Genomic DNA, 51988 nt, shown 5'->3' on the forward strand with positions numbered 1-51988 from the left:
GCTTCCCACAGGCATCGATCCGATCCTCCATCCTGTCCGTCTCCCCCGGCGCGGAGGGCCTGCCGGATGCGCTGCACACGGCAAGAATTTCGGCCACGCGTCGCAGCGATGGTGGCTATACGCTCGCCATAAGCGGACGTGGCCGTCTGGACGTCACGCCCCAGCAACTGCGTTTCTCCTCGCAGTTCCTGCCCATGTTGCTGAAGCGCTGGCGAAGCCTCGGGCCCGGCGGGTTGCAAGGCATGCGTTCGGGCCACGAAGCGCTGCGGCGCTGGCGGCTCGACCGGCCAACGCCGATGGAGCGGATGCGCATCCTCGATCCGGTTCCGGATCAGGCGACCATTCGCCTGACGCATGCCCGCGCGCTCGAGCTGCTGCCGGCACTGCGCCAGACCAAGATCAGTGCGGCGTGGGCCGGCTACATCGACAGCACGCCGGACGGCGTGCCCGCCATCGGTGAGATCCATAGCGTTCCGGGTTTCTTCCTGGCTGCCGGGTTTTCGGGGCACGGCTTCGGCATCGGGCCAGGCGCCGGGCACCTCGTCGCCGATCTGGTGACCGGTTCGGAGCCGATCGTCGATGCGACATCCTACGATCCCCGGCGCTTCGACGCTTCGTCCTGGGGCAAGGTCGCCGATTTCTAGCAGCTGATCCTCATCCATGCGCGGCCTCCGCAATTGCATCAGCCGTTGCGCAGAAAGGCGCCGATAGGCGCTGGCCGGACGGGCGCCTGGCCGCGAAACCGGCCGACAGCGTCAGGCGCGCAGCCGGCCTGCGCCGCGACGAGTTCGACAGCGGCCAAGTGACAATAGCGTCCCTGGCATCGCCCCATACCGGCGCGAGACAGCGATTTCACCTTGTTGGCCTCGCCGCCGCCGAAACCCGCGCGCTCGCGTATGGCTGAGGCATTCACGTTTTCGCAGCGGCAGACGACCGCGTCGTCAGAGAGTGCCCGCACCATGGCGGCCGGCCAGGGAAAGCTGCAAGCCAGACCGCCGGCAAAGCGCTCGAGCCGCGCGAGCTTGCGCAGATCGGTGCTGGCGGCGGGCGCTGGATGTCCGAGATCGGCAAGGCATGCGGCAGCTGCAAGACGCCCAGCGATCTCCGCGCCGTCCGCTCCCAGAAGACGAACCCCATCACCCGCCAGATAGACGCCGTTGCCGGCGCGACCCATCCGGTCGGTCTTTGGCAGCCATTGCCGCCACTGCTCGTCATAGGTGAAGTCGCATCCCACGAGATCGGCCAGATGGGTCTCCGCCCGCAGGTGCCAGCCCATGCCGATCATGTCGCATGAAGTGAGGCGTTGCCTTCCGCCGGCGTCGCGCCAGCGCATCGCTGTGACACCCGTCCCGTCTGCCTCGATCCGCTCGAGCGTAACGCCCGCATGATAGCGGCCGCCGAGCCTCGCCCGCAGAGCCAGGCCGCGCAGCGCGACAACCGGCCGGGCGGCCAGTCCCCAAAACCCCCGCATCTGCTGTCGCCAGGAGGAGGTATCCAGAACCGCCGCCACGTCCGCCCCAGCCTTTTCAAGTTGGGCGCCGACCAGCGTCAGCAGTGGCCCCGATCCAATCAACACGATCCGCCGCCCCAGCGCCACGCCTTGCGCCTTGAGCGCGATCTGCGCCGCGCCAAGGCTGTAGACGCCGGCGCTCTGCCAGCCGGGGACCGGCGCGACACGGTCGGACGCGCCGGTGGCAAGGATCAGGCGGTCATAGAAGATCACCTGAACGCCGCTCTCCCCCAGCACGTGCAGCCGGCCTCCATGCGCGGCGATGAGCGAGCTGCCCGCGCAATGGGTGAGCCGCCCGTCTTCGGCCAACCGGTCGAAGAGCACATGCAGCGCGCGCGCCTTCGCAGCCTCGGACCCGTAGAGCTGCTCGGGCGTGCGGGTGAACCCGTCAGGCGGACGGCGATAGATTTGCCCGCCAGCGCGCTGGCCTTCGTCGATCACCAGCGGGTTGAACCCGGCTTCGACCACGACTGCGGCGGCCCTTATCCCGGCAGGACCGGCGCCCACGATCACGATCCGTGGCGATGACTCGTTCACAGCCAGCTCTCCGGCTCCGTTGTGCGCAACCGCATGCCTTCGGTGACAAGTGTCGAGCACGCCCGGATGCGTGGCCCCTCGTCCTGCCATACCCAGCAATCCTGGCAGGCCCCCATCAGGCAGAACCCGGCCCGCGGCTCGGGTCCGAACTCGGACTTTCGCAAGGCGTGCCCTGATGCCAGCATCGCGGTCAGCACGGTGTCGCCCGCCAGTGCACTACGTATCTGGCCGTCGAGGAAGAAATGCAGCTGCCCCCGGTCGCGCTCGGCCAGCCGGACGATGCGGCCGGCGGTGATCATTCCGCGGCCTCTTGCACGGGGCGAGGACGGGGCAGTTCGGGGAACCGTTCACAGACCGCATCGAACGCCGCCTGGACGCCTTCCGACCCCGAGCGCCCCTTCATGCGACGGAATATCTCGGTCTTGGCGAAGAACCGCCAATGGATCGGCAAGTCCCTCAATATGGCGGTGAGCCTGTCGTAAGCAACTGGCGTCCACTGCGCTTCGTAGCTTTCCCGCTCCGGACCGAAATGAAAATGGCCGGCGGACGGCTTATGCCCCGCGCGCAGCCTCGCGGTCGCCTGTTCGTCGACCTCGCCATCGCGAATGACGACGCCGTAATCGCGCTCGGCAACAATCGGTGACACATAGCCGCGCCGCACATCCTGCGCGACCCGCCATGGTTCGCGTTGATGCGGATCGCCGCGCCCGCCACCTCCGGCTGAGCGGATATCGAGCACGTCGCCAGGCTGCAGCACCGCCGTGTCGATGTTGCCCAGCCGCCGCTCGTGCGCGGTCCCCGGATTCACGACCATGTCCGACAAGCCCGCCGCCTTGCCGCCCAGCACGCCCCAGGGACGAAAGAAGCTGCGGTCGCGGTTGCGCGCCGTGATCCTGGAATCGGGGGCAAAGACGCGGAAGGCCATCTCGGTCGCCAGCCCACCGCGCCAGCGACCCGCCCCGCCGCTGTCCCTGGCGAGTCCGTATTTCACGAATTCGACCGGGGTCTCGGTCTCGGTGATCTCGATCGGCGTGTTCTTGAGATAGGCTGCATCCGCGCCAGATCCGTTGGTTCCGTCGCGATGCGGCATCGCGCCGCCGCCGCCGACCACGGGATTCACCGCCGTGATGACGGTCCGGTAGGTCCGCTCGTCCGTGGTCATGACGTTGACGATGCAGTTGTTGCCAGCCGGAGCCGCGGGCAGGCGCTCCGGCATCGCTTGCGAGAAAGCACCGAAGATGACCGACCGCAACCGCGCGCAGGTGAGCGAGCGCATGCCTACCGCGGCGGGGTGGATCGGGTTCAGCACCGACCCCGTGGGCGCGATGCAGGTGAACGGCCGGGTTAGGCCCGTGTTGAGCAGTATCTTCGGGTTGAGCGTATAGAGCACGTAGTAGACACCCACCAATAGCATGGTGTGTCGCGGGTCGCCGCCCGAAGGCACGTTGAGCGAGGAGCCGAGTTGCGGATCGGAGCCGGTGAAGTCGAGCACCGCCTCCTCGCCCTTGATCGTCAGCGTCAGCTTCAGTCGGCACGGATTGGCCTCGACGGAATCCTCGTCGGCATAGTCGCAGAATTCCCATGTGCCGTCGGGCATGGAACGCAGCACGTCGCGCGCCTGCGCCTCCGCCCGGTCGAGAAGGGCGGCAACGCCTTCGATGAAGCCGGCCTTGCCGAACTTCCGCACCATTGCCTGGATCTTGCGCTCGCCGGTGTTGAGCGCGCCGACCAGCGCCTTGATGTCGCCGATGTTGAGGTCGGGCTTTCGCACATTCGTGCTCATGATCCGCAGGATGGTCTCGTCGAAGACCCCTTCCCCCATCAGCTTCATGGGCGGAAAGCGGATGCCTTCCTGATGGATTTCGGTCAGCGCCCGGCTGAGCGAAGCCGGCACCGCCCCGCCCATGTCGGTGTTGTGGATATGTCCGCCGGTCCAGGCGACGATCTCGCCCTCGATAAAGACCGGTTTCCACAGATGCGTATCGGGTGCGTGTGTGGCGACGTGGCCGGAATAGGGATCGTTGGTGAACGCGACGTCGCCCGGCCGGTAGTCGTCGACCATAGCGATCGCGCGGTGATACGAAAGCCCCGGATACCAGGTGGCGCCGAGTTCCATCGGTACGGCGAAGGTCGCGCCTGAACGGTCCATCAGCATCACGGTAAAGTCCTGCGTCTCCTTGACGAAGGCGGAGTGCGCGGTGCGGTGCAGCGTGTGGGCCATGTTCTCGGCTGCCGCGCGGGCATGGTTCGCCAGAACCTGAAGGTTTGTCCGGTCAAACAAGGCATCACTCCGGGAAGGTCAGCAGAAGGTTCAGATGGCGGTCGACGCTTGCCTGCGCTCCCGCGGGAATGGCGAAGGTGGTGTCTTCCTGAACGACCACGGCAGGTCCTTGGAACGTGCTACCTGGCATGAGGGCTTGCCGGTCGTGGAGGTCGACGGTCTCGACGCTCGCGCCCGTGTAGACCGGGAGCCGCCGCGCCGGAATGGCCGGAGCATCGATCTCGTCGATCTCCGGGAAGGAGAGTTTCGGACCTGCGCCTATGGCAGATAGCCGGACATTCACAAGTTCGATCTCGCCCTCCGGGTCGTGGAAATCGTAGAGCCGCTCATGGGTGAGGTGGAAGGCCTGCTCGATGGCGGCCACATTGCCGTCCGCCAGCCATTCCGGCAGAAGGGCGACCTCGATTTCATAACTCTGCCCGACATAGCGCATGTCGCAGGTGAGACTGAGTTCCGCCGCCGCATCGTGCCCCTGCGCCACAAGCCAGTCGCGCCCCTCATGCGCGAGCGCCCCGAAAGCCTCGCGAATTCCGGCAAGCGACACGCCCGACAGCGGGCTGAAGATGGTGCGGATGAAGTCGCCGCGCAGGTCAGCCACCAGCCCGCCCAGCGCCGACACCACGCCGGGGCGGCGCGGCGCCATGACACGCTTCATCCCGAGTTCGCGGGCAAGGAAGGCGCCCAGCATCGGCCCGCCGCCGCCGAAGGGCATCAGCGTGAAATCGCGCAAGTCCACGCCGGCGCGCGAGGCAAGTTTCTCGACCTCCACGAACATTTCCGATACCGCGATGTCGAGAATCGCTTGCGCCGTCTGCTCAATGGGACGGCCGAGCCGGGTGGCAAGCTCGCCGACCGCGCGATGCGCCAGGCCGGTATCGATGCTGAGCTGACCATAGGCCATCTCGCTGTGGCCGAGCCATCCGCACACCACCATGGCGTCGGTCACCGTCGCCCGCTCGCCGCCACGGCCGTAGCACGCCGGTCCTGGCGTCGAACCGGCCGACTCGGGCCCCACCCGCAGCACACCTTGCGCATCGACGCTGGCGATCGAACCGCCGCCGACGCCGATCGAGCTCACCGAAACGGAGGGGATATGGAGCGGAAATTCGCCGATCAACTCGCCGGTGCCGAACTGCGGCTCGCCGTCGATGATGAGCGCGAAGTCGGCCGAGGTCCCGCCAATGTCGAGGGTAAGGACCCTGTCTTCGCCTGCCTGACGGGCCAGCCACGAGGCGCCGATGACCCCGGAGGCCGTTCCCGAAAGCAGCATGTTCACGCAAGCACGCTTGCCTTCGGCGGCGTTCATCAGCCCACCGTTCGACTTCGTCAGCATGGGGCGGGCCGGCACGCCGCGGCTCTTCAGCCGCTCTTCCAGCGCCGTCAGATAGCCAGAGACTCGCGGATGAACATAACCGTTGAGGATGGCGGTCGAGCTGCGCTCGTACTCGCGAATGACCGGCCAGACCTCGGCCGAGGAGAAGACGAACAGGTCGGGCGCGAGACGCGCGATCGCCGCCTTCACGGATGCTTCCTGCGCGGCATTGCGCCAGGAATGGAGGAAGGACACGATGATCCCTTGCGCCCCGTTCGCCTTCGCCGCCGTCACCGCCCTTTCCACTGCCGCCATGTCCGGCGCCCGGGATTCGCTTCCATCGGCACGCATGCGGACCGGAATGCCGAAAACCATGTCGCGCGAGATCAGCGGGTCCGGCCGCGAGCAGAACAGGGAATACATGTCCGGCATGCGAAGCCGCGCCAGTTCGATGACGTCCTCGAAGCCGGCATTGGTGAACAGCGCGAGCGGTGCGCCCTTGCGCTGGATGATGGTGTTGATGCCTACGGTCGTACCGTGCACGAAGCGCGTCATACGGGCAGGATCAAAGCCTTCGCGTTCAGCAAGAACCCTGAGGCCCGTCATCAGTTCCGCACCCGGATCTTCCGGCGTCGTCAGCACTTTCAGCGAGGCGACGCGACCGGAACGGACTTCCAGCGCGCAGAAATCGATGAATGTCCCGCCGATATCGACGCCGACCTTCCAGTCGGCTTCGTTTTGCGCCTCATCCACCGTGCAAGCGATGGCACCGTCCATGCCGCGTCCCTTCCTGTTGCCTGCGGGAAGCTGGCACGGCCGGGTGGGAGAGGTCCAAGACGTATGATGGGCAAGGATATAAGTCTTGCTTATGCCCTCGCTTTGTCACCGCCCAGCACGGCGGAACAGGCTGCGCGGATCTGGTCGCGCATCATCTCATCGGCCCGCGAAAGGGCCCGCGTGCGCGAGGTCAGCAGCGCGATCGGAAATTCCGGCCCCGCCGCGAGCGGCCTAACGGCAAGCCCGGCAAACTGATGCCAGGGCAGCAACGCGTCGACGAGTGCGATGCCCAGGCCGGCCTGGACGAAGCCGACGGCCGAGATGGAGACATCGATCTCGAGCGATGGACAAAACGAGACGCCTTGTGCGCGTGCGGTATGAGCCAGTTCGTCGGCGGGGCGGGTGTTTCCGCGATAGGATATCAAGTCTTCGCCGACGAGATCGGCGAGCGTCAGCTCGGTCTTCCCGGCCAACGCATGGCCGGTGGGCAGCAGGCAGGCAAAGCCGACGCTGCCGGTCACCTCCGCCTCGATATCGGGGGGCAGCCGGTCGTCCATCGCCACGCCGAGGCTGACATCGCCAGCGCGCAGCATGTCGATGATCGCGGCGATCGGCGCCATATGGGACCGCAGCAAAATATCGGGATGCTGCGCCCGGAAGCTGGTGAAGGCGCGCGGCAAGATGGCCATGGCCGGTGGCGGCGAGGCCGCGACCCGCACCAGCCCCGTTCGGCCCAGACGCAGGTCTGTGGTCTTGCGGCGCAAGCCCTCCAGTCCCGCTGACAACCTCTCCGCATCGGCGAAGATTTCTAGCGCCTCCGGGGTCGGCCGCAGCCGGCCCTTGACGCGCTCGAACAGCGTGAAGCCGAGTTCGTCCTCGGTGTGGATCACGATCTGGCTCAAAGCCGGCTGGGAAATGTTCAGCATCCGCGCCGCGGCGGTCACGGTGCCCGCGCGCATGACGGCGATGAACACTTCGAGCTGACGGGCCCGCATTCCCACTCCATAGGTAAAGCTTATGGTTTCTGTCCAAACCCATCTTTGACGCAATGCCACCGCCCGGACAAGATCGGCAAGAAATTCGGTTGCTTTTAGCAAGGGGCCGCTATGGATGTGATCGTGCTGGGCGGCGGACTGATGGGGACGGCTTCGGCCTATTTCCTTGCTAGGCGCGGCGCGCGCGTGACGCTGATCGAACGCAACCGGGTCGGCACCGGAGCAACAGTCGCCTCCTTCGGCAACATCCGGCGCACGGGGCGCCATCTGTCCCAGCTTCCGCTGGCCCACCGCTCGCTCAGGCTGTGGGGCGAGGCCGAAAAAATGCTTGGCCGCGACGTGGAATTCCGTGCCAACGGCCATATCCGGCTGATCTTCGATAAAGATAGCCTCGCCGACATGCGGGCCTACGCCAAGGCGGCGCTGCCCTGGGGGCTCAAGCTGGAGGAACTCGGGCCGCGTGAGATTCATACACGCTTTCCCGGGCTCGGTCCCGAGGCGATCGCGGCGTCGTTCTCGCCGCAAGATGGCAGCGGCAATCCACGGCTGATCGCACCCGCCTTTGCCGAAGCTGCCCGCAAGCTCGGCGCGGAAATCATCGAGAAAGCCGAGGTCGACAAGATCATCTACACGGGCTCCGGTTTCCTTGTCGCCAGTTCAAAAGGTACGTTCGCCGCCGAGTGTCTGCTCAACACCGCCGGCGCTTGGGGGGCCCGCATCGCCGCGCAGTTCGGCGAAGAGGTTCCGCTCGACGCCCGCGGCCCGCAGATGGGCGTGACCGAGCCGCTGCCGCATCGGATCCTGCCGGTGGTCGGCATCTGGACCCGCGACAAGGACCATGGCGCCTATCTGCGTCAGGTCGAGCGGGGCAATATCGTGTTCGGTGGCGCGGCCGAAAGGGTGCCGGTGGACCTCGATCCAGGCCATGCGACGGCCGATCCCATGCGCCTTCCTTTACAACTGCGCGCGGTCGCGCGGCTGCTGCCGGCAATCGCGCAGGTCGCGGTCATCCGCACCTGGTCTGGCTGCGAGGGCTATATCAGGGACATGTTGCCGATCATGGGACGCTCGGCGACGACGCCAGGCCTGTTCCATGCCTTCGGCTTCAGCGGACACGGCTTCCAACTCGGCCTGGGTGTGGGCGACGCCATGGCCGAGCTCATCACGACCGACCGTTGCGAAACGCCACTTGACGATTTCAGGGTCGATCGCTTCGGCCGCGCCGCCTGAAGAAGCAACTGTCGATATCCATGGCAGTCATTCCTGCGGCCCCGTCCACTCACCAAAAGCGGACATCGCCAATGGACAGGCGACAGGCAGTTGTGCGTCCGACATTTTGGCTCGAACGACGGGAGTCGATCCTATGCGGACCATCCGACCAATGGCTCGGAGCTATCTTCCTTGGCTTAACCGCTCTATGTTGAGACAGCACGCCTGGTCGGCAGTGGTGCTAGGTGCAAGAACGCGATGGCGACCTGATGGGGCGGCCGCTCAGCATCCCGGCACCACTGCCGAAAGCGGACGTCGTTGACAGCGAGATTCATCGCGGCAGAGCACAGCCTTCGGAGGCGGTTAGTTTGGTTTGGTTTGGTTTTATGGGTGAGTGATCGCTCTACATGACACGGAAGCCGCAACCTGCCACCAAGCTCTCGCCAGGGCCAAGCACTGACAATCCATTCCATTTTTCGATCGAGCCGCGGTTGTGAGCATCGACGACATGACTTACCGGCTCAAAACAGAAGAAATTGCTCGCCCGCGATGGCGAATAAACCTGGTAGAAGTTCAGGGGCGACGACGCTTCGATCCTGAGGCCACGATTTTGCTCTGGCCAACATATGGAAGCGACGCCGTCCCAGCCGGCAAAGGCATTGTTTATCCATCCGCCTGGCAAGACGGTCGGCGTGCCGAAATTCCAATCGGGACGGGTTTTGACATCCACGAACCCGTCGGGAAGATGGTCGGGCCGTTCGAGGCAGACCTGTGACGCCGGGGCATGAAGCGTTGTCCGTGCGGTTCTTGGCAACCACGGATGGATGCCAAGCCCGAACGGCAGCCTGACCGGCGCGCGGTTGACGATTTGAAGCAACAGTTCAAGCGTCTGTCCGGTCAGCGCGTAGCTCACCTCGGCGCGGTACCGGTACGGGCCGGGTCCGTCGCTGATCAGCGATAGCCTGGCTTGGTCCGGCGTCAGGCTGTCGACATCCCAGTCGCTTGAAAAGCCATTGCCGTGAATGGGAAACGGCTCGCCGGCAAGGTTGGGAAGCAGTTCGTGGAATTTGGCGTCGAAGGTGAAGCCGCCGCTCGAGATGCGATTTGACCATGGCAGGAGCAAATTGCAGGCGAGATCGAAGGGGTTCGAACTCCCGTGCTCCGGCCACGGCCTGAACAGCGGCACGCGGCCATGGTCGAACCGCGCCAGACCGGCGCCAAGCGACGGAACGATTTCGGCGGACAGGTCGCCGCTTCGAATTTCAACAGTCTGGATCATCAAGCTCTGCTGGGATCGGCCTTGGCAGCGGCGGCAGGCTGTTGATGGCGGCCCTTGCGGGCGACAGCGAGAAGGTCGTTCGAAGCGATGCCGATCAGCGCCTTCATCTGGTCGTGGGCCTCGTCGACCCTGCGCATGCGGATTGCCTCCAGCACGTCGCCATGCGCGCTGAGCGTCTGCTGATAGTTGGCGGTGGCCGATGTGGTCAATCGGAAGGAGAAGCTGAGTGCTGCCGCAAGCATGTTGCCGAGATTGGCGAAAACCGGGTTGCGGCTGGCGCGAAGGATGGCCGTATGAAACCGGACATCAGCGTCAAGACAGGCGGCAAGGTCATCCTCCGGCGCAACGCGCATGGCCTCATAGGCGGCTTCGATGACCGCGAGATCCCCGGAGGTCGCCATCTTCGCGGCAAGCTGGGCGGCAGCCGGCTCGATGACCAGCCGCGCCTCAATCAATCCGCGGACGAAATCGAGATCAGGCTCGATATCGCGCATCCATTCGAGAACCTGCGCATCCAGCCTGTTCCATTCGCTCGACACGCGCACGCGCGTCCCCGCCCGCTTGCGCGCCTCGATCAGCCCTTTGGCCGAAAGCGTGAGAAGCGCATCGCGAAGCGCGGTGCGGCTGGCGCCGTAGATGACACACAGTTCAGCCTCCGTCGGCAGCAGCGCGTGCTGTGCATAGGTGCCGGCGAGAATCCGCTGTCCGAGATCGCGCGCGATACGATCCTTCAGGGATGACGTGGCGCCATCCCCGACAGACGGGTCCTGCTTGCCTTGACCAATCGAAGCCGTCACCGCGTCCATAGTCATGTCCTGTTCAAGTGGTACTCGGCAATCACCACAGCAAGGATTAGCAGCGAGCCTTTTGCAAGCAATTGATAAAAGGTTGGTACCGACGTCAGTATCATTCCGTTGTTGAGCACGCCAATGATGGCGACGCCGAGCAGCGCGCCGACAATCGTTCCCTTGCCGCCCTGCAAGGCGCAGCCACCCAGCACCGCCGCTGTAATGGCCTCGAGTTCCAGGCCCTGCGATCCGGATACAGGCTGCCCTGAGCCGGTGCGGGCAGCCAGCAGGATCCCGGCCAGTCCGGCGGCAACGCCACTCATGATGTAGATGCCGACGCGGTAGCGGTTGATGTTGATGCCGGAGAAGCGGGCGACAACCGGATTGCCGCCGAGCGCATAGATGTTGCGGCCGACGATCGAGCGCGCCAGAAAGAGATGGAACACGATCGCGGTCAGAACAAGAATCCAGATCAGCAGCGGCAGGCCGAGGATCCGCCCAATGCCTATGAACCGGAACGTGTCGCTGAAGATGGCGATCGACTGACCATCGGACATGATGAAGGCGATGCCGCGAAAAATCGCCATGGTGCCGAGCGTGGCAATGACCGCATTGACCCGTCCGTAGGTGATGATGATGCCGTTGACGAGACCAGCAAGACCGCCAAGGACCAGGCCGGCAACGATGCCCGCCGACGGCGACCCGGTCGCCTGTATGGCCATTGCAGTCGATACGGTGGTCAGTCCGACAGTGGCGCCAACGGCGATATCGAGGCCGCCGGCGACAATGACAACGGTCTGGCTCATAGCCAGCACGCCGAGGATGGTGATGCCGAGACCGATGTTGAGCAGGTTTCGGCTGGAGAAAAACACATCGCCGCGCAGCGAACCGAAGATGACGACGAGAATGGCGAGCGCGACCAGCAGGCTGATATTGTGGACGCCAAGGCGCTCCACAAGGCGCGAGGAAGCGCCGCTGGCGTCGGTCTGCGCTTTCGAGGCGCGAAGCTCGAGGCTATTCATTGGATGTGGTCTCCGAGCGCTGGTGCGGATTGCGGCATGGCGTGTTTGAGGATCGTCGCCTCGTCGATGTCGGGCCGGGACAATTCGGCGGTGATCCGGCCTCCTGCCATGACCAGAACCCTGTCGGCGAGGCCGATCAGTTCCGGCATTTCCGAAGAGATCAGCATGATGCCGATCCCGCTTGCCGCGAGTTCATCGATCAGCCGATAGATTTCCGCCTTGGCGCCGATGTCGATGCCGCGGGTCGGTTCGTCGAGGATGAGCAGCATCGGCTGCCGGGCAAGCCAGCGCGCCAGAACGACTTTCTGCTGGTTGCCGCCCGACAGCTTTGAAACCTGTTCGTCGAGATTGGGAGCCTTGATCGACATTTTGGCTGCCAGCGGCGAGACAATCTCCAGCGCCTTGCGCCGGTTGAAGAAGCCGAAGCTCGACGTCTTGTCGGGCACGCAAAGTGCTGCGTTGTCGAGAATGCTTCGAAACAAAAGCAGCGCCTCGTGCTTGCGGTCCTCGGGGGCAAAACCGATGCCGGCGACGATCGCCGCATGCGGACTGTTGGGGAGAACGGACACACCGTTCATGGCTATGGTGCCGGCCAGACGCCGGTCGTAGCCGACAATCGCCTTTGCCAGTTCGGAGCGACCCGCGCCCATGAGGCCGGCAATGCCGAGCACTTCGCCGCGACGAACCCTGAGACTGACATCGCTGACGCGGTCGGTGGTCAAGCCCGCCACGTCCAGCAACGGCTCTCCCGACCGCCAGGTCTCGCGGGTGAACAGGTCGGCAATGTCGCGGCCGACCATCAGCTTGGCGATGGTCTGTTCGCTGGCGCCGGCCGCCGGCGAATCGTCGACCAGCCTGCCGTCGCGCAAAACGACGATGCGGTCGGCAAGGTCGATGATCTCGTTCAGCCGGTGCGAGATGTAGATGACCGACGTGCCCTCCTCGCGCAGCCGGCGAATGACGGAAAATAGGCGGCGCGCTTCGTCATCGGTCAATGACGAAGTCGGTTCGTCGAAGGCGATCAGCCGGCCGCCGGCACGGATGGCGCGCATGATCTCGATCATCTGGCGCTGCGCCGGTCCGAGCGTGCTGCACAGTTGCCGCGGTCGCATGTCCTGCTGCATGCCGAAGGTCGCAAGCACCCGGTCGGTCTGCTCCTCGAGCTTGCGCCAGTCGAGCAGGACGCCTGCGAGCCGCGGCAGTTCGCCGACGAAAATGTTCTCGGCCACCGTCAGGTTGGGAACGATCTCCGGCTCCTGATGGATGACGCGAATGCCGGCCCGGTGGCTGTCGCGCGGTTCGCCGAAAACGATCGGCGTGGAACCGTGCCGCACGGTGCCGCTGTCGGGCCCGAACACGCCCTCGAGAATGCGCAACATGGTCGATTTGCCGGCGCCGTTCTCGCCGACCAGAGCGAGCACCTCACCTGGCCGGAAAGCAATCGAGACGCTCTCGAGCGCCTGCACGACGCCGAAGCGCTTCGATACCTTGTCGAGCGAGAAGAATTCCGGTTGCGTCAAAGCTCACTCCTCCCTGGGATCGATCCGTGCACTGAAGAGCGTCATTCGCCGTTGGGGGGGCAGACGCCGGTGCGGGTGACGTGGAGAGCTTGGCCTTGTAGTCCGAGGCAAAGTTGTCGGCGGTGATGTATTCCGGGTCGGTGAAGGATTGAACCGGCAGCTGCGTTCCATCCTTGATCGAGGCCAGCAGGATCTTTACCGCCAGCGCGCCATGGTTTGCAGAGTTCAGCCACATCGTACCACGAAATGCCGAAGGCTTTCCTGATCCGAAGGCATCACAGGCGCGACTGCCGTCAATGCCGATGCCCATGCCCTGGTCCGGGGTGTAGCCGGCGTTTTCCAAGGCACGCGCCCCACCCAGCACGCCGTCGTCATTGCAGGAATAGAAGATCCAGTTGGTGACGCTGGGGTTGGCGGTCAAGGTGGTGGTCATCACGTCGATGGCATTGACCATCGTGTTGTCGTAGGGGACGCGAACGATGTTGCCGAGCTTGAAGTCGGGCACCGCCTTCAGGAACGCCTCCTCGGCGCCCTTGTTGCGCTGCATGCAGGTATCCGCCTTGCGGTCCTCGATCGAGGCGATGCGCACTTCCTTGCCGGCCCAGCCGTCGGCCTTGTAGAGCTTGGCCAGCTCTTCGCCCACCCGCGCACCGATATTGTAGGCATTCATGCCGACATAGGGGACTTGGGTGCCGTCCTGGTAGTAGATGTCGTCATCGACCGCCACCAAAGGAATTTTCGCCGCCTTGGCCTTCTCGGCGATGACTGGTCCGAGCGCCTTGTCGGGAACGACGATTGCGATGCCCTTGACGCCGTCGCCGACCATCGTGTCGAAGGTGGTAATCGTCAGATTGGCGTCGAACTGCACGTCCTGCGACACGAAGGTGGCGCCGGCCGCCTCAGCCGCTTTCTTGGCGCCGCCGACTTCGGCGACGAACCATGGATGGTCGCCCATCTTGTTGATGTAGCCGATCTTGATGTCGTCGGCGCTTGCCGCGCCAGCCATCAATCCGGCAGCCAGTACCGCAAATGTCGCCAAAGCCTTTGTCGTGGTTTTCATGGTGGTCCTCCCTGAGGTGGTGGTTATCAGTCGTGGTAGAGAACCGAGCGTCCACCATCGATGGTGATTGTCTCGGCATTGATGAACGGCGCTTCGTCGGAAGCGAGGAAAACCGCCGTCATTGCAACTTCTTCCGGCCGGCCTATGCGCTTGGGCGGATGAAGGTCGTTGGCCCGCCGCTTCTCCTCGGCGGGGTCTGGAAACGTGTTCCAGTAGGCTTCAGCGATCGGCGTCTCGATGTAACCGGGCGCGATCGCATTCACGCGGATGCCGCGCGCCGCAAATTCGATTCCGAGCGACCGGGTCAGGCCGACAAGCGCATGCTTGGCGACCGGATAAGGGAATGTGTGGGGAATGATCCGGAAAGCGTGGCAGCTCGCTATGTTGACGATCGACCCCGAGCCGTTCGCCAGCATCGTCGGCAGAACCGCCCTGGCGCAGAACCACGCGGCCTGGAGGTCGAGCCTGAGACAGCGGTCCCATTCCTCATCCGGCATCAGCAACGGCTCGTGGAAGACGTTGGCGCCGGCATTGTTGACGAGAACATCGACGCCGCCATAGGTCGCGATCGTCCGGGCGACCATGTCGGCGACCGCCGAGGTGTCGGTGACGTCGGTTTCAACGAAAAGGGCGTCGGCACCCTGGGCACGCAATTCGTTGGCGATCACCTTGCCGGTTGCCGCATTCAGTTCGGCAAGCACGGTCTTTGCGCCATGCGCTGCAAATGCCCGGGCGGTGGCGGCGCCGATGCCCTGGCCGGCGCCGGTGACGATTGCGATCTTTCCTTCGAGCCGGCCTGTCATGGCGCTCACCAATCGACCACGGTGCCGTCGGGCAGGACGGCATTGCGGGCATGCAGCACTTCCTGCTTGAAGGGGTGGCGCGCGATGACGTCCTCATTGACGGTGACGCCAAGGCCCGGCAGTTCGGGCACGTCCCAGCGACCCGGTTTGCGCTGGATCGGCCAGGTCACGACGTCGTCGTACCAGGCGACCGCGCCGGACATCTCCTCCTGGATGATGACGTTCGGTGTCGATATGCCGAAGTGAAGTGCTGCGACGCCGGCGATCGGGCCGAGCGGGTTGTGCGGCGCAAGGCCGATGCCCGCCGTTTCCGCCAGGGCCGCGATCTTCTTGGCCTCGAGCAGGCCGCCGGTGTGGCAGATATCGGGCTGGGCGATGTTGAAGGCGCGCGCCGCGATCGAGTGGGTGAATTCGCGGCGCCCTATCAGCCGCTCGCCGGACGCGATCGGCACTGTCGATCGCGCGGTGATATGCGCCAGGCCGGCGACATCTTCGGGCGGCACCGGTTCTTCGGCGAACATGATGCGGGCCGGCTCGATCGCCTTGAGGTAGTCCATCGCCGCGCTGACGGAGGCCGGGCGTCCGTGAAAATCGACCATGATGTCGATATCAGGACCGACGGCTTCGCGCAGCGCGCCGACCATGTCGGCAACGGAATCAACCGCCTTCGCCGGCGAGACATAGTGGGTGTAGGGAATACAGACGACCTTGACCGCGTCATAGCCGGCCTGGGTGACGATGCGTCCGCGTTCGACGATCGTGTCGGCAGACCCGCTCTCATAGACCGCCTTCATGTCGCCGAGGCCGAGATGCGTGTAGGTGCGTAGATAGTCGCGGACTTGGCCGCCCAGAAGCCGCCAGACCGGGACGCCCAGCGACTTGCCGAGGATATCCCAGAGCGCGATCTCGATGCCGCTGACGGCGGACATTCCCTCGACACCAAGACGCCAAAATCCATGGCGCGTCAGGATCTGGTAGCACTGTTCGACATTGCGCGGATCCTGCCCGATGAGCAGTGCCTCAAGGTCCTGCAGCGCGCCGACGACGGCACGCGTCTTCCATTCCAGCGTCGCCTCACCCCAGCCAAACAGGCCAGGCTCGTCGGTTTCGACCCGAACGAAAACCCAGTTGCGCATTTCCGCATTGCAGACCAGCGCCTTGATGGCCGTGATTTTCATTGGTCCTCCCCAGACGTGCCGTCTTTTTTCATGGCAATATGTATGATTTATTCTGGTTAATATGTGCAAGTCAAGTGCCGGCATGGCCGGCTTCAGGTCGTATTTTTTGCTGCACGTGCCGGCAACTCACTACCATTAGGTCCAGGATGGTCAGGTCAGGCCCCATTCGCCTTTCAGCAGCGAATGACCGCGGCAGGCGCAAAGCGCGTCATCAGGGGTCAGAGCCCTTCAACGTCGGCACAGGGTCAGTTCACGTCGATGCATGCAGGGCGCTGAAGGGCCGCTCCTGGCCCTCCGAGTCTCGAAGCCGCAAGTCCGCTCCCGGCCCAATGCTGCTTGGCGGCTTTGCGCCTAATGTCGGCCGTAGACGTCGGCCGTTGCCGGCCAGCAAGACGAGGTTCCGCGGCCGCGACCGCGTCGGATGGGCCTTCATCTTCAGCGCCGCCGCCTACAATCTCGTGCGACTGCCAAAGCTCATGGCGGAGACCGGCCGATGGCCAAGGTTCCCGGCTTCGTCAAGGCCTTTGCCGGCCGCTGGCGCATCGTCGAGATGGATGTTTGGGATAACGACTTCCTCGATCTCGTCGCGGAAGCGCATCTGACATTCAAAGGCTTGGCGGATGGCGAGATCGCCTTCGGCGCACTCAAGGGCTTCCTCGACGTCCGATATGGCACCCGCGATGGCTCAGCCTGCGCGGAGCTCTCGTGGGAGGGGCATGATGAGAACGACTCAGCCTCTGGCCGCGGCTGGGCTGTCTTCTTCAACAGCCTGCTAGTGCTTGCACTAGGACTTGCAGCCCTTCAGCCTACCTCAGCAAGGCGGCCGTCACCGGAGGGGTACCCAACGGCCGGCCCACTGAGCCATGCATGTCGATGAAGAAGGCCGCCCGTTGCGAGGAACGGTGCCGTTGAAGCGCGAATATCACTCCCTTCTTCGGCTGGTGTGATCGATCGACCTGACCCCAACGACCTCCTGCTGCAGAAGGAACCGAAGCGGCGCGGCATCGTTGATCCTTAAGATCAAGTCGCAGACGGGGCTTCAAGTCTGGTTGATGATCTTGATGCTTCCGATGGACCGATTTTATGGCTGGCAGCGTCATCGAGCCGGCGAACCCAGGCTCGCCATCGCAGAGTGTGGCACCATCACCTGTGGAGACACAACTGGCGCTTGGAGACATGGCCCGCGCAAACGCTGGCGGTCGCCTTTGTGTCATCGCCGCTGCGGTTCCGCTCCTGTTCATGATCAGCGGGCTTGTCATTCGGTATGCTGCATTCCATTCAGTCTCGGCAGTACCAGGCTTCGAAGCTTATGCGCGTGCGCTCTGCAGGTGGGACTGCGCGTGGTATGTGGACATTTCCGAACACGGCTACGAACGTTTTCCCATTCCAGGCCAAAGCAACGTCGGACGCTGGGGCTTCTTTCCATTGTATCCCACGCTCGTGACGACTCTTCGGTTTGCTTTCCCTTTTCCCACGATTCTGATCGCGACGATCACCTCGATTGCATGCAGCTACGCCGCCTGCCTTGTGGCATGGCCACTTCTGGAGAAGAACATGCGCGCTTATATACTGTATTGCGCGTTCCTGCTTAGCGGCCCGTTCTCCTTCCACTTCACCACGTTCCTTACCGAACCTCTTTTCGTGCTCCTGACTTCGTGCGTCTTTTTGGCACTCAAGCGCTCCAACTACCTGGCCGCTGGCGTTTCATGCGCTTTGCTGTCGGCAACGAGGCTGGTCGGGGTCCTTGCTGTGTTTGCAACCGTCATCCAAATGTTCGAGCAGCACCGCCAGCAGGGCGGGTCGGCGGTGTCTTTCCCGCGATGGGTGCTTGGTCGTCCGGATATGCTCGTAGCTATCTTCATCTCGCCCGCCGGCTTGTTTGCTTACATGCTCTTTTTGTATCTCACTGTCGGGGACGGGTTTGCGTTCTTGCACGTCCAGCGCGCGTTTGGGCGGGTTGCTGGCGATCCGCTCCTTTTTCTATGGGACGGTCTCGCTGCTGTGCCGACAAAAGGATGGCTGCCCACGGCGCCGCAATGGAGCGCGCTCGCAGCGATCATAGGGCTGACCCTATCGGTCGTTCTGGCGGCTCGCAGGCGATATGGCGCTGCGCTCTTCTGTGCGAGCAGCATCATCCTGCCGTTGATCACCAACCTGGCTTCCATGGTTAGATACGTCATTGGGCTTGCGCCCCTGATGATGTTGATTGCCGAGCTGCTGTCGGTATCGAAGCTGACCTATCTCGTGACTTTGGCTCTTTTCCTGAGCGCATGTTATTTCATGACTGTGGCGTGGATTGGAGGCTATCTTGCCCTGGTCTGACAGCCTGTCACCCTTTGGCCGTGCTGCCTCGACTGGCGGCTACGCGCTGGCGTTGGTTCTGGCCGTGTCCGAGATCATCATCCTCGCACTCGCTCTCAATCCAGATGTCAACGCCGATTATCGGGCCTATTACATCGATCGCACGACGACGTGCCTCAATCGCGATGCGGTTGGCAGCTACACTCCTGGCCAGACGGTATCGTTCCGGTCCGACGGCGCCAAACAAGCAGCCGGCATGATGGTCTGCGGTTGGTCGGGCCCGGTAGGCGACGGAACCCATTCGCTGGGCGAGACCTCTCGGCTGAGACTGGAAATACCTTCCGTTCGCGACGGGCTTACGGCAACGCTACAAATGTCCGCCGTCATTCGTCCACCACAGACCACTCAAAGGGTAATGATCTCGGTGAACGGAGTTCGGGTACACGAGGTAACGCTGTCGAGCAAAGACCCGACGACGATCTCGTTCGCGATCCCGCACGCAGCGTTTGCCAGCGCAAAGGTACTCGAAGTGACTTTCGACTATCGCGACGGGATTCCGCCAAGCCCGGCCGCCAGCAAGATCTACAAACGCGCCATTAAATTGGTATCGTTCCGGCTGGACGCCAGCTAGAGCACTTCACCGTTTTGCGGAAACGGTGAAGTGCTCCAACTCTTTGTTTTGACGCAATTCCGGACGGAAAACCGCTTCACAACTTTCTGGAGTTGCCCTATTTCAGCAGCACAACAGTTCCGTGATTATCTCATGCGCCTGCACCTCCCGGATGGAGGACAGCCGGCGTTGGCAATAGATCGGGAAGTCGCGTGCCTCCTCGCTGCTGGCCGGCAGCCAATCGCAATAAAGGCAGAGCGCGGCGGGCTCGAGATCATTGGAGCCGTGCTTCAGCAAGCGGCTTTAGAACGGCAATCTTTCTGGCGGATACGCGTCAGCCATCGCCGGACTGATCGGGAATGTGTTCTGCAAAAACCCATCGGTCGAGCACGACGAAATTGATCGCGGGCACAAGCAAGCAGGTAATCATGATGGGAAAGATGAGCGGCAGGCCCAGCTTCGCCGTCAAGAGCGCCGGCGCGCCATAGGCGATGGCCAAACCGATCGCCGCCAGCAAGAGAAAACGCGGAGCCTCTGATTTATGCGATCCGCGCGACATGAAGGTTACTGACCTGTGCGCGAGATAGGAAAACAAGGCTGCGGCTGCATAAGCTGCAAGGGACGCTTGGACGGGGCTGAAGCCGAACCGTTCCGATTTGACAAAGGCGTCCGCCAAGGCGGCATACAGGATTGTGGCGGCGATGCCGACCAGGCCGAAGCGCGCCAGAAGCTTCAGGACGGTGCCGGCGGCAGACCGATGTTCAGGCAAGGGCACTACACGCATACTGGGCGCCGAGCGGCAGCGGCGCGAGGGCACGCTCAACCTTTCTGGCGAACCCGCTGGCCGACGGGAGCAGCAGGAAGTGCTCGGATCGAACCTCCCTAAAGCCTGCTTGTCGAAAGAGGGCCGCTGCTTTGCCCGCGTTGAGCAGGACCGCGTCTTTGTCGAACGGACACCGGAGCACCGCCAGGCGCGTCAGCGGATTATAGGGGTTGTGCTCGATGATGCAGGCGACGCCGCCTTGCCGTACGACGCGTCGCATCTCGCGAAAAAAATCGAACCAGGATGCGGGCGAAACATGATGAACAACACAACTTGCAAAAGCCAGGTCGAACACCCGGTCGTCATAAGGCAGGCCCGTCGTGGTGCATGTCCTATAGACGACGCCCGGATTGTCCTCGCTGGCGCGCTGGATCGACCCTTGCGAGACGTCGCAGCCATCCAGGCGCTCGAAAGCGCCGCCTAGATAAGGATGGAGCGAACCGACACCGCAGCCCACATCAAGCGCCCTCACCATGGCTCCCCGCCGACGAAGTCCTCGCTCGGCGACTAGGCGCCGCAGCAGGTCGGCCTTTGCCACCAAAAAGAAATCGTGCTTGAGTCCGGAAAAGCGGATCGACCCATCGATCGTCTCTCCATAACTGGATCTATAGCTGTCGAAGAGTTCGGACACTGGGAGCGACTCCGTTCTTGGGCTTGCGAAACGATCTCCGGCGCCCACCAGCGATGGCACGCACCGGCTCGTCGAAGCCGGTAAGCCGATCGATCACGTAAAGAGGTCGGCGTTTCACCTCGGCGTGGATGCTACCGACATAGAGGCCGACCACGCCGGTCATGAAAAGATTGATGCCACACAGGAACGATACGATCACCACGGTGGACGTCCAGCCGGCAATGACGCCGGTTTCAAAAATCCAGGCGAACACGGCATAAGCGCCAAAGGTCAGCGCAAGTGCGGAAATGGCCGATCCGCCCCAAAGCGCAAAGTGGAGCGGCTTTTCCGAGAAGCTGACAACGGCGTGGACGGCAAGGTGCATCATCTTCCAGAAAGGGTATTTGGTCTGGCCGATGGTCCTCGGGGGGCGTTCGAATGGCACCCCCGCTTGCCTGAATCCCATCCAGCCGAACATGCCCCTGACGAAGCGATCGTGTTCAGGCATGTGTCTGAAGACATCCAGCGCATGGCGGCCGACCAGACGGAAGTCCCCGACGTTGCGCGGGATGTTGACCGGCGTCATCTTCTCCAGGAAACGGTAGAAAAGATCGGCGCTAAGCCGCTTGAACCAGGATTCGCCCTCGCGCTTGACACGGCGGGCGTAGACGATCTCGAAACCTTCCTTCCACTTTGCCACGAGATCAAGAACGACCTCCGGTGGATCTTGCAGGTCGGCATCCATGACGATGACGGCATCCCCCGCAGCAGCATCCATGCCAGCCGTGATCGCAATCTGGTGTCCGAAATTACGGGAAAGCTCGATAAGCCGGAAGCGAGGCTCGGCGGTGACCACCCGCCGAAGGTATTTGACGCTGCCGTCATGGCTACCGTCATCGACAAAAATCGCCTCGGTCTCTCCGTCCAGCCGACTGATCAGTGACCTGATCCGTTCGATCAGTCGCGGCAGCACTTGTTCTTCATTATATATCGGCAGGACCAGCGAGTAGCGCGGCGACGCGTTCACTCCCGTCCCGACGCTTTGGATCACAGAGGCTCGCATGCGGATGAAAATGAAACGCCCGCACCAAAGTTCCATAAGGCGTAGCTAATTTAGAAAATTTTAGATATGGCGAGTCGGGGGAAAGACAGGCGCTGCTGACACCTGCTCAAAACTCAATAGTCCATATCTGCAGCCTCGTCGCGACCGCGAACCGCCTGAGGCAACCACAAAATCTTTAATCCGCGAGACCGCCGTCGCGATGTTCAACGGCATGAATGATCGCTTCATAAACGCTACCGATCTCTTCATCGATCTCCTGAATTGGGATGCCTTCGACGGCGGCCGCCCGCAGGGCCCGGTCTGCCATATCGGTCACAAGCCGGCCCGGGTCGTCGGTTGGCCCTTCCGGCATGTGTTCGGAAATCCATTTGTATAGAAAGTCGGCACCGCGGGTGCTCATGGCGATTGCTGGATAACGACCTCTGCCGAGACAAACCTAGGATGGGGAACAGACAATGTCAGGCCTTTCGAAATAGCCTCGGGCGCGAGGTGACGTCTCACCCTCTTCGGGTTGCATGCCTACCCTATGTTCGTTGACGGGCATTCCGCGCTTCCAGCCGGTATAGAGGAGAGCAGGCCGGCAGCGACGGCGCGCATTGCCGTTCAGCGGCACCGCGATGGAATAATCGCGGTGCCGCGCACAGCTAGCAGTTCGCGTCAGTCTGCGGATCGCACGCCTTGTTTTTTTGCTTCTGTGGCTTGGGCTTGGCCGCCTGCTCGGGCTCGGCTTGCTGCTGCTCGGCGGCGGGCTGCTCCTTGGCCTTCGGCTTCTCAGGCTTGGCCGCCTGTTCCGGCTCGGTCTGCTGCGGCTCGGCGGCGGGCTGCTTCTTGGCCTTCGGCTTCTCAGGCTTGGCCGCCTGCTCGGGCTCGGCTTGCTGCTGCTCGACGGCGGGCTGCTTCTTGGCCTTCGGTTTCTCAGGCTTGGCCGCCTGCTCGGGCTCGGCCTGCTGCTGCTCGACGGCGGGCTGCTTCTTGGCCCTCGGCTTCTCAGGCTTGGCCGCCTGTTCCGGCTCGGCCTGCTGCTGCTCGACGGCGGGCTGCTTCTTGCCCTTCGGCTTCTCAGGCTTGGCCGCCTGTTCCGGCTCGGCCTGTTCGGTCTTTGCCGCGCCTTCGGTCGGCTTCGATTTCCGGCCAGCCTGAACCTGCTTCACCTCCTCGATGTCTTTGAGCTTGGCTGGTTTGGCCTTGGGATCGGCTTTCACCTCACCTTCAAAGACCGCGACCGTATTGTTTTCCAATTTGCCGGACTGCTCGGGCGCGTCGGTCTTGCTGACCTTGACGGCCGTCACCTTCTGGTTCGTCGCCTTTTCGATTACATCAACATCAATGACTTTGTTGATCACCACGTTGTTCTGGATCGTCACGTCGCCGGCCGGCTCGGCCGCCTCGGCAATGCGCACAAACTCGGGCTCATCACGGATAACGACGACAGAAACGTCCGCAGCAAGGAATTCGCGGGTGGGGACCACCACCCAGTAATAATCCGGCGTGGTGTCGAAGGTTATCTCGATTGAAATCAAATCCGGATCACGGCGCGGCGGCAGCGGAGCCCAAATGATGTACTCCCTGTCACGACGCCAGCTCACCCATGCTGGCGCCCAGCGAGTGCCCGGAACCCAGTACCAGCCGATATCGTCGGCATAGCCCCATCGGCCGTAATGGTACGTCGCCCAACCGAATGGCTCGTCGGACACCCAGAGCCAGCCATACTGCTCGGTATAGACCCAGTGTCCAAGCGTATACGGACGCCAATCGTCAGGCACATCAATCGGCACGAAAACGGTCGCTCCGTGATACGAGACCCAATCGCCATGGGAAGACAGGTCTTCGTAGAATGTGCTGATGGAAATCTCGGCGGCGGCCCTTGCCTCGGACACAAGCGGCAATGGCGTAATCGGGTTGGGAATCTCGACGATTGTGAGCAGGCAGGCGGTTACACCGCCGAGCATCAGTCGCACCGCATTGTGGGCAAGGACGCGTTTCATCCCGTTTCCTCCGAAACAGATCGCCCTTCATCTTGGAAACTCGCCGGCAATCGAATTGTTCCACCTTGCTGGCGTCGCCCGCATTCGCTCACGCAGCGGCTTTGCTCGCAACCACGAAACTGTTTCCGCAAAGTCAGATGAGATTTTCGGACCGCTCGATGCCGCGAAGACACCCTGCAAGCCTATGTAGACAAAGCTTCCTGCTCCCACCAATCTGAGTAGCGTGGCAATGGCCTTGAACAAATCGCGGCGTGCACACACACTGGGATGAGATACTATTTCAAACGAACCGCTGCGCCGGTTGCGCACCGATGATCATGTTCGACCTCGTCAAGCCGCGCGGGAGCAGAAACCTCATCGGCACCTCGAAGTCGACGGCCTCCGCGACCTGTCCTCAAGGTGCAGAACGGAGAGGTCGAGCGGATGGTAGCCCGGCTCGCTCGGCGGGCACAAGAGCAGTGCCGTCTGGCCGAAGCGGTCGTTGCATCGAGCTGATTGCCGGGCCTGACAGGCCCAGCTCTCAGTCGCTCAAAGCATAAAAGTCAGGCCATCGAAGGCCGCCGATTTCGAGCAGTTGCGAAATATCGAGCGCCCCTCCGGAGCCGCATGAAGAAGCGGCGCGGGAACACTGCGCTACCTTCTCATGGGAACTTCCGGCTCAATCGGCCCACTTGGCCGGTCCACGGAACTCGATCCCATAGCCGTCCGCGAGTTCCGCCACTTTGGTTACCTGGGTCAGGAATGCGCAGCTCGCGTGCGGCCCCAATGATGCCCGTCAGCAATGCGCCATGTCGGTCATTCCGGCCGACTTGACCGCGTATCAAAAACGGACATTGCTGGCGGCACCCTGAGGTCGCGGTTGCGCCAGAAGCGGTCGTCGAAGCTCAGAAATCGGGTCCCTCGAAATATTGGGCCTTCAGCCATGTATTCGACGGTCCGCTCCTGTAGCGGCTGTCGGCGCGCTTCGAGATAATGCTTTCGAGCCCCACCTTTTCGATGGCACGGAAAATTGCTAGCGCACTGCCCTCGAAATGCTCGCTGTACTGGATCTTGCCGGGGCCGTGCTCAACCAGTTGCCATAGCGCCTGCTTGCGCTTCAGCAGGGGCAAGGAGCCTAGATTGCGACCGTCGAGATGGAGGATGTCGAACGCGACGAACACCAGCCGGCTCGGTTCGTTCCAGATCGCGGCTTCCAGCGAAGGGCAATCGGGAGCGCCCTGCTCGCCTGGCACAATGACCTCGCCGTCGATAATGGCAGCCCGGCATGGCAGCTCGACAGCCAGCGCGATGGGCCAGTATTTCGTGGTCCAGTCACGGCCGTTCTTGCTGTAAAGACGCACACCGCCTTTATCGATGATGATCTGCGTTCGGTAGCCGTCAAGATTGACCTCGTGAAGCCATCCCTCATCTTCGGGCGGCTCCTTGACCCGAGTCGGGATCTGCGGCGGAATGAACTCCAGCCGGCCGCCGTTCACCTTGGCACGCTTACTCAATGACCCCACCTTTGATCGCGCAGCGGCGGCTGTTCGGCACAGGCAGCCCGACATCCCCCCAACCTGGACGCCTGCCGCCTGTGCCGAGGCCCCGCCGAGCCATTGCGAGCATCTGCGCACCAAGCCGGATTGTCGTTAGCTTCGCATCCACATACTTGTCCTGGCGTACATATCTCGCTCGTTGCGGCGGTCTTGCACCACGCAGTCTTCTGGCTAATTTCGAGCGACCTGATTAGTCCATCAAAAGCACCACAGCAGGATGCAGCTTCTTCAGATTCGGCAATGATTTTGATTGCCAGGGTATGTCGGGCGTTCCACGCACGACGAGTCGGACATCGGGATGCTTGCGCACCTCGATGGTAAATTTCGCCAGCAGGTTGATGCCGGAAGAGTTGAGAAAGTGAAGGTCCTTCAGATTGAGCGTAATGGAAGCGGGATTCGAGGCAAGCACGCTGGTCGCCAACGCCGTGATAGGCGCACCGGCGTCGGAACTGGCAAGCCGCATTGCACCGTCGAAAAAAATTTCGCTTCCTTCAGTCCATACGCGGTAGTCGTCTGTCTTGATTTCCATAGCCTAGCTTCGTTTCATTTAGTTGTGAATTTGCGAGATCGGAATGGAGGCATATGTCTCCACATAAATCCGATCGCTTTCGTCGGCGGCGCTGAATATCCAAGCCAGGCGCGCGCCGTAGTCGCTCATCAACGTCAGCAATCCAAGTCCGGAGCCTCCTACGTCGGGGTTCGCGGCATTGGCTTCAATTCGCTGTATCAGCAGGTCCATGGGGTCGCCAACCGTGATGTCTGCCAGGAGACTTTGGAACTCGGACGCATCTTCACCATCGACGTCATTCGACACCTTGAGCTTGAAGCATTCCGAATCCATCGACGCCTCAATCAAGATCTCACCCGGTGCGCGAAACTTGACGGCATTTTCGATGAGTTCGTTGACCAGATATCCAATGCTGTGCCGCACTTCCACGTAGTCATTGCGGGACGACCGGAAGCGCAACGCGAAAAGATCGGCGATGAAGTCCGAGGTCGTGGCACAATGACGCCAACTCAAGTCGAGAGGTCCATCGAACAGCCGCACGCGACTGACGCTCTCCTTCATCCCGATTGCAACGTCAGGGGTCCCGAACAGCGTTGTCATGGCTATGTGTGCCTTATGATCACGAGGGTGATGTCGTCGTGGATCTTCTGTATCCCGATATGGGCCATCAGATCGTCGATGATGCCGGTCTTGATGTCCTCGGCGCTGCTGCCGTGACGCTTTTGTGCGCTCTCACAGAGGCGCTCGAATCCGAACAATTTTCTGTCCTGGTCTTCCGCCTCGGTCACTCCGTCCGTGTGCAGCACGATCACGTCGCCGCTCCCGAACACGATGTCGCGCGTGGCAATGAACTTCGAGATGTCATTCTCCAGGCCAACCGGCAGACCCAGATCCATCGTGTCGATACGTTCGACGTCCCCGTCCGCACGCACGACGAGAACGTCCTCATGCTGGCCGGATAGCGTGACCCGCTCATCCTCGAAGTCAAGGAAGGCCAGCGAGAGATGCTTGCCGGTGTTCGTTCGCTCGATGTTTTTGTAGATCGCTCTGTTCAGCCGATCCAGAAACTGGTGCGGATCCCCCTCGTTGGTCTCCTGCAGCGCGCGTGCAACGGATTGGACCATGAGCATCAGCACGCCGCTCTCGAGACCATGACCGGTCACGTCGCCGATGCCGATTTTGACCCGTGACCCGTTCTGCAGGACGTCATAATAGTCACCGCCGACCTCGTCGGCCGGCCGCATGTAGGCCGCGATCTCCAGCCCCGGAATCGCTTCGAGTTCGAATTGTTTCGGCAGGACCATCATCTGTATTTGCCTGGCGACCGCGAGTTCGGCGCCAAGACGGACGTTCTCGTCCTGCAGCTTTTCGTTAAGTGCGGAAATCTCCTGATTGGCGTCCCCGAGTTCCCTGGTTCGTTCGTCGACGAGTTGCTCGAGGTTTTCCGTGTGAAAGCTGATCTGCTCGGCCATCCGGTTGAAAGCGATTCCCGCCGCTCCAACCTCGTCGCGCGTTGGAATGCTCACGCGGACCGAATAATCTTTGGACTGGAGCCGCTGGGCGGCGCTGGCGAGCGCCCTGAGACCCGCGGTGATCCGCTTCGAAATTCCGAGCACGGCGGCAAAAACTATCAGAAGCGAAACGACGATCGCAGCGATCTGAAAAAGCAGGATACGGTTGGTTGCGCGGGAAATACTCTCCTGCGCGGCAAACAGAGACGCATAGATCTCCCGTTCGGGAACGACGATCCCGACCGACATCGTTTCGGACTTGATCGGTCCCGAACTCCACAGATTGGTTGGCTTCAATCTTTTGAGGACAACAATGTAGGGTACGCGTTCGCCCTTGTCGTCGAGCATGATATGCTGAATGACACCGTCATTGTTCCGGTCGAGAGGCAGCGACGCGATAGCCGGCTGCGTGCTTCCCCGCAGGGACCTCTCCAGGCCAGTGACGCCCTGGCCGCCCGCATCGCTCGATGACGTCAGGCCGATGATTGCTTGGCCCGACGGATTGATCGCCACCACGTTGCCAGTCGACATCGTGAGAAAGCCGAATCCGGTTTCAGCGATCTTCACGCGTTCGACGACTTCCGCGAGTTGGTCGAGAGTGATGTCTGCTCCCGCCGTACCGGCGATACCGGTGTGATCGCGCGTCCACAGCGGATGGAAAAAGCTGACGATCAGCTTTCCCGTGATTGCATCGGTGTAGGGCGCTGTCTGGGTAATGTCGTCGGGGACGGGACGAGAGGCTGGATCCCTGGCCCATTGCTGCCATGAACCGTAGATACCCGGAAAGAAGAACTCCCAGAATTCCGCCTTGTTGTGGCCCGGATAGAGCTTGTCGAAGGTCTGTGCCTGGTCCGTATACGGCACGGTCCTGAATATCGGCCGTTCTTTTGGACCAATATAATACATCTGCAGTTTGGACGATCCGCTGGCCATGAGCGTCGGCGCAACGAGGTCCAGGACGGTGCTGTCTTCTATTTCCTGCTGAACGCTTGGCAGCGGACTGTGGTCGGCGCCCAGCAGGTAGCCCCAGACGCTCACCACGGAGGGCGCGCCCGGCAGGTTCTGTGCCCAATCGCCCCGCGCGTCATAGACGACCTTTACCGAGCCGGGAGCCTGCTGCGAAAGGGTGGCTCCGACCTGTTGCTGCCTGCTTGGATCGTCGATCTGGGCCTGCAGCACGCCGGCCAGCGCCTTGACGTCCCCATGAACTCGATCGAGCAGCAGGTCGACGCTCAGCGCTGTCGATTCGGCATAGGAACGAATGTATTCCTGGTTTGCGGTCGTCAGGCCCTCACCGACTTCCGATGTGGCATCGCGCGACAGCTTTTGAACGTTCCAAAGCGCCAGGCCACCGCTCAAGAGGAGGTCGAACAGCACGGCGCCGCCAACGACCAATACGAATTTCGCTCGAAAGGAGCGCAGGCCGAAGCGCGGCGTACCCTCATCGTCGGCTTTCATTGCGGCCGTCGCCCCGATGCGACCCAGATCGGCCAACCCGCATAACCCTTGGGGTGGAGCGCAGCGAAAATGTGGTCCTCGAAGCCCTGCCGAAACCGCGCGACGAACTCCGGTCCATCGCCGCGTCTGGTCGCCATCTCGCCCGCATAGACATCCGCCCAGGCTGCGATGACATCGGCGAAGTCCTGCGGATCGCCGTCCAGGTTAGTGACCATGAAGGTCTCCACAAGGATGTCTTCGAATCCGGCTTCCACCAGGTATCGCCGACTCTTGGGCCCAAGCTCGACGTCCATCTCGAAATGCCCGAACAGCTTCGCCACCTCGTCGTAGGTCCAGCGAATGCTTTCGGCGCGCGGCTCGCCGAGGCAATGCGAATTCTTTTCGTTGGTGATATAGACCCGACCGCCTGGCTTGCATATGCGGTAGAGCTCCTTGAGGATGAGTTCAGGGCGATTGAAGATTTGCAGGGAATGTCGGCAGGTGACCAAGTCGAACTGAGCTTCGTCGAGCAGCATCTCCGACGCATCGCCATACGTATATTCGATGCCCCGGATGTCGAACTCCCGCATCACTCGTCGAGCATAGTTCAGGCTTGATCTGGAGTGGTCGAGGGCGACGATCCGCGATGGCTGGAACTCCTTCTGCGCGAGCACAGCGAAATCGCCGATCCCGCAACAGATGTCGGCCATGACGATCCCGGGCCTCATCCCGTGTCGCGGCAAGATCGCGCGCTCGTGGCGCCATGTCATCTTTGTCTGAGTACGCAGGATCGGTACGAACCCGCCTTCCTCTAGAAAGCCCTGGCCCGGATAGAATTCGGTGTCATACTCCTCGACGGTGATGTTCGGTTCAATTCCGCTCAGGCGACCGAATTTTCGCGAGGTCCATCCGACGACGCTTGACGTGATGACGACGAATTTGAGATCGGGTCGAGCGCGACAAGCGTCGATGATGATCCTCGAAAAGGCGTGAAACGCGGCGTTGTTCATCTGCGTCAGGCGCCTGACATTGACGTAGAGAACGCCGCGCACACGGCCGATCGCATCGCGAAGCAATGCTATGCTGGGTCCAAGCTCATCGATCGCCTGAGGCCGCACCACGCCAGATATGGAGAACTCCTGGTTGTTCGCGTCGTATTGCGCCTTAAAGCGCGGGAGAAGGTCGTAGGGGCTCAATTTTGCAAGCCCTCGAGCGGGAGATCCACGACAAGCTTGATTGCATCGCCATCGGCCTCCTCGATCCAGAGTGTCGCGTTGTAGTCGACAGCCAGTTCCAGGAGTATGACCTCACGGCTCGGCGCGAGATCCCCAGACACTGAATTGAGGTATCGCTCTCTGGCCTCTATTCCTGCAAGTTGCGACACGGCTTCTTCGTAGAATTGGCGCTCTTCCGGTACGCAAGGAAATGTCAACTCGATCCTATCCGTCGCGCCATGGCGAGACACCCTGCATGCCAGTTCGCCATCGGCATGGCGCGTGCGAAAGGCGACTTCCAGCAATTCGTTGAAGGCGGAGGAAAAGAGATTTGAATGCCGGACCGAGTCGGACCTGTTCTGGCTGATCATCCGGGCCATGTATGTCGAGACATAATCGCAGTGTCTCCAAGCGGAGACAAAAGCTTTGATTTCCATGTCGATCTGGACCATGGGTTCAAAGGTCGGTCCGCCGCCAGCCAGGTCATGATGAACAGGTCCCATCGGCATCCTCACTTGTTCCATCAGTATTGAACCCCCGCGGGGTGATGGCCTCCGCGACGAAAAGATTCACCGCCCGTGGTCAGTCAGTCTGGCACCGACCCGAAGAATTGCGCGGTATCCGCCTCGATCGTTCTACAAATCTCCACTTCATCGTTAACAAAGGGTTCAAGGCGCTAGTGCGCCCGATTTGATTCCTGCGTCGCTCGTACCACCCTCGGCGGGGACCGCTTGATGAAATCGCTGATCGCCTCGGCTCCGAGCGGCCGTCCTAGGTAATTACCTTGCAGGCAATCGCAATTTTCCTTGATCAGCCACCGTGCCTGTGCCGATGTTTCGACTCCCTCGGCAGTGACATTTATCCCTAGGCCGTGCGCCAGATTCATGATCGATCGCACGATCGTTTGGCTTTTGAGGTTGGTCTCCAGGTCCGCGATAAAGTACTGATCGATCTTCAAAGTGTCGAAGGGAAAGTTCTTAAGGTAGCTTAACGACGAGTAGTATGTTCCAAAATCATCGAGCGAAATTCGTATTCCCAGGACGTTCAGGGTATTCAATGTATCGATATTGTCGATCGTCTTCTCAAGCAGGACCGTCTCCGTTATCTCCAGTTCAAGTCTGTCGGCTTCGATTCCAACTGAGTCGATGATCTGGGCGACGGTGTCCGTCAGCGAACCGCTAAGGAACTGAGCTGGTGACAGGTTCACCGCGACCGTCAGCGAGGAAGGCCACGTCAACGCCTGGCGACAGGCTTCCTCGAGCACCCAACGCCCAATCTCGTCCATCAGACCGTCGGCTTCGGCGATCGGTATGAACACGCTGGGAGGAATGTTTCCGACCTCAGGGTGCCGCCACCGCAGCAGCGCTTCGAAACCGATCACCGACGAGGGAGGCCGAATGAGCGGCTGATACTCCAGATAAAGCTCGCCCCGCTCCAGCGCGGTTCGAAGGCTGCGTCTCAGATTCTCGCGTTGCTCAAGCAAGAGCAGCATCGAACGGTTGAACGTTCGAGCGCAGCCGCGTCCATCTGTCTTGGCCGCGTAAAGGGCAATGTCAGCGGCTTTCATCAGTTGTTCGCCATCGGTCCCGTGCTCCGGCCCGAAAGCAATTCCGATACTCGAGCCGACGAAGACGGGAATGCCGTTGATGACGAACGGGTTCTTGAACGCGTCGACCAGCGATCCGGCGAGGCGCTCAGCTTCTGCTGGCTGCTCTTTTCCCAATTGGATGACAGCGAACTCATCGCCGGCATACCGGTATGCGGATTCGCCGTCCTGCAGCGCGTCGCGGATACGACCCGCCGCGAGCTGAAGAAGCGTATCGCCTGCTCCATGCCCGAGCGTGTCGTTGACTGCTTTGAAATCGTCAAGGTCGATCTGCAGCAGGGCGGCTTTCGGCTTCAGTTCGCCGAGGGCCGCCAGCGCTTGCTGCAGCTGCTCGCCGAATCGCCGCCGATTCTGCAGTCCGGTCAGCACGTCATGCGTCGCCTGATGGAGCAAAATTACATGCTCTTGCTCGTCCGTCACGCTGCGCCCATCGCGCTCCCTTGATTCAATGATTCCCACACCATTTGCAGCGGCGAAAACAAAAACGGACCGCAGCACTTCGCCCGATGACCGCGGCAAATCGATGCTTGCCGGTGGGCCGCCGTGGAACACGCGAAGAAATTCGTCGCGATACCTCGCATCGAGGAAGCTCGGGTAGATCTCCCAAAGGGCGGCACCCGGCGTCACCGCGCTTCCGTACATGCCCCGGAGCTTGGTTGCGTAGTGGGTCAGACAGAAGTCGCGGTCGTAGAACGACAAAAGTTCGGTCGTGTTGGCCAAAAGGTCAGCGAGAAGCGCTTCGCCGGGACGTCGAACATCGCTTGAGGAAGGCCCCCCACTCCCCTTGCCGACGCCTGATGCCTCTGGAGCCAAGAGCCACCTCCATAAGCGGCGCAAATCCACGTCGCCCAGTCCAGAAATAACATAACTATCAAGCTTGGCAAACTTTTAACTCGCGGTCTTAACAAGTGCAGCATACGGCGCAGGTGCAATGGGTGCTCCGCTGTGGTTCTCAGCGATAATAATCAACAGCCACAGTTGGTTAATAAGTCGGGAATTGTTACGAATTGGCTATATGATTGATGGCGTGGTGGACGCAACACGAAATATTCTGGTCCATGATGCGGCGTGGCCTTCCTGTTTTGAGCACGCCCCATCTCAACCATCGCCGAACTTGTGCTCAGCTTCCGAGCGCTTTGAGCCAACCTTCAAAGGAAGACGCCTTCTCGTGTTCAGCAAGCGAAACAGAGTGGGCGGGGCGCGGTAACACCACGGTACCGCGGCCTTCGCGGGGGCTGTAACCGAATTCCTTGCTGAATGCTCGGCTGAAATTAGCCGCTGAACTAAACCCGAAGGCCTCAGCAATGTCGACGATTCGCCGGCTGTCCGCCGGATCGCTAAGCGCAATATGGGCTGCCAGAAGTCGGCGACTTTGTATGTAATGGAGAACACCACCGCTCGGTTCGAACAATTGATAGAGACGAGAGCGCGATACGCCGAGCGCCCGGCACATTGAATCCGGTGCCAGATGGGCCGCATCCAGATTGTTTTGGACGTATCGACGCGCTCGCTCCATCAGCGCGACACTCACCAATTGTTCGGCGGCCGCGGCATGTTCCGCCGGAGGCGCGAGGCAGGCAATGATCATGGCGCGTGTTGCGTGTACGATGCGGGGCAGATCTTCAGCCGTGAGACTGCGCAGTCTTGCTTCTATGCTGTTGACGTAGTCGACAAAGAGGTTGGCAAAGTTGCCGGACATAATTGAATTGTTTTTTGCGTCGAGGGTTGACGCCGTATCAGAGAACAAATCACGCGGCAGATAGAGAAACAGGCTTTCCGAGTCCGTTACCCTCCCGCGAAACGGGTAGCCAAGCGATCTGAACTCCAACTTGCCCGGCTGGTTTTCCGCAACGCGGCGATCGACCTCCGTCCACGACCGGCCTGTACGTGGCAAGACGATGTACCAGTGGTCGATCGAACTGGATCGGAGCTTCGCGGCGGAACGCATGTAGCTATGTGCCGGCGCGCGCTGTTGAACCATCAGCATGCCACCGAGATTCCAGGCTGTGTGGTCGGCGGGAAAACCATCGTTCAGCGATTTGTCATCCGGCAACCTGACCTCGACAAGCGGCGCCATTTGCGCCTGCCAAGCGGCGAATTGATCCCCTGGCGCCAGCTCGAGCGTTGAAAAGGGCAGAGGTTCGAGCGCCGGCGCGAATGATGGAGCGGCCTCATTGCGGGGTTGACCTTCGCGCGACCAACGACGTCGATCACGGTCCCGCGGCTGCCTCGCAGGAGCCTCGTCTTGCCTCTTAGTGTCCATCGCGTGGTGCCATATCCGAATCGGGTATGCCCATGCCCCTCTCAATCATGTGGTGTATTTCAGGCATCTGGCAAGGCTGGCGGAACTCGAGTCGACCGAAACGGTGATCACGCTGGATTACAGCAAGAAATGCATTCCGAGATAAGTTTCTGGATGCGAAGATAACGACACTCTTCGACCTGATGCGTATAGAATCTGACATCGTTAAATAGTAGTTGAGGATGTCACCAAAATGAACACAAAGCTCAACAGCGAAGATCGTCGCAAGATAATTCTTGAGGGATACGGCAACAATGAGCCGTTGAAAGCTATTGCGGCAAAGATCGGGTGCTCGCTGGCGAGTTTGAAAGTCACCGCCAGCAAACTCGGCTGTACACGAACTGCGAAAGAAGCGGCGGAATTTCGACGCGGATTTCACGTCCCGGAAGACAAGCGGCAAGATTACAACCAGCTTATGATTGCTGGGCAATATAGAGCTCGTGAGTGCGCGCTGATTTTGGGACTCCTAACAGAACAATCATCAGGCAGCAGCTAAACTGATTCCAATACACCTGTGGACGGTATTGTCACTTAATCATTCCATCGTGTCAGCGGTTCATCAGTAAAAAGCCCGCCGCAAGGCACGGGCGACGGGCCCTGAAAGGTTCGCACAGATGCTGCGTCGACGTTTCAATCATTCCTGCCTCAGCCCTCACGATCTGGCTATTTGCGAACGCGTGTTCGATCGGGTCTGCGCGAATGAACATCTCGACCCTTTGGACCCGGACGCCGAAATCCTGGCAGTGATGGTCGTGGCCATTTTTCAAAATGTTCACACCAGCGAGCGCGAACTGCTGGAGGCGGTCAAGTGTCGTCGGCAAAAGGCTGCGGGAACCGGACATTAGTACATGTCGCCTAAAAGTGCGCAGCGGTTTTAGTAAAGCCAGATGGAAGCAATAACCTAAGGCGTCGCATGAATCCGTTCCGCGCCCAAAGCAGCTGCTTGCGGCGGTGACCGAGGCGCCGGTTACCGCATCGTGTCGTCGGCAAAAAAGCGACGTTGCGCTCTCTGCTTTCACATCCGGGTACGCCGAAAAGTCCGGCGGTCAAAAATCGACCAGCGGCGTGTCCACGATCTGGTGCTCGAACAGCAGCCAGAACGGCGATCCCCGGGATTCGGAGTACCAATGCTCAAAAATCGCAAGGGCCTCGCCGATATTGGTGGCGGGTTCGTCCTCGGGCAGTTTCGCGGCCTGGAACAACGCAAGCGCAACGGGGCCAAAATGCGTGATCGCTTCCGTGCGCGCCTCGCTGTCCGCATTCCAGCCGAGCCGCAAGCGCAGGACGGCCAAAGCGCTGGCCACGGCGATCTCCTCACTTTCGGCCGAGGCCACGGCGTCCGAGATCGCCTGCATGAGGTTGAGCCGCCTGAAGGCGAAAGCGCGCTCCTGTTCCAGAACCGCGATCTGATTGGCCGCTTGTCGCCTGAAGCTTGCTTCGGTTGTCCTGGCGGTCTCAGCCGTCGTTTTCAGGTCATTCAGAAAGGAAGCCGTCGGGTTCATCTTGGCTCACTGGGATGGCGGAAGAGAGTGGGAGTCGAACCCACCAGAGACCGACTCGCGGCCCCTCCCGGATTTGAAGTCCGGACGCCCCACCGGGGACGATGCTCCTCCAGAAATTTGCGCCATCGGCGGCTCACCCTCGCCTGTCAGGCGGAACAGGTCCAGCCTGCGCCTGTTCAGACGGCGCAAGTCTCCCCGCCGCAGCGTCACGCCGTGCCGATCGAGAAATTCGAGGATATGGATGGCGACCTTGCGTCCGCTGCCCACGCGATCGCGAAATTGAGCAGCGGTGAACTCGGCTGTAGGCATCGACGCAGCGAGGTCGCGCGCGATCTCGACGATCTGCGCCAACGCCTCGCGCTGGAAGAAGTGGTCATGAGCGACCTCGTGGACCTTCCCCATGCGGCCGGCAAGCTTCAGAAGCCGCCGGATTTCCGTCTCCGGCGCGGCCAGCGCCTCGGCAATATCCCACACTCTTGGCGGATGGAACCGTTCGGGTCCGCCGATGAGAGGCTGGGTTTGCAGCCAGAGAGTTTCATCCTTTGCCGTCAGGTGTGCCTCATGACCGGGTAGCCGCACCCAGGCACCGTCCAAGGCAACTTCTCCAGCGTGCGAGAGGCTCCGCAGAACTGCCGTGAAAGCGGGCGCCGGCAGACGTGGATCAAGCCCAATACGCAGTCTCTCCATTCCTACGCCCGGCAAATCCGGATTGTCGGCATGGAAGGTCTCCAGGGTCGCGGCCAAGTCGCGCTTGAATCGCAACCAGCGCTCCGGCGACAGCACGAGAAGCATTTCTCCCACGGCAAAATGGACAAGCCCGAGTTGATCGATCAGGCCTTCCGTCTCGCAGTCACTAAGCGCCCTGTCGCGCGCGAAAGCCTTCAGGTCGAAATAGTGGGGCGGCGCATCAAGGAGTGCGGCGGCGGCCAGTTCGGGCGCCAATAGCGCATGGGCATCGAGTTGGATCAGCCGTTCCGGCGCGCGGCGTTTGCGGCTGGGCGCCCGCAGATCGAGAAAATGTCCGCCGCCGATGGTTCGCTGCGCGGAGGTGTCGCGCACCACGTAAACGTCGCCGGCAGCGGCCGCGATCGGACTGTCCAGCACCAATTGAACATTGGCCGTGCCGCCAGGCCCGATCGGTTCGTCTGCGAGGAGTACGATGCGTGCCCCGACGTCCGTCGCGGCATGGTGGAGCCGCACCGGAAACCATTGGCCGATCGGCTTGCGTTCACCCGGCAGAACGCGAAGGCTTGCATCGATCCGGTCCGACGGCGCGTGAAGCTTCGGATCGACAATCACGTCGCCGCGCCGGATCGCCTCCTTGATAACCCTTTCGCCGGTCAGATTGAGCGCGCAGCGGTCTCCCGCCCGACCACGTTCAGCCGGCCGGTTCTGGGCGTGGATCGATCGAACCCGCGCAAGCAATCCCGACGGGCTTACGACCACGTTGTCTCCAATACCGAGAGAACCCGAAAGCACGGTGCCCGTCACGACGGTGCCCACGCCGCGCAGCGTGAACGAGCGGTCGACCGCTAATCGAAAACGGCCCGAAACTGCACGCCGGGCAAGACGCGACGCCTCCTCGAACAAGAGATACCTGAGTTCATCGATACCTTCGCCTGTAACGACCGAGAGGGGAATCAGGGGGGCCTCGGCAAGCATCGTCCCGGCAACTACTGCGCGGATCTCGCTCGCCACCGCGGTGCGGCGCTCGGGACCGGCCAGATCGCATTTCGTAAGCAGGACGGCGCCGCGCTTGACACCGAGCAGATCGACGATGGCGAGATGCTCCCGGGTTTGCGGCATGACGCCGTCGTCGGCGGCCACCACGAGCAACACGAAGTCGATGCCGCTGGCGCCGGCGAGCATCGTGTGTACGAAACGCTCGTGCCCGGGAACATCGACGAAACCGATGCTATCCCCACCCGGCACCGGCAAATAGGCGAAGCCGAGATCGATGGTCATGCCGCGTGTCTTTTCCTCCTGCAAACGATCGGTGTTTATACCGGTCAGCGCATGCACCAGCGCAGTTTTGCCATGATCGACATGTCCCGCCGTGCCGACGATCATGATGCGGTCTCCAGCAACGGCGCGGCGGCGCGACGCTCGGCCTCGGCGGCATCGCCCGCGCTCAATTCGGCCCGCACCGCAGCCAGATAGCGGCTGGCAAGGGCGCTGCCGCCTGCCTCGGCACGCAGGAGCCAAACCAGCGCCTCGACCGCGTCAGCCGGCACGCCCGTGCCAAGATGGCAGGCGGCGCCGAGCATTGCCTGCCCTTCGGCGTCTCCTCGCATGGCAGCACGGCGCCACCAGCGGACAGCCTCGTCCGGATCGCGCGGCACGCCGAGCGCATTGTGATAAAGCATGCCGATCCGGGTCATCGCGGATGCGATGCCCTGATTGGCCGCGGCAAGCGCCCAGCGTCGCGCCTCGCCGACATCGGGAGCCATCACTTCGCCCTCCAGCAGCATCCAGCTCAGCATATCCTGCGCCGGTCCGTCGCCAGTTTCCGCTGCGGCCCGATAGAGCTCGGCTGCCCGGCGAAAGTCCTGCTGAACGCCTTCGCCGCGGAAATAGAGCGACGCCAGGTTCCTTTGCCCGACAGGATCTCCTGCCTCGGCGGCGAGCGCCAGCCAGCGAAAGGCTATATCCGCGTCACGCTCGACGCCGAGCCCTTCGGCGAAGCAGGCGCCGATATTGTTCTGAGCGCGGGCAACGCCCTGGTGAGCCAGCGGCTCCCATATGGAGAGAGCCACGGCATGATCGCCTCGCCGCGCGACTGCGAGGGCCTCGGTCATGCGTGCGGCCACAGGCGTCTCGGCTGGGCGGCGCGCAAGGCGATCAAGCCAGCGCATCGGTTCCTCCCAGATTTAAGCCGGCTAGATTGGCGATGAATTTCGCCTCGTCTTCCAGGCAGCGCAAATCGAGCACGAGCGCCTGGTTTTCGATGCGCCCGATCACGGGGACGCCCAACCCGCGCAGCGCAGCCGCAAGCGCTTCGAGCGCCCGGCCGCTCCCTGAGCGCGGCTTGAGAGCAAGCCCGGCGCTTGGCACAGTTTCGAGCGGCAGCGCGCCGGATCCGACTTGGCTCCGGCACTCCACCGTGTCGACCGCAAAGGCTTCGCCCACGGCGTCAGCAACCAGGGGAGCAAGGCGCTTTGCCTGCGCTGCAATCTCCCTCACCGAGCGCGAGAGCAGCCTTAGCGTCGGCAGGCGCTCGGCCAAGCGGTCGGGATCGCGGTAGAGCTTCAACGTCGCCTCGAGCGCGGCCAAACGAAGCTTGTCGACCCGGAGCGCCCGCTTCATCGGGTTGCGGCTGATCGCTGCCAGCAGGTCCCTGCGGCCGACGATGAAACCCGCCTGCGGACCGCCAAGCAGCTTGTCGCCGGAGAATGTGACGAGATCGGCGCCGTCGGCGACCGCCTCGCGCACGGTCGGCTCGCGCCCGAGGCCGTAGCGGGCTAGATCGACCAGCGTGCCCGAACCGAGATCATGGACCAGCGGTATCCCATGCTCCTTGGCGATTGAAACGAGCTCGGGTGCCCGGATCTCGGCCGTGAATCCTTCGACCCGGTAGTTCGATGTGTGCACCTTGAGGATGAGCCCGGTCTCCGGGCCGATCGCCGCGACATAGTCGTTGCGATGCGTGCGGTTGGTGGTGCCGACCTCGACAAGCCTGGCGCCGGCGCGCGTCATGATCTCGGGCATCCGGAAAGAGCCGCCGATCTCGATCAACTCGCCTCGCGAAACGATCGCTTCGCGACCGAGCGCCAGCGTGTTGAGGACGAGAAGGACGGCAGCCGCATTGTTGTTGACGACGGTTGCATCCTCGGCTCCGGTCAGCTCGCAAACGAGCGATCGAAGATGATCGTCCCGTTCGCCGCGCTCGCCTTTCTCGACATCGAATTCGAGAGCCACCGCTTCGCGCATCGCCAGCCGAACAGCCTCGACCGCCTCTTTCGCGAGGAGGGCTCGTCCTAGATTGGTATGCAGCACCGTTCCGGTCAGGTTGAAAACGGGACGCAGGGAAGAGCGTTCGCCGTCCCTGAGCTGCACGAGCGCGTCGCCGGCAAGATCTTTTGCCTCCGGCACGACGGCTCCGGCATTGCGGGAGGCCATTCGCGCATCGGCGACGGCTCGGCGAATGGCCTCCGCCGCGGCCTGCCGTCCGAAGCGCTCGATTGCGGCCGCCGCCAGCGGGGTCCTCAGCACTTGGTCGACCGACGGAAGATTGCGCAAAGGGTTTGCGGATGAAGCGGTCATCCTATCCTCAATAGCCAACAAGGAACGGATTGAACGATCCGCGGTGATGGCCGCCCTCGCGGACGAGCAGGTCGAGGCCGAGCGTCGCCACGTCGTCGGCGACCGGATCGAGAGCCGGATCCTTGTATTGGTACAGGATCTTTACATAGCAGCCGCATGCATCGCAGGTCTCGGCCTTGACCGTGCCAGAGCCTCCCTCGATTTCCTGATAGCCTATCCCCTTGGTCGAGCCGCACAGCGTACATTTGACACGGACGTGGTTCCACAATGTTCCACACAGGGCGCAGGCGCAGAACCGGGCCCCGTGTGCGCCGTGCCAACCGACGATGATCGAGCATACGGGCGGCCCACCGCAGGCCGGACAGGCGCCGTCGGCAACCGGAACGAGCTTCGAGCTGTCGAGACATGCCGCGAGGCGGGCGAAGTGAACCTGCAGCGCGGCCGCGACATAGACATGCTCGGCAAGCGCTTTCATTGGGATCGCATCGGTGAGCACATTGCGCACCATGGGATCGACCCCGGACGCATCGATATTCGCCAGCCTGCCCAAGGCGGCTGCGGCCGCCTCGGGTTTCTCGATCGTGGCTGCCACTTCGAACAGGCGGCCGAGCGTCATTCCAAGGGCGGCATCCGAAGTGAATTGGTTGCGATCGAGCGGCGGCATACCGAAGATTCGTGCGCGCTCGCGCGCCTCCGCGGTCGGCAATTCGATCTCCGGCAAGCCGTCCTGGATGCGGTGCTGCGCATCCGTCAGTGCAGCGAGGAAGCGGAGATAGGGGCCGAGCTGGTGGTCATCCGCCAACACATTCAATCGCTCGGAGCGGCGAATGAACAAGGTCCGCGGATCAGGCAGGCGCGCAAAGGGTGGGACCGAGACTTCGCCGATTACAGTCGGGTCAGGGCGTGACGGATCTTGTTGCCTTGGCATTTCAACCTCACGAACCTCACGGGCCACGTGGTCGGCTTGATACTGTTCCAGAGCAATTCCACGAAAAGTGTATAACGGTTTTTCGTCCGGAATTGCGTAAAAACAAATACCCGCTCATCCGGCGGGATCCGATCCAGAACGTCCGTCCGGCTTGCGTGCGATCAGTTCACGCAGCCATTTGCGATGATGCCGCCACGCCCAGCCGCCGGTCACCCGTCCGCGCGTCATGGCGGGAATGGTGCCGCGTACCCAGATGGCCGAGTAGAAATGAATAATCCAGACGCCGATGATCGCCACGGCAGCGATCGAATGAACAAGCAGCGCTACCCGCTGCTGGCCGATCGTGGTGTAAGCGGCGAAATATTGTTGCCAGATGACGATGCCGCTCGAAATCAGGATGACGATGAGGATCGACATTGACCAGAAGACGAGCTTCTGGCCGGCGTTGTACTTGCCGACTTCCGGGACGTTGTCCTCATGATTGGACAATACGTCACGGAAACGGGCGAGCCACGTTCCGTCCTCGGGCCTCCACAAATTGGCCTTCCAGAACCGAAGGAAAAGCCCAAGGAAGCTAAAGAAGAGCAAGACGCCGATCCATGGGTGAATGAAGCGCGTGAACTGGCCGCCGCCAAACAGCCCCGACAGGAAGAACAGGCTCGGGTGAAACATGGCAAGGCCGGTCAAGGCGAGCAGGATCAGGCTGGCCGCCGTGATCCAATGGTTGATCCGCGCGCCCACCGTGTAGCGGTCCACGATGACTGGCTTGCCGGGATGTACCTGCTCGTTCGGCTTCACGTCATACGCGGCCATCGTTGTCGCCTTCCGTCAGCTCTTCGGCATGCTCCTCATCCGTCTCGGAGACCCTGTTCGGTCCCATGACCAGATGGTGAAGCAGGCCGACGCCGGCCGCCACGCCGAGAATGGTGAGGCCGGCATATTTGGTCACGCCCTTCCACGCCTCCACCAGCGGACTGATCTTCGGCTCCTTCGGCAGACCCGAATAGAGTTCCGGCTGGTCGGCATGGTGCAGCACATACATCACATGCGTCCCTCCGACGCCGGGCGGATCGTAGAGGCCGGCATTCGAATAGCCTCGCGATTTCAGGTCCTTGATGCGGCCGTCGGCGTGCTGTTTCATCTCGTCTTTCGTGCCGAACACGATCGCCTGGGTCGGGCAGGCCTTGGCGCAGGCTGGTCCCTGGCCGACAGCCACGCGGTCGGAGCAGAGCGTGCATTTGTAGGCCGTGTGATCGACTTTGGAGATGCGCGGAATGTTGAACGGGCAACCCTTGATGCAATAGCCGCAGCCGATGCAGTTCTCATGGACGAAATCGACGATGCCGTTCGAATACTGCACTATGGCGCCCGGCGCCGGACAAGCCTTGAGGCACCCCGGATCAGCGCAGTGCATACAGCCATCCTTGCGGATCAGCCATTCGAGTTCGTTCGTCTCGGGATTGTCCCATTCGCTGTAGCGCATCAGCGTGAACATGTCCGGCGTGAGATCGGCAGGATTCTCATAGACGCCGGCATTGAGGCCGATCTCCGGATGCGTATCGTTCCACTCGATGCAGGCCGTCTGGCATGCCTTGCAGCCGATGCATTTCGAAACATCGATGAGCTTGGCGACTTCCGTCAATTGCTGCTTGGGCGCGGGAACCGTCGAGGCAGAGCGGCGGATGAGGTCCTTGTCGGAAATACGCGGTGCGGTGTCCGTCGTCGAAGGATTTGGAAGTGGAGGAAACATGGCTTACTCCTCCTACGCTATCGGCCCGGCGATGGGCTCGATGTTGACAAGGAACGCCTTGTATTCCGGCGTCTCGATGTTGGCGTCGCCGACAAAGGGGGTGAGCATGTTGGGGCCAAAGCCTTTCTTCGCCGCTCCCGTGAAGCCCCAGTGCAGCGGTATTCCGACGATGTGGACGGTCTTGCCATCGCAGGTGAGCGGCCTGATCCGTTTGGTCACCATGGCCTTCGCCACAACGGAACCGCGCTTCGACCAGACGCGCACCCAGCCGCCTTTGATGATGCCTTTCTCGGCCGCAAGCTGTTCCGAAATTTCCACGAAAAACTCCGGCTGCATCACCGCATTGGTGATGACGTGCTTGGTCCAGAAGTGGAAATGCTCGGTCAGTCGGTAGGAGGTCGCCGCGTAGGGAAACTCCTGCGAAGCCGATTCGGCGAACTGGGCCATATCGCCTTCGAACACCCGCGCTGCGGGGTTGCCGCGGACTTTGGGAGCTATCGGGTTCGCGATGGGCGACTCGAACGGCTCGTAGTGCGCCGGGAATGGTCCGTCGCGCATCATGCCCCGGGTAAAGAGGCGCGAGACGCCTTCCGGATTCATGATGAACGGGCCTACTTGATCGGGCTTTGCCGTTGGCAAGATGTCGGGGACATCGTAGCCCGACCATTTCGTGCCGTCCCATTCAATCACCTTGCGGCTTGGATCCCAAGCCTTTCCGGTGAGGTCAGCCGACGCCCTGTTGTAGAGAATGCGGCGGTTGGCGGGCCATGAGAACGCCCATTTGGGATAGGCGCCGGTTTCGTCAGGATCGGTGGTGTCCCGCCTGGCCATGTTGTTGCCGTTTTCGTTGAAGCAGCCGGAATAGATCCAGCAGCCGCAGGAGGTGGAGCCGTCGTCGCGCAGCGCGGCGAAGCCCGGCAAGAGCTTTCCGGCCTCGGCCAGTACCTTTGTCGGATCGGCCGTGTCGGTTACCCTGGCGAGCGCCCTGCCATTGATCTCCTGGGCAAGCTCCTCGGCCTTCGGATCGCCGGGATCGGCATAAGGCCAGTTGAGCTTGACGATCGGATCCGCGAAGGCGCCGCCTTCCTTGGTGTAGAGCTCCTTCAGGCGCAGATAGAGCTGCGCCATGATCCAGGTATCGCGTTTGGCCTCGCCGGGGGGCGTGCCGCCGGCCCAATGCCACTGCAGCCAGCGCCCCGAATTGACCAGCGAGCCGTCGTCCTCGGCGAAGCAGGTGGAGGGAAGCTGGTAGACTTCCGTCTGAATCTGCGACGGATCGACATCGTTGTACGGCCCGTGGTTCTCCCAGAACCGGCCCGTCTCCGTGTCCAACGGATCCATGATGACGAGGTATTTGAGCTTCGAGAGGGACTCGATTACCTTCTTCTTGTTCGGAGCTGCCTGTAGCGGGTTGAAGCCCTGGCAGAAATAGCCGTTCATCTTGCCCTGGTGCATCAGCTCGAAAGCCCGCAGCAGATCGTAGCCCGGCAGGTCGAGCTTCGGCAGGTAGTCATAGGCGAAGCCGTTCTCCGGCGTTGCCGCGTTGCCCCACATCGACTTCTGGAAGCTTACGAAGAACTTCCTGTAGTTCTGCCAGTAGCTCATCTGGTTCGGCCGGAGCGGCTTGAAGCCTCGGGTCGACATGTAGGCTGCCAGATCGACCTCCTTCTCAGTCGGCAGCGTCAGATAACCGGGCAGCAGGTTCGACATCAGCCCGAGGTCGGTCAGCCCCTGAATGTTGGAGTGACCGCGAAGTGCGTTCATGCCGCCGCCGCGTATACCAATATTGCCGAGAACAAGCTGCAGCATCGCCATGGCGCGGATGTTCTGCGAGCCCTTCGAGTGCTGGGTCCAGCCGAGCGCGTACATCGAGGTCATCGCCTTGGTCGGAGACGACGTCTCGGCGACCATCGCGGCCACCTTCAGGAACCGCTCCTTCGGTGTGCCGCAGATGCGCTCGACCATCTCCGGCGTGTAGACCGCGACATGCGTCTTGAGCAGATTCCAGACGCAGCGGGGATTGGCCAATGTCGCGTCGACAACGGCAAAGCCGTCGGTGCCTATGTCATAGTCCCAACTGGACTTGTCATAGTCTCGCTTCGCCTCGTTATAGCCGGAGAAGAGGCCGTCCTGATAGGTGAAGCCCTCCTTGACGACATACGTCGCGTTGGTGAAGGCCCTCAGATAGTCCCATTGCACCTTATCGTTCTGGATGCAGTAGTTGATCAGCCCGAGCAGGAAGGCGATGTCCGTTCCCTGGCGGATCGGCGCGTAAAGATCCGACACCGAAGCCGAGCGCGTAAAGCGCGGGTCGATGACGATGAGCTTGGCACCGCGGTTGGCCTTCGCCTCTGTAACCCATTTGAAGCCGCAAGGATGCGCTTCCGCCGCATTGCCGCCCATGATGACGACGAGATCCGTGTTCTTGATGTCGGTCCAGGAATTGGTCATTGCGCCGCGGCCGAATGTTGGGGCGAGACTCGCCACCGTCGGGCCGTGTCAGACACGTGCCTGGTTGTCGAACACCAGCATGCCCGCGCTGCGGACCACCTTGTAGGTCGCGAACGCGGTTTCATTGGTCGAAGCCGAGGCGGCGAGGAAGCCGGTGGTGATCCACCGGTTGACCGTCACGCCGTCATTGTTCGTCGCGACGAAGTTCTTGTCGCGATCGTCCTTCATCAGGCGGGCGATGCGGCCGAGCGCGTCTTCCCAGCTTATCGGCTCGAACTTGTCCGAGCCCGGTCTGCGGATCATCGGATGTTGCAGACGGGTCGGCGACTTGACAAATCCGAGCAGGGCCGACCCTTTGGGGCACAAGGTGCCGCGATTGGTCGGATGATCAGTGTCACCCTCGATATGGGTGATCTCGGCCGGCTCGCCCTTTCTGAGATCGCCCTTCGAATACAAGATTATGCCGCAAGCCACCGAGCAGTATGGACAGGTGTTGCGTGTTTCGGTGGTGTTCGCGAGCTTGAACGGCCGTATAGCCGCCGCGTGTGCGGCCTCGCTATCGCCGAAGCCTAGGGCTCCAAGCGTAGTACCGGCGAGACCCGCGCCTGCTGTTTGCAGGAACGCGCGTCGAGAAAGATTGATGTTCATGGGTTCCTCCCGAAGCCGATGCCCCACAAGGCAACTCGAACCAACGGTCAATCCGACTAACTAGTGTCGGACCAAATAAAATCAATGCCAAAGAACGAGGCACGTACGGTGCAGCAAAAGCGCCCCTCCGAACCGCCTTCCTGCAAAAGGTTGTGCCCGCAAATCGGCATTGTCTATTATTGTTGAATATTCTTGTCATCTTTTCGTGACCGCGATTGCGGTTGACGAAAACGAACGCATTATCATAAAGTAAGGCGTGGCGATGAAACAGCTCCCGCGGGTCGGGGCGCCTTTCGATCGATACCCGATGACGGCGATGCCTCGCACGCCGGATACGGGCTTTGCCCTTCCCAACTCAACGAAATCCGCTGAGAGCAAGCGTGCTCCAAACGTGCCGTGCGTTGGGCGATCGTATTTTCCATTTCGGTTGACTTTGATCCCTACTAAAGCGTGCCAGCAGAGGAGGCTCGACGACCATGGCAATCGCCCTCTCGCCTGAAATCACCGAAGCGCCCGTTGTGCGCCTGACCAGCCTCGCCCATGGCGGCGGTTGCGGCTGCAAGCTGGCGCCGTCAGTGCTGCAGCAGCTTCTCGCCGATCCGGCGGCTGCCAGTCCCTATCATCAACTTCTCGTCGGCACGGAGACCGGCGACGATGCGGCAGTCTGGCAGCTCGACGGCGCGACTTGCGTCATTGCGACCACCGACTTCTTCATGCCTATGGTAGATGACCCCTACGATTTCGGCCGGATTGCCGCAACCAACGCCCTTTCCGATATCTATGCGATGGGTGGCCGGCCGATCATGGCGTTGGCTATTCTCGGCATGCCTCTCGACAAGATCCCGACGCTCATGGTCCGCGAAATCCTGAAAGGTGGCGAAGCTGTCTGCGCCGACGCCGGAATCCCGGTTGCCGGCGGCCACTCAATCGACTCGCCGGAGCCGATTTACGGCCTCGCAGTCATCGGCACATGCCGACCCGAGAATATCCGACGCAATTCTGACACCAGGCCGGGTGACGCCTTGATCCTGACGAAAGGGCTCGGCGTCGGCATCTATTCCGCCGCCATCAAGAAGCAGGCGCTTTCCGAAAGCGGCTATCGCGAAATGATCGCCTCCACCACCCTTCTCAACCGGATCGGATCGGAGCTGGCACAGGACGCGAGCGTTCACGCCGTCACCGACGTGACCGGATTTGGCTTGCTCGGACATGCCCTCGAGATGGCACGCGGTTCCGGGTGCACGCTGATAATTTGCAGCCACGACGTGCCGTTCTTTTCCGAAGCTGCCTCGCTCGCGGTCGACGGCCATGTTACCGGCGCATCGCGGCGCAACTGGGCGAGCTATGGCGACGCGGTAAGCTTGCCTCCCGGCATGCCCGAGTGGCGACGCCATCTTCTCACGGACCCACAGACTTCGGGCGGCTTGCTGGTTGCTTGCGAGACCGACCGCGCAGCGGCGCTCGTCGAGAGGATCGTCGCGGACGGCTATCCTTCGGCTCGCATCATCGGCCATGCCATGCCCGGCGCGCCGACAATAGTAGTAGAGGCCTGAACGGCCGCTCCGCTTCCCCCCGGTCAAGCCCGGCGGCCACCGCTCTGCCAGCCCCCTCGCAGCCGAGCTGCTGGGCTGCCGCCTAGTCATTCGCTGCGAACGTCGGCTTCCAGCCCGATAGCGCTTCGCCTTGGGGCCCTCGTAGTCAGCGATGCTCGTGAAGCCAACGCTCGATCGAGGTGTAAGGGACTTCAGTCTTAGTTGAGCTATTGCTAATATGCCGATAGCTTAGCAGCGCGGGGACGATCCTGGCGCTCGTAGCTCAAACAGGACAGAGCGGAGGCTTAAATGGGCGATGATAAGCTCTGGCATGGTGCTATTCACGACCATCAAGTCGGATATTTCGCTTCGGAGAACGGCTTGACTACGGACCTGGCTTGGGAGTTGATCCTAAAACACGGCAACAACCGAAAGGCCGTGATTAAAGCCGCGCAGGGTTTAGTCAGGCAACATGGCCGACCAACCCCCTGCTCCCCTGTAGAGCCCCCGCCGCGCTTGGCGAAGAGCGTGGGCCGAGGAAAGCGGTAGCTTGCAACACGTCCTGCGACTTTGGCGCTTTTGAATACGGCCAAGGACAGGATGCGTTTCGGCCCCCGTTCCACCAGATGAACAGCGAGCTTGTTGAGTACTTCAACCGAGGGGCGCTCCCGGGCAGAGGTCGTTCTTCGGCCCAATAGCTCACGATGAGACATCGTCCCACACTGGAAGTGGCTACCCCAAATAGGTGATGCGCATATTCGATACGAAGAAAAGTATTGCCGTAGCCGATTGCCCCAAGGCTTCACACCGAAGGTGAAGAAGCGGTAAGGCCCGCCTGTCGAGGCAATGGAACATTAGGCGTCACTAATAGTTACCTTGACGGCAGGGGTCACCAACGCCTCCGCAAGCCCGGCGATTCCCTAGGGACGACCCGCTGCTGCCGTAAATCGAGCGACAGCGCTCAAACCGGGAGAAATATCATGCAACGGTTTATGTTCGCATCAGTTGTAATCGCTTTGTCGGCTGGCCTGTCGTTGGCACAAGCCGCCACGCCCGTTCAACATAAACAAGGTATCAGAACGAATTATGGTGCGGCCGGCGGCATGAAGCTTGACCCCACCATAACGGGCGGCACATCGAAACCGAATGCGGTAAAAGATTGTGCCCCCGGCCAGCAGACCGGCAGTGCACAGCCCACTGGTCAGGCGACAGCCGACGCGAAGGGCGCCGCTCCTAGCCAGATGAAAAAGACAGCTGCGGGCTGTGAAACATCCCCGCCGCTTCGCCAATGATACGGATCGAGATATTACATCCGAAGCGGCTCGAGTGGGTGCCTAGCCGCGCGGTCTGGCTTTAGGTTGCGGCGAGCTTTCCGACGGATTTTCGGCCATTTTGGCGAATCTCCGATAGCCAAAGCGGTTTTTCCTGCCAGCTCATCGCGATCATTATTTGTGATCGCTCGGCCATGCGTCGCAGCAATCGCATATCTGAAGAGCTACGAACTCGCCGGCCCTTTCACCGGAACGTTTCCATCCAGCCTCGATCTCCGGCCCATCTTCGCTGCCGGCATGCGCACGAAAGTCGGGCGCGTAAAGCTACGAATCGCGGGCCACTGGCAAGCCGCAGGTGGGTGGGTTCAGGCAATGCTCATTGAAAAATGGGCCGCCGATTTTCTGCTTGGCTGTAAAGCTCAGCGGGTTGTCGCTTTCAATACTACTGGCAAGCGATTTCCGGAGAAGCCGGTGTCGTGCTCCGGCCCACCTTCCCCTCATTTGCCTCCCTGCGGCGGGACACCCGGAGGCCCCAATTCCGCTGGCAATTCTGCCCCAACGCCCCGTAAATGGCGCCGCCACCTTTCCGGGCGCTGTCAGCCGCTCAAGTGTATGGCCCCTTCTGCGAGACAAATGCTCAGCGTGAGTTGGAGATGATCCAGACGAAGGTCATTGCGTTGACGCAGCTCGCGAAAGCGGTTTCGATTTCTTCCACGGGACCAGTCGCCAGGGTCAGCAAACGCGCCATGAGCCACAGAGAGTTGGAGCTTCCTCCCCGTGGGTCGAAGGCTGTGAAGCTGCTCCGTTCAAAATGTCGGAGCGTTAAGGCGTCAGCTAGAAACGATAACGAAGCCCAACAGTATTCGCGTTGGAACCCTCTCCCATATTTCCAAACGTACCACCGGCGCCGGATCTGTGGTGGAGTTGATAGACAAGCTCGACGTTGGGAGCTTGCCTTAACCTGAAAGAAAGCTCGGCGCCGATGAAACCAAGGAAAGACGCGTCGCCGTCGTAATAGACCTCGCGCTCGCGTTCGATTTCGGTGGTTCCCGTAACGGCACTCAAACCGGCCGTCAGTGCTGGCGCAATCGCCAGATCGCCGATGACAAGGCCCTGGTGACGAACCCTAACCCCGGCCCAAACTTCCCCTGACGTATCGTCATCCTCGCCAAACCTTACGGCGGCCCCGGTCACACCGCCAAGAACGAAACCAGCGCCAATATCGGCGAAGTCGCGGCCGTAAGCAGCTCCGATTATGTAGTTGTTCGTATAGTCGGCGCCGAAGACGTTGATCGTGTTCCCAAATGATCCGGCCGCAAAAACGCCGCCAAAAAAATAGACGTCGTTCTTCGCCGGTTGACCGACAGCGAAAGGATCTTCGGTAGCAAAATAGATGAAGGGAGAACTGTTGTCGGCGAGAGCGGAAGTGATGGGACCGGTCAGGATCAGTGCGGCCAAAGCTGCTTGCACCCCGCGCATTCACAAGCTCCGAATCAATCCCTCAGTTGTCATCTTTCATCCGGCATTTGACGGGAAGAAGCAAGTTCCCTGCTCCACGAATTGGATGGAGTTCTATCCCATTGCTTGACCAAACCTTCTTTCCGAACTGCAGGTCGCTCAGCAAATCGGATTCCCCTTTGCCGGCACTACCTACGGGATCTGGTCGAATGAAAAAGCTCGCATCTTCCGTAGCGTTCGGCCCGCTCCGACGGTCAAGAGAGCTGCGGATCCAGACGACGTTGCGCCGCCCGCTTGCCGACCCCAAGCACGGCGAGGTGATCCGCGAGGATCTGCGCGCTGGTCTCTCCGCTGTTCCGATCTGGATGCAGGAGTTCCTGCGCGAACTCCTCGGCCCAGGCGCTCGGCACGAGGGCAAACCATGAGCACCGACGCCTACCGCCAAATCTTCCCCGACACATTCATCAGCCTTCCCGCACGACTTGATTGGCGACCGATCAAAGCCGCGGGCCAAAAGCGCTTGACAAAATAGCGTCGGCCCGCTCAATTTCGACCCATTCACCAGGGGAGTCCCGGCAAGGGGCTGAGATACTGCTGGCTTTCGCGGCGCAGTGACCCGTTGAACCTGATCCAGTTCATACTGGCGTAGGGACGGTGCAAGCGCTCTGCGGGAGTTCACGCCCGAGGTCCTATTTCGGCAGGTCCACAGAAGCGTCTTTTCATCCTTCCGGCACAGAACTGGGTCTCCAATGCATGAGCAAAGGAGCCTCAAGATGAATGCCCTCACCCCCGCCGTGTCGACAGGGCCGCTGCCTGCCTCACGGAAAATCCACAAGTCTGGCGTCCTCCATCCGCACATCAAGGTGCCGATGCGCGAAATCTCCGTCCATCCGACGGCAGGCGAACCGCCCGTCACCGTCTATGATCCGTCCGGCCCTTATACGGACCCGACTGTCAAAACCAGCATCGAAAAAGGCCTCGCCCGGCTTCGCCATGAATGGATTACGGCACGCGGCGATGTCGAAGCCTATGACGGCCGTCATGTCCGGCCGGAGGACAACGGATTCGCGGCGGGCGAGCGCCTGACACCGGAATTTCCCGTTCGCAACCGGCCGCTCAGGGCCAAGGCCGGCAAGGCGGTGACCCAGCTTGCCTACGCGCGCGCCGGCATCATTACGCCTGAGATGGAGTTCGTCGCCATACGCGAGAACCTCGGCCGCGAGACCATGCGCAGCAAGCTGCCGCGCGACGGCGAAGCCTTCGGCGCGGCGCTTCCCGATTTCGTCACGCCGGAATTCGTGCGCGACGAGGTGGCGCGCGGACGCGCGATCATTCCCGCCAACATCAACCACCCGGAGAGCGAGCCGATGATCATCGGCCGCAATTTCCTGGTGAAGATCAACGCCAATATCGGTAACTCCGCTGTCACCTCCTCGATGGCCGAGGAGGTCGAAAAGATGGTCTGGGCGATTCGCTGGGGCGCCGATACGGTGATGGACCTGTCGACCGGCCGCAACATTCACAACATCCGGGACTGGATCGTGCGCAACGCACCGGTGCCGATCGGCACGGTGCCACTCTACCAGGCGCTCGAGAAGGTTGGCGGCATTGCCGAGGATCTGACCTGGGAGGTATACCGCGACACGCTGATCGAACAGGCCGAGCAAGGCGTCGACTATTTCACCATCCACGCCGGCGTGCGGCTGCATTATATCCCGCTGACCGTTGACCGGGTCACGGGTATCGTCTCGCGCGGCGGGTCGATTATGGCCAAATGGTGCCTTCACCACCATCGGGAAAGCTTCCTCTACGAGCATTTTGCGGAGATCTGCGACATCTGTCGCGCCTACGACGTGTCCTTCTCGCTCGGCGACGGCCTTCGTCCGGGCTCCATCGCCGATGCCAACGACGCGGCGCAATTCGCCGAGTTGGAAACGCTCGGCGAACTGACGCAGATAGCCTGGGCCAAGGATTGCCAGGTGATGATCGAGGGGCCCGGCCACGTGCCGATGCACAAGATCAAGGCGAACATGGACAAGCAGCTCGCTGTCTGCGGCGAAGCGCCCTTCTATACGCTTGGACCGCTGACAACCGACATCGCGCCGGGCTACGACCACATCACCTCAGGCATTGGGGCCGCCATGATCGGCTGGTTCGGCACCGCCATGCTCTGTTACGTCACGCCGAAGGAGCATCTCGGTCTTCCCGATCGCAACGACGTCAAGATCGGCGTGATCACCTACAAGATCGCGGCCCATGCCGCCGACCTGGCAAAAGGTCATCCGGCGGCGAAAGTCAGGGATGATGCCCTTTCCCGCGCGCGATTCGAGTTCCGCTGGGAGGACCAGTTCAATCTGTCGCTCGATCCCGAAACCGCGCGGTCCTTCCACGACCAGACCTTGCCCAAGG

45 protein-coding genes, 1 tRNA gene, 2 pseudogenes and 1 riboswitch are annotated in these 51988 nt (G+C 61.6%); of the genes and pseudogenes, 10 read left to right on the forward strand and 38 right to left on the reverse strand.

Annotation, left to right across the window (positions count from 1 at the left end; genetic code table 11):
• A partial coding sequence (locus NKH19_RS25825; protein WP_352982983.1) for an NAD(P)/FAD-dependent oxidoreductase occupies positions 1-644 on the forward strand: 644 nt, incomplete at its 5' end.
• Between the two features lie 38 nt (positions 645-682).
• Here the strand turns inward: NKH19_RS25825 and NKH19_RS25830 are convergent.
• The 5 genes from NKH19_RS25830 to NKH19_RS25850 all read right to left on the reverse strand — a co-directional run bounded on the left by NKH19_RS25830 (position 683) and on the right by NKH19_RS25850 (position 7412).
• Positions 683-2053, reverse strand: coding sequence for an FAD-dependent oxidoreductase (locus tag NKH19_RS25830; protein WP_502911033.1), 1371 nt, complete (start codon positions 2051-2053; stop codon positions 683-685).
• The gene (locus tag NKH19_RS25835; protein WP_352982984.1) at positions 2044-2346 is read right to left on the reverse strand and encodes a (2Fe-2S)-binding protein; all 303 of its coding nucleotides are present in this window, start codon (positions 2344-2346) and stop codon (positions 2044-2046) included. The genes NKH19_RS25830 and NKH19_RS25835 overlap by 10 nt, the downstream gene beginning before the upstream one ends.
• Complete coding sequence (locus tag NKH19_RS25840; protein ID WP_352982986.1) at positions 2343-4328, reverse strand: hydantoinase B/oxoprolinase family protein; 1986 nt, start codon at positions 4326-4328, stop codon at positions 2343-2345. Before NKH19_RS25840 ends, NKH19_RS25835 begins: the two co-directional genes overlap by 4 nt.
• 4 nt (positions 4329-4332) lie before the next feature.
• Positions 4333-6417 (reverse strand): hydantoinase/oxoprolinase family protein, encoded by a 2085-nt coding sequence (locus NKH19_RS25845; RefSeq protein WP_352982988.1) that lies wholly within the window; start codon positions 6415-6417, stop codon positions 4333-4335.
• Between the two features lie 89 nt (positions 6418-6506).
• Positions 6507-7412: a LysR substrate-binding domain-containing protein gene (locus NKH19_RS25850; RefSeq protein ID WP_352982990.1), complete on the reverse strand. Its 906-nt coding sequence runs from the start codon at positions 7410-7412 to the stop codon at positions 6507-6509.
• A gap of 111 nt (positions 7413-7523) precedes the next feature.
• On the opposite strand from NKH19_RS25850, the gene NKH19_RS25855 reads away from it, so the two are divergent.
• Entirely contained in the window at positions 7524-8642 is a 1119-nt protein-coding gene (locus tag NKH19_RS25855) for an NAD(P)/FAD-dependent oxidoreductase (RefSeq protein ID WP_352982991.1), read from the forward strand.
• Between the two features lie 382 nt (positions 8643-9024).
• On the opposite strand, the gene NKH19_RS25860 is transcribed toward NKH19_RS25855, so the two are convergent.
• Genes NKH19_RS25860 through dgoD form a run of 7 tightly spaced genes read right to left on the reverse strand, consistent with a single transcriptional unit; the run spans position 9025 to position 16271 of the window.
• Positions 9025-9900 carry an aldose 1-epimerase gene (locus tag NKH19_RS25860; RefSeq protein WP_352982992.1) on the reverse strand — a complete coding sequence of 292 codons (876 nt, stop codon included), beginning with the start codon at positions 9898-9900 and terminating at the stop codon, positions 9025-9027.
• Complete coding sequence (locus NKH19_RS25865; RefSeq protein ID WP_352982993.1) at positions 9900-10706, reverse strand: FadR/GntR family transcriptional regulator; 807 nt, start codon at positions 10704-10706, stop codon at positions 9900-9902. Before NKH19_RS25865 ends, NKH19_RS25860 begins: the two co-directional genes overlap by 1 nt.
• 2 nt (positions 10707-10708) lie before the next feature.
• The gene (locus tag NKH19_RS25870) at positions 10709-11710 is read right to left on the reverse strand and encodes an ABC transporter permease (RefSeq protein WP_352971164.1); all 1002 of its coding nucleotides are present in this window, start codon (positions 11708-11710) and stop codon (positions 10709-10711) included.
• Positions 11707-13230 carry a sugar ABC transporter ATP-binding protein gene (locus NKH19_RS25875; RefSeq protein ID WP_352982994.1) on the reverse strand — a complete coding sequence of 508 codons (1524 nt, stop codon included), beginning with the start codon at positions 13228-13230 and terminating at the stop codon, positions 11707-11709. Before NKH19_RS25875 ends, NKH19_RS25870 begins: the two co-directional genes overlap by 4 nt.
• A complete protein-coding gene (locus NKH19_RS25880; RefSeq protein WP_352982996.1) occupies positions 13133-14290 on the reverse strand; it encodes a substrate-binding domain-containing protein in 1158 nt (385 codons plus the stop codon). Before NKH19_RS25880 ends, NKH19_RS25875 begins: the two co-directional genes overlap by 98 nt.
• 26 nt (positions 14291-14316) lie before the next feature.
• Positions 14317-15093, reverse strand: coding sequence for an SDR family oxidoreductase (locus tag NKH19_RS25885; protein WP_352982997.1), 777 nt, complete (start codon positions 15091-15093; stop codon positions 14317-14319).
• Between the two features lie 5 nt (positions 15094-15098).
• Positions 15099-16271: a galactonate dehydratase gene (gene dgoD, locus NKH19_RS25890; RefSeq protein ID WP_352982999.1), complete on the reverse strand. Its 1173-nt coding sequence runs from the start codon at positions 16269-16271 to the stop codon at positions 15099-15101.
• Positions 16272-16764: 493 nt separating this feature from the next.
• On the opposite strand from dgoD, the gene NKH19_RS25895 reads away from it, so the two are divergent.
• From NKH19_RS25895 to NKH19_RS25905, 3 genes are all read left to right on the forward strand, one after another.
• A complete protein-coding gene (locus NKH19_RS25895) occupies positions 16765-17148 on the forward strand; it encodes a hypothetical protein (protein WP_352983001.1) in 384 nt (127 codons plus the stop codon).
• A gap of 206 nt (positions 17149-17354) precedes the next feature.
• Positions 17355-18593 (forward strand): putative hexosyltransferase, encoded by a 1239-nt coding sequence (locus NKH19_RS25900; protein WP_352983002.1) that lies wholly within the window; start codon positions 17355-17357, stop codon positions 18591-18593.
• On the forward strand, positions 18580-19203 hold the full coding sequence (locus NKH19_RS25905) for a hypothetical protein (RefSeq protein WP_352983003.1): 624 nt from the start codon (positions 18580-18582) through the stop codon (positions 19201-19203). Before NKH19_RS25900 ends, NKH19_RS25905 begins: the two co-directional genes overlap by 14 nt.
• Positions 19204-19305: 102 nt before the next feature.
• On the opposite strand, the pseudogene NKH19_RS25910 reads toward NKH19_RS25905, so the two are convergent.
• The 14 genes and pseudogenes from NKH19_RS25910 to NKH19_RS25975 form a co-directional block, all read right to left on the reverse strand.
• A pseudogene (locus NKH19_RS25910) lies at positions 19306-19464 on the reverse strand (AraC family transcriptional regulator); the annotation flags it as partial.
• Between the two features lie 52 nt (positions 19465-19516).
• On the reverse strand, positions 19517-19966 hold the full coding sequence (locus NKH19_RS25915) for a GtrA family protein (RefSeq protein ID WP_352983005.1): 450 nt from the start codon (positions 19964-19966) through the stop codon (positions 19517-19519).
• Entirely contained in the window at positions 19944-20636 is a 693-nt protein-coding gene (locus tag NKH19_RS25920) for a class I SAM-dependent methyltransferase (protein ID WP_352983006.1), read from the reverse strand. Before NKH19_RS25920 ends, NKH19_RS25915 begins: the two co-directional genes overlap by 23 nt.
• Positions 20611-21678, reverse strand: a complete 1068-nt coding sequence (locus NKH19_RS25925; RefSeq protein ID WP_352983035.1) for a glycosyltransferase family 2 protein — start codon at positions 21676-21678, stop codon at positions 20611-20613. The genes NKH19_RS25920 and NKH19_RS25925 overlap by 26 nt, the downstream gene beginning before the upstream one ends.
• Before the next feature lie 175 nt (positions 21679-21853).
• Positions 21854-22078: a DUF768 domain-containing protein gene (locus NKH19_RS25930; RefSeq protein ID WP_352983008.1), complete on the reverse strand. Its 225-nt coding sequence runs from the start codon at positions 22076-22078 to the stop codon at positions 21854-21856.
• Positions 22079-22322: 244 nt separating this feature from the next.
• Positions 22323-23663, reverse strand: coding sequence for a DUF6600 domain-containing protein (locus tag NKH19_RS25935; RefSeq protein WP_352983010.1), 1341 nt, complete (start codon positions 23661-23663; stop codon positions 22323-22325).
• Between the two features lie 884 nt (positions 23664-24547).
• Positions 24548-25210, reverse strand: a complete 663-nt coding sequence (locus NKH19_RS25940) for an ATP-dependent DNA ligase (protein WP_352983012.1) — start codon at positions 25208-25210, stop codon at positions 24548-24550.
• A 178-nt stretch (positions 25211-25388) separates the two neighbouring features.
• The gene (locus NKH19_RS25945) at positions 25389-25727 is read right to left on the reverse strand and encodes a slr1659 superfamily regulator (protein WP_352663269.1); all 339 of its coding nucleotides are present in this window, start codon (positions 25725-25727) and stop codon (positions 25389-25391) included.
• Positions 25728-25745: 18 nt separating this feature from the next.
• Positions 25746-26306: a slr1658 superfamily regulator gene (locus NKH19_RS25950; RefSeq protein ID WP_352869574.1), complete on the reverse strand. Its 561-nt coding sequence runs from the start codon at positions 26304-26306 to the stop codon at positions 25746-25748.
• Between the two features lie 2 nt (positions 26307-26308).
• The gene (locus tag NKH19_RS25955; RefSeq protein ID WP_352983014.1) at positions 26309-28675 is read right to left on the reverse strand and encodes a SpoIIE family protein phosphatase; all 2367 of its coding nucleotides are present in this window, start codon (positions 28673-28675) and stop codon (positions 26309-26311) included.
• A complete protein-coding gene (locus NKH19_RS25960; protein WP_352869576.1) occupies positions 28672-29850 on the reverse strand; it encodes a methyltransferase domain-containing protein in 1179 nt (392 codons plus the stop codon). The genes NKH19_RS25955 and NKH19_RS25960 overlap by 4 nt, the downstream gene beginning before the upstream one ends.
• Positions 29847-30371, reverse strand: coding sequence for a ubiquinone biosynthesis methyltransferase UbiE (locus NKH19_RS25965; protein ID WP_502911034.1), 525 nt, complete (start codon positions 30369-30371; stop codon positions 29847-29849). Before NKH19_RS25965 ends, NKH19_RS25960 begins: the two co-directional genes overlap by 4 nt.
• A 173-nt stretch (positions 30372-30544) precedes the next feature.
• Positions 30545-32287, reverse strand: coding sequence for a putative bifunctional diguanylate cyclase/phosphodiesterase (locus NKH19_RS25970; protein ID WP_502911031.1), 1743 nt, complete (start codon positions 32285-32287; stop codon positions 30545-30547).
• Between the two features lie 307 nt (positions 32288-32594).
• Positions 32595-33737, reverse strand: coding sequence for a helix-turn-helix domain-containing protein (locus NKH19_RS25975; protein ID WP_502911032.1), 1143 nt, complete (start codon positions 33735-33737; stop codon positions 32595-32597).
• 232 nt (positions 33738-33969) lie between these two features.
• Between NKH19_RS25975 and NKH19_RS25980 the strand changes: the two genes are divergently transcribed.
• Positions 33970-34272 carry a hypothetical protein gene (locus tag NKH19_RS25980; protein ID WP_352983020.1) on the forward strand — a complete coding sequence of 101 codons (303 nt, stop codon included), beginning with the start codon at positions 33970-33972 and terminating at the stop codon, positions 34270-34272.
• Positions 34273-34324: 52 nt separating this feature from the next.
• On the opposite strand, the gene NKH19_RS25985 is transcribed toward NKH19_RS25980, so the two are convergent.
• The 10 genes and pseudogenes from NKH19_RS25985 to fdnG all read right to left on the reverse strand — a co-directional run bounded on the left by NKH19_RS25985 (position 34325) and on the right by fdnG (position 45318).
• Positions 34325-34618: a hypothetical protein gene (locus NKH19_RS25985; protein WP_352983022.1), complete on the reverse strand. Its 294-nt coding sequence runs from the start codon at positions 34616-34618 to the stop codon at positions 34325-34327.
• A 204-nt stretch (positions 34619-34822) separates the two neighbouring features.
• Positions 34823-35131, reverse strand: coding sequence for a hypothetical protein (locus NKH19_RS25990; protein ID WP_352823130.1), 309 nt, complete (start codon positions 35129-35131; stop codon positions 34823-34825).
• A gap of 162 nt (positions 35132-35293) precedes the next feature.
• Positions 35294-35389, reverse strand: a tRNA-Sec gene (locus NKH19_RS25995).
• A gap of 123 nt (positions 35390-35512) precedes the next feature.
• Positions 35513-37348: pseudogene (gene selB / locus NKH19_RS26000) on the reverse strand (selenocysteine-specific translation elongation factor); the annotation flags it as partial.
• A complete protein-coding gene (locus NKH19_RS26005) occupies positions 37345-38133 on the reverse strand; it encodes a tetratricopeptide repeat protein (protein WP_352983024.1) in 789 nt (262 codons plus the stop codon). The gene NKH19_RS26005 and the pseudogene selB, both read right to left, overlap by 4 nt.
• Positions 38120-39541: an L-seryl-tRNA(Sec) selenium transferase gene (selA, locus tag NKH19_RS26010; RefSeq protein ID WP_352983026.1), complete on the reverse strand. Its 1422-nt coding sequence runs from the start codon at positions 39539-39541 to the stop codon at positions 38120-38122. Before selA ends, NKH19_RS26005 begins: the two co-directional genes overlap by 14 nt.
• A gap of 7 nt (positions 39542-39548) precedes the next feature.
• On the reverse strand, positions 39549-40469 hold the full coding sequence (gene fdhE / locus NKH19_RS26015; protein ID WP_352983028.1) for a formate dehydrogenase accessory protein FdhE: 921 nt from the start codon (positions 40467-40469) through the stop codon (positions 39549-39551).
• Positions 40470-40583: 114 nt separating this feature from the next.
• Positions 40584-41282 carry a formate dehydrogenase subunit gamma gene (locus NKH19_RS26020; protein ID WP_352983030.1) on the reverse strand — a complete coding sequence of 233 codons (699 nt, stop codon included), beginning with the start codon at positions 41280-41282 and terminating at the stop codon, positions 40584-40586.
• Positions 41269-42219 (reverse strand): formate dehydrogenase subunit beta, encoded by a 951-nt coding sequence (gene fdxH, locus NKH19_RS26025; RefSeq protein ID WP_352869594.1) that lies wholly within the window; start codon positions 42217-42219, stop codon positions 41269-41271. The genes NKH19_RS26020 and fdxH overlap by 14 nt, the downstream gene beginning before the upstream one ends.
• 12 nt (positions 42220-42231) lie before the next feature.
• A complete protein-coding gene (gene fdnG / locus NKH19_RS26030) occupies positions 42232-45318 on the reverse strand; it encodes a formate dehydrogenase-N subunit alpha (RefSeq protein ID WP_352869596.1) in 3087 nt (1028 codons plus the stop codon).
• A 476-nt stretch (positions 45319-45794) separates the two neighbouring features.
• Between fdnG and selD the strand changes: the two genes are divergently transcribed.
• Together selD and NKH19_RS26040 are read left to right on the forward strand one after the other, a co-directional pair.
• Positions 45795-46871, forward strand: coding sequence for a selenide, water dikinase SelD (selD, locus tag NKH19_RS26035; RefSeq protein ID WP_352869598.1), 1077 nt, complete (start codon positions 45795-45797; stop codon positions 46869-46871).
• Between the two features lie 959 nt (positions 46872-47830).
• Positions 47831-48142: a hypothetical protein gene (locus tag NKH19_RS26040; protein WP_352869600.1), complete on the forward strand. Its 312-nt coding sequence runs from the start codon at positions 47831-47833 to the stop codon at positions 48140-48142.
• Positions 48143-48295: 153 nt separating this feature from the next.
• Here the strand turns inward: NKH19_RS26040 and NKH19_RS33615 are convergent, their stop codons facing one another.
• Positions 48296-48394 (reverse strand): hypothetical protein, encoded by a 99-nt coding sequence (locus tag NKH19_RS33615; RefSeq protein WP_502911035.1) that lies wholly within the window; start codon positions 48392-48394, stop codon positions 48296-48298.
• A 561-nt stretch (positions 48395-48955) separates the two neighbouring features.
• A complete protein-coding gene (locus tag NKH19_RS26050; RefSeq protein WP_352869602.1) occupies positions 48956-49600 on the reverse strand; it encodes a hypothetical protein in 645 nt (214 codons plus the stop codon).
• Positions 49601-49788: 188 nt separating this feature from the next.
• On the opposite strand from NKH19_RS26050, the gene NKH19_RS26055 reads away from it, so the two are divergent.
• Both NKH19_RS26055 and thiC read left to right on the forward strand, forming a co-directional pair.
• Entirely contained in the window at positions 49789-50004 is a 216-nt protein-coding gene (locus tag NKH19_RS26055) for a hypothetical protein (RefSeq protein WP_352869604.1), read from the forward strand.
• Between the two features lie 128 nt (positions 50005-50132).
• Positions 50133-50249: riboswitch (TPP riboswitch) on the forward strand.
• Positions 50250-50352: 103 nt separating this feature from the next.
• A partial coding sequence (gene thiC / locus NKH19_RS26060) for a phosphomethylpyrimidine synthase ThiC (protein ID WP_352983033.1) occupies positions 50353-51988 on the forward strand: 1636 nt, incomplete at its 3' end.

The sequence above is a fragment of the Mesorhizobium sp. M1338 genome, from assembly GCF_040318045.1.
Taxonomy (GTDB): Bacteria; Pseudomonadota; Alphaproteobacteria; order Rhizobiales; family Rhizobiaceae; genus Mesorhizobium.

Excerpts from the sequence above, each read along its gene's own strand:
- NKH19_RS25835 (WP_352982984.1), bottom strand. The coding sequence starts at position 2,346 with ATGATCACCGCCGGCCGCATCGTCCGGCTGGCCGAGCGCGACCGGGGG.
- NKH19_RS25845 (WP_352982988.1), bottom strand. The coding sequence starts at position 6,417 with ATGGACGGTGCCATCGCTTGCACGGTGGATGAGGCGCAAAACGAAGCC.
- NKH19_RS25850 (WP_352982990.1), bottom strand. The coding sequence starts at position 7,412 with ATGCGGGCCCGTCAGCTCGAAGTGTTCATCGCCGTCATGCGCGCGGGC.
- NKH19_RS25855 (WP_352982991.1), top strand. The coding sequence starts at position 7,524 with ATGGATGTGATCGTGCTGGGCGGCGGACTGATGGGGACGGCTTCGGCC.
- NKH19_RS25860 (WP_352982992.1), bottom strand. The coding sequence starts at position 9,900 with ATGATCCAGACTGTTGAAATTCGAAGCGGCGACCTGTCCGCCGAAATC.
- NKH19_RS25865 (WP_352982993.1), bottom strand. The coding sequence starts at position 10,706 with ATGGACGCGGTGACGGCTTCGATTGGTCAAGGCAAGCAGGACCCGTCT.
- NKH19_RS25870 (WP_352971164.1), bottom strand. The coding sequence starts at position 11,710 with ATGAATAGCCTCGAGCTTCGCGCCTCGAAAGCGCAGACCGACGCCAGC.
- NKH19_RS25880 (WP_352982996.1), bottom strand. The coding sequence starts at position 14,290 with ATGAAAACCACGACAAAGGCTTTGGCGACATTTGCGGTACTGGCTGCC.
- NKH19_RS25885 (WP_352982997.1), bottom strand. The coding sequence starts at position 15,093 with ATGACAGGCCGGCTCGAAGGAAAGATCGCAATCGTCACCGGCGCCGGC.
- dgoD (WP_352982999.1), bottom strand. The coding sequence starts at position 16,271 with ATGAAAATCACGGCCATCAAGGCGCTGGTCTGCAATGCGGAAATGCGC.
- NKH19_RS25895 (WP_352983001.1), top strand. The coding sequence starts at position 16,765 with ATGGCCAAGGTTCCCGGCTTCGTCAAGGCCTTTGCCGGCCGCTGGCGC.
- NKH19_RS25900 (WP_352983002.1), top strand. The coding sequence starts at position 17,355 with ATGGCTGGCAGCGTCATCGAGCCGGCGAACCCAGGCTCGCCATCGCAG.
- NKH19_RS25915 (WP_352983005.1), bottom strand. The coding sequence starts at position 19,966 with ATGCGTGTAGTGCCCTTGCCTGAACATCGGTCTGCCGCCGGCACCGTC.
- NKH19_RS25925 (WP_352983035.1), bottom strand. The coding sequence starts at position 21,678 with ATGCGAGCCTCTGTGATCCAAAGCGTCGGGACGGGAGTGAACGCGTCG.
- NKH19_RS25930 (WP_352983008.1), bottom strand. The coding sequence starts at position 22,078 with ATGAGCACCCGCGGTGCCGACTTTCTATACAAATGGATTTCCGAACAC.
- NKH19_RS25935 (WP_352983010.1), bottom strand. The coding sequence starts at position 23,663 with ATGAAACGCGTCCTTGCCCACAATGCGGTGCGACTGATGCTCGGCGGT.
- NKH19_RS25940 (WP_352983012.1), bottom strand. The coding sequence starts at position 25,210 with ATGTCGGGCTGCCTGTGCCGAACAGCCGCCGCTGCGCGATCAAAGGTG.
- NKH19_RS25945 (WP_352663269.1), bottom strand. The coding sequence starts at position 25,727 with ATGGAAATCAAGACAGACGACTACCGCGTATGGACTGAAGGAAGCGAA.
- NKH19_RS25950 (WP_352869574.1), bottom strand. The coding sequence starts at position 26,306 with ATGACAACGCTGTTCGGGACCCCTGACGTTGCAATCGGGATGAAGGAG.
- NKH19_RS25955 (WP_352983014.1), bottom strand. The coding sequence starts at position 28,675 with ATGAAAGCCGACGATGAGGGTACGCCGCGCTTCGGCCTGCGCTCCTTT.
- NKH19_RS25965 (WP_502911034.1), bottom strand. The coding sequence starts at position 30,371 with ATGGGACCTGTTCATCATGACCTGGCTGGCGGCGGACCGACCTTTGAA.
- NKH19_RS25975 (WP_502911032.1), bottom strand. The coding sequence starts at position 33,737 with ATGGACACTAAGAGGCAAGACGAGGCTCCTGCGAGGCAGCCGCGGGAC.
- NKH19_RS25980 (WP_352983020.1), top strand. The coding sequence starts at position 33,970 with ATGAACACAAAGCTCAACAGCGAAGATCGTCGCAAGATAATTCTTGAG.
- NKH19_RS25985 (WP_352983022.1), bottom strand. The coding sequence starts at position 34,618 with ATGTCCGGTTCCCGCAGCCTTTTGCCGACGACACTTGACCGCCTCCAG.
- NKH19_RS25990 (WP_352823130.1), bottom strand. The coding sequence starts at position 35,131 with ATGCAGGCGATCTCGGACGCCGTGGCCTCGGCCGAAAGTGAGGAGATC.
- NKH19_RS26005 (WP_352983024.1), bottom strand. The coding sequence starts at position 38,133 with ATGCGCTGGCTTGATCGCCTTGCGCGCCGCCCAGCCGAGACGCCTGTG.
- selA (WP_352983026.1), bottom strand. The coding sequence starts at position 39,541 with ATGACCGCTTCATCCGCAAACCCTTTGCGCAATCTTCCGTCGGTCGAC.
- fdhE (WP_352983028.1), bottom strand. The coding sequence starts at position 40,469 with ATGCCAAGGCAACAAGATCCGTCACGCCCTGACCCGACTGTAATCGGC.
- NKH19_RS26020 (WP_352983030.1), bottom strand. The coding sequence starts at position 41,282 with ATGGCCGCGTATGACGTGAAGCCGAACGAGCAGGTACATCCCGGCAAG.
- fdxH (WP_352869594.1), bottom strand. The coding sequence starts at position 42,219 with ATGTTTCCTCCACTTCCAAATCCTTCGACGACGGACACCGCACCGCGT.
- selD (WP_352869598.1), top strand. The coding sequence starts at position 45,795 with ATGGCAATCGCCCTCTCGCCTGAAATCACCGAAGCGCCCGTTGTGCGC.
- NKH19_RS26040 (WP_352869600.1), top strand. The coding sequence starts at position 47,831 with ATGCAACGGTTTATGTTCGCATCAGTTGTAATCGCTTTGTCGGCTGGC.
- NKH19_RS26050 (WP_352869602.1), bottom strand. The coding sequence starts at position 49,600 with ATGCGCGGGGTGCAAGCAGCTTTGGCCGCACTGATCCTGACCGGTCCC.
- NKH19_RS26055 (WP_352869604.1), top strand. The coding sequence starts at position 49,789 with ATGAAAAAGCTCGCATCTTCCGTAGCGTTCGGCCCGCTCCGACGGTCA.